Below are 57,671 nucleotides of genomic sequence, written 5' to 3' on the forward strand. Positions count from 1 at the left end.
CTTGTTCCCTGCCGTGACCTTCCTGTTGAACTGCCATATTTCGGTCTGTATCCTTTTTATCTGTAGCTCAGGGAACAGTTTTCCTTTTATCGTGGAGATAGTGTCACTGTCAAGAAAAGCAGTCTCGCTCCCGAACAGGGTACTGGCAGACAGTGAATCCAACTGGTCCCCGCAGATGCATTCGGTGGCCGGCTGGCAGAGCACATCCTTTAAAGTCTCCATTTCAGATGTGCCTACATTTGTGAATATCATCTTTGAGTAAAGCCTGAACCTGAGCTCCTTTTTTGAGTTAAGCAGGAATTCCTCTTTTTTCAGGAGAGTTTTCGTAGCATTATAGTACTGCCTGGCATGATGAACAGGATTGTGCAGTTCCTTGCCGCTGATATCTGTGACGTTAACAGGGTCAATGCTCCTTATATACGAGAGCGACCAGTCCCTGACATCTATTATGCAAACACCCTTATATGGATCGATGAGAATGAAATCAGGGTTATATGACATCACCAGCGGCTGCACATACAGGTAAGTATCATAGTCCCTTGCACTGTATATCCGTTTGAGCCTGGCGAGGACCTTGATTTCCCCGGCGTTCAGCTCAGGCACATCAGGCGGCATCAGTTTTAACGGCATTTGTGAAGTCCTCGGATCCTGTCAGGGTTCCGAATCAATAGGTTGGAAGGTCATACAAAGGATGTGGGCAACACAATATGTATGAACATAAAAATATAATATCTAATAGTATAAAAAGTTGATTTTCCGATGATTACTGCATTCATCCAGCATAATATTGTATTCTAATACTTTCACCATGCTTTCCTGAAGTTTATATGTATGGACCTGCGTTTACACAACCGCAACATTACCTCCTGAACATCCTCAGGACGATGGATGCCTGCCACCGATAGGAGAGCTTTCAATGGATAGCACAGCATATATCAGGTTCAATGCTATTTTTAAAACCGCATGTAGATGTCAGCCCTCCCGGGCGGAAGAGACTGAAGTTTTGTCCGCCACTGAAAAGATAAGGCACCTGACTCTGCGGATGCACGGGATTATTAACATGCAGGCCGGGAAAGGGAACTGTGGGTATATTGAGCACTGCGATCCCAGCTCTTGCCAGGGCATGGAATATGTCTGATAATATTCCTGGCGTTCCGTCTGATATAAGGTCCGGATATCATGCCTGATAGGTCCGATAGCATGTCTGCTACTCGGCGAACCCACCCGGGATATGATAAATGCTTTACTTCCCCTGCTTTTTCATCTGTTCCACTTTCCTGTAGATGAACCTTATCAGTTCCTCAAAGCTTGTGATCTGCTGCTGGTAGTTCTCAAAAATGGCCAGCCTTTTCTGTTCCTCTTCCGTAGAGGCTTCTTTCCTGTACCTGTCAATGAGGGGGGATATCTTCTTTCTGGCAATGTCGAGCTCTGCCTCATACCCGTTCTTTATCTGCAGGGTAAATGCGTCAAGGAGGTTCTTTTCCATCCGGAAGTACACTTTGCGGGACCCGGGCTTCTGTATCCTTTTTATACCCCAGAAAGCCTCTATGTTCTTCATTTTCAGGCTGATGGATGCCAGGCTATAGCCGGTCCTTCCGGCAATCTCTTCCATGCTTATATCACAAGGCTCGAAGTTGAGTATCGACAATATCCTGGCTGTGAGCTCATCAACCCCATATCCCCTGAATATCTCGATACCTGTCTCATATATCTGTGATTCTATATCGTTCATGTTCTCACTGTTATGTATTAAATTCATGGCAGTTCTGCCGGCGGTCCAAGGCAAGGGCTCAGTTGACTGAGAGCACCTTCAGTCCTATGATCCCTGCAGCTATCATCACGATGCACAGGATGCGCAGCATGTTTGCGGACTCATTGAAAAGCAGTATCCCGAGTATAGTCGTACCCATTATACCAATCCCGGTCCAGACTGCGTATCCGGTACCTATGGGCAGCACCCGCAGTGACCTTTCCAGCAGGAGCATGCTGATGACCAGGCACGTGAGCATAAAGGCCGTCGGGTAGAGCTTGCTCATCCCTTCACTGTATTTCATGCCAACAGCCCAGCCTGTCTCAAACATGCCTGCAATTATAAGATATACCCATTCCATTGTATGCACCTGATTTTACTATTTTTAATCAATATTAAAAGCTAAAACAAAAGATCATATTTATTCCTTGTGCTCCTGAAAGGGGAAGAAGGAGCAAAGCCGTGGATGCTTATTCTTTGTCTTCAAGCCCACTCATAAACACTTCAGGCTGCCTCTGCTCCTCAATGACTTCACTTATATCAGAGACCTCCCTCCGGGCTGACATCTCCCCGAACCTGTTGGCAAGCCGGTAGGATATGTCGGAAAGATAAGCGGTTCCCCATGTAGCTGCGAAGACAGCTCCCAACAGGTCGAAGGACAGGTCTCTCATCGTATCATTGATCCCATGCTGCGCAAGGATCGCCTTGTACCCGAACTCTGCTGTGAGTTCGTCTGTCAGGAATTCCAGTATCTCCCACAGGACACCGGTCGCAAGCACGAAGAGAAGGATAAAAAAGAACATCACCCTGGGAGGGATGTATATCTCGTCAGTATGGATATCGATAGCCCGGATAAGCACATATCCCGCTGCTGCTATAACGCTTGCAGAAAGGGTGTGGGTAAGATTGTCCCAGCGTGCCACATTGTCATAGAACGCAAATGTCCCCAGCGCATCCATTAAAATTGCAAGGGTGATCCACATGGTGAGCCCGGCATCAAGAGCGATGTTGTACCTGCGCGTGATAAGCGAAGGCACGAATGTGATCGCAAGGCCTGCTATCGCGTTCAGTGCGGTATGCAGGTCCCTTATCAGGATACTCACTACAAGTAAAAGCAACAGTCCTCCCTGCATTATCCTTGTTGCAAGCATCTGTTTCTCCGTTGAAATACCCAGAAGTTTGCGGATAGGCATGGGTCTTTCGTGCAGGGGATACTCGTGTGTCCCTTCGGATGGACGGGAGGATGTGACTACACTTTTGAATGGCTCTGCTGAACTAAAATACCATCCGAAGACAACACCTGCCGCGATACCCGCAAGGGTAGCATATATGAACTCATGCATCACTATGGCATTGACAGCTTCCTGCGACCTGCCATCAAGGAGGAAAGCAGTGCCAAAATTGATATCAAGGAGCCAGTGCAGCAGGTGCCACAGGCCTGACATTGCAAGCGTGGTTATCACAACGAGGAGTACGGCGAACACGGAGTTCATGCGCACTGAGGTGAACCAGTTGATCTCTGCCGCCAGCAGCAGTGCAATGGTGGCCACAGAGAAATAGATCGGTATGCTCGTAAGGAAGAAATGGTACGCTGTCGTGCTCCCTACGATCGGCATTATCGCTAATATGATGAAGTACCATGAAGGCATGACAGAAGGCTTGCGCATCAATAGCGCCGGAGCTATTATAATTAAGATAAGGGCTGCTATAAGTACGGACCATGTGAGCCTGCCGTCCACCAGGTTCACCACACCCAGCATCATGAGCAGTGTTATCATTGCCCAGCTGATGAATGCATTAAGGGGAGTATCTTTAAGGATCTTACTGAGCCTGTCTGTCCGTTGCATAGTATACTATTATAGGGCGTTTCATATCATTAAGCATTCTATAATATGAAGAAATCCTTCAAAAAATCCCGGGCCACATTATTCGATGCCAAAGTATTCCAGGTCATCCACTCTTTCTTCCGTGGACAGGTAGGCTATGAGCAGATTGCCTTCAAAGAAAGCAGAGATGCGCTTTGGAAGGGTCTGAAGCACGGGATGCCATCCGGGAGTATCCCTCCGGGCGTTGGCACTTATGATCAGGTCATTCCGGGACCAGTCCCATGAATGCAGCATGTTGATAAGATCGCTCCAGCTGTCCTTGCTTTCAAACCTTATAGAAAGGTCAGGGACTATTTTCCTGAATATTGCCTTATATACAGCGGGATCATCCCCTACCACCAGTGCTCTTAGCTGTGCGGACGTGCCTTCGGATATGCTTCCCGCCAGCTCCACAAACGGGTACAGGCCCCTGTTGTGATCGACACCGGGAGGTATTATAAGGGTAATCTCTTTTGTATTGCACAAAGGCTTCCTTATCATCGAGACCAGTACAAGCTTCTCTGTCCCCCTGAGGAGCTGGTCGATGATGGAACCTATTACACTCTCTCTGGGAGAATGAACACCGTCCCAGCCTATCACAATAATGGATATCCTGTTATCGAGGACAGCCTTCATTATACCGGAAGCGATGTTATAGTTGAGCCGCACATGTGTGTTTACCGGCACCTCGGCACATGCGGCGTAGGCTGTCATCTCATTAAGCATCTTTTCTGCCTCTGCGACCTTTTTCTCAGAATTACCGCCATCATGCTTGACAACGGAGAGTACATGCAGGGGCTCATCGGATCTCCTGTCCCTTATCATCAGGGCCAGGTCAAGCAGGAATTGCTTATACGCAGAATGGATCGAAAATGATACCAGTACGCGGGGAGATCTTTCGACCGGGCTGATACTTGCCTGTTCTGCAAGGGACACTCTTTTCCCGTATCGTTCAACGATATGCGGACTTATGATGCCTATGACAAGTATCATCATTACGACGGCATTGATCATGCTCTGCTCAAAGAAGCCGGCCTCATAACCTATGAGTACAATTGCAAGGGCTGCGGCCGCCTGACCCACCGACAGGCCGAACATGCTCATCACCTGGTCTTTTCCATACCCATAGGCCCAGCCTGTCATCCATGCTGCTGCCAGTTTTGTGACAAGCACCAGGATCACAAGCCACAGTGCCAGAGTGAGCTGCTGGCCTCCTTCTGTGAATGCTCGGATATTGACCAGCATGCCTACCGACAGCAGGAAGAAAGGTATGAAAAGTGCATTCCCAACAAACTCTATCCTGTTCATCAGCGGGCTGCTGTTTGGTATCAGGCGGTTAAGAAGAAGTCCTGCAAGGAATGCACCTATGATTGGCTCCACACCTGCAATTTCGGCAAAGTATGCTGTTACAAAGGTAACAGCCATAACGAAAATGAACTCAAAGTAACTTTCCTCGGTAAGCTTGCTGAAGAACCACCTGGAAATGCGTGGCACTATGATCCAGGTCCCCGCAAAGAATAAAAGAAGCCCGACACCCAGCCTCATCCAGAAGAACATGTCCAGGCTGCCTTCCGTGGAAGACAGCACCACAGCAAGAACCATGAGGGCCAGGGTGTCAGTAAGTATCGTACCGCCTACAGCAGCGGTAACTGCTTCATTGTTGACTATGCCAAGCCTCCTGATGACAGGATAGGCAAGCAGGGTGTGGGACGCAAAGATGGAAGCAAAGAGCAGGGAGGCAGGCAGGGAAAGGCCCAGGATGTAATATCCGGCAGCAGTGCCTGCTATCTGGGGTATTATGAACGATATGGCACCGAAGACCAGGCTTCTGTCGATCTTCTCGATGAAGTTGTTGATATTGATCTCAAGCCCGGCTATGAACATCAGGTAAACGAGACCTATTTCCCCGAGGAGTATGATAGTATCATTGCGGTCAAGTATATGCAGTGCATTGGGACCGATGAGTGCACCGACTATGATAATTCCTATGATCCCGGGCAGCCTGCAAAGCTTGAGAAGAAGAGGAGCAACCAGGAAAACCAGCATCGACAGCGCGAATATGAGTATGGGGTCGTTTACAGGTATTTCCGGGAGCATATCTATCTGGTAGTGTTTGATGAACCACAGTGGACGGGTTAAATTTCTAACTGCACAGAACTTTCATGCAGAAACGTGCGTGACAAGGAATTACCTATATCTCAGATACGCTTTCAGTGTAATGCATGTTATAAAAGGGTAGTGATTATATCCTGCTACATTGTGCCTTTACTTTAAAAAGAGTATTTTCCGGTAGTACAAACCCCTCAAAGTCCCAAAATCCCCAAAGAACCGGCTTTCCTATGGTGGCTCACCAGGTAGCGAGCATCTTTGAGAAGCCGGTGAGGCCCTCAGGAGAGGATCAAGCGCTCCCCGCAAGCGTCTTAGTTTCCTTTTCGGTTTCAACAGTGCTTTTTTAGAAATTGTCCATACCGTAAAGGCTTTAAATTAAAAGGCACATAACATCTTTAACGGCGTTAACACGTCTTTAGGTTGGGGTTTCTAAACTATATTCTTAATGTGGGTATGACAATATCGGCAGTTATGAAAAATCTCATATGGAAGGTCCATATGTATATGAGGCAATCATTAACAGCTTCCAAGCTAATGGTTGGCAGTCTTATCACCCGGCACTGGGTCAGGATAACAGACAAAAATGTCACCAACGTTAGTGGGGAAATGCTAAACGAAGTTCTGAGACTTTACAATGAGAATTTCACGGAGATCAATGAAAAAAGATTCACGAAATACACCCGTTTTTTCAAAAAAACTACCTATGTATATACTGAAAATAATGAAGTAAAAGGATATTGCCTGTACTATATCAAGCCATCCTTGTCCATTGAAGGATTTCAGAAAACAGCCACACTCTATTCGTTCACTGTTGACAGCAGGTGCAGGGGACAGGGCATAGGTGCCAAGCTTCTTCAGAAAAGTCTGCTCGAGATGCGGCTGAACTCCATCACCAGTGCTAGGTTATATGTTGCAACGGACAACACTGCCGCAATAAACCTGTACAGGAAAGTGGGATTTGCAGTAAGGAGAGAAGTAATGGATATATGCGGTCCCGGAAAAGAGTGCTATGAAATGGAGATCATCCTTGATGACAGATTCAGATGCGACGATGAATACCAAAAGAACATATTCCCGGATCCCCAATTGATAACCCTTCTGATGAATAGATGAACATGTCCCTTATCATTCCTGTGAGATATAGATTCTCAGAACCGCCAGTGTGAGCAGTATCAGTCCCACTGACACGCAATTGCCTTCTTTTGATATTGCCGCCCGATAATCCCGGATCCATACATCGATATGATTGTCATCTTCATAAATAAGCGAGCCCAAGCATCTGAGACAGCACCGCATAAGGATTAAATTTCCAGCGACTCCATGAGTGCATAGTAGTACTGTGCTTCATGCGTGATATACAACCAGTACCATGCATCGAGAGTCCCGGAAGAAAACACACCAAGTTCCCTCAGCACTTCGCGGGCAAAGTCAACGGGAGCGATACCTGTTGCGGTTATAAGCCTGCCGTGTGTGACCGCAGTTTTATGGATGTAGAATGCCTCCCCTTTGTAGGTGGGGATGACCGCCTTAAGATAGCCCAGATCGTTGCTGGTGTGAGGCCTGCTGTCGAGCATCCCTGCTTTTGCAAGTCCCGCTGTTGCGCCGCAGATGGCCGCCACAAGAACACCTGTGTTCATGAACTCCTTTGCCTTTTCCATCATGGGCATGTGAATGTCATCAAGCCAGGTGTCGCCTCCCGGGAGTATGAGCACACCCGCATCGACGGCAGCGCACTCTTCAAGGCTTACGTCCGGTAATATACGCACTCCACCCATGGTGACAACAGGCTCTTTGGTGAGTCCCACTGTCCTTAAGATGTACCTTTCAGCATCCTTCCTGAAATAACGGCCTGAGTTCAGTTCAGCTGTAAGGAACCCCGGCTCCCAGTCGGCCATGGTGTCGAACACATAGAGATAGGCAATTCTGGTCATGAAAACATCCTCAAACTTATAATCATAAGATAGGTGGACTGACTATTAAACTTTCCAGTCTTGGAAGAAAAGCATAAAAGATATAGGATCCAATTCTATCTAAAAAGGTGAAAAACATGGTTAAAAGGAAAGATGAATGCTCAGTCCAAAAAAGAATGTTCAGGGATGTCCTGATAGTTGCAGTTTCCTTCGTTGCATTATTCCTTTTTGCAAGAGTAGCTGGGTTAATTTGATAATGGTTTATCAGACAAAGAATCAGATTGAAAAGATATCCCCTTTTGCAGGTTCCACGGGCTAGATCATAAGGCACGCCTTTTAGAAGGGTATTTTCAGGCCGGTCATCTGTGGGTGAGTAGATGGCGGGAGTATACTCCTGATGACTCTTTATCCCGGTGATTCAGAGAGCTGCCATCCAGCCTCCCACCATTAACAAAAGTATTATCAATGGCAGAACATAGACGATATAGGGACGTATCCACCGTGGAAAACGTATTCCTTCCCCGGCATTTGCCTCCTCTGTGAACTTATCCCATCCCCAGCCAAAGTTATAAGCGCAGAACAGTACGAAGGATATAGCACCTATTGGCAGCAGGTTATTGGTGAAGATGAAATCCTCCAGGTCAAGGATACCTGTCCCGGGTCCCAAAGGCTCTATCCGGCTCAATGTCCCGAAACTCAGGGCACATGGCAGGGACAGCAGGAACACTCCTACGCCGTTGAGGAGTGCAGCCTTTTTTCGGGTCCATCCCCATTCATCAATGGTGAATGCCATTAAATTCTCAAAGATAGCTATCACAGTGGTCATTGCGGCAAGTGAGAGGAACAGGAAGAACAGTGCACCCCATAGCTGGCCTCCTACTATTTGATTGAATATGTTCGGCAATGTCACAAAAATAAGACCCGGGCCTGACCCGGCATCAATACTAAAGGCAAAGGCAGCAGGTATTATCACAAGACCTGCAAGAAGTGCTACTGATGTGTCGAGCGCAACCACATTGATCGATTCCCCTGCAAGGCGTTTCTCCCTTCCTATATAGCTTCCGAAAACAGCCATGCCGCCAATGCCTATGCTGAGGGTGAAGAATGCCTGCCCCATGGCAGCGTTGACAGTTTCCCAGCTTAGCTGGGAAAAGTCCGGATATAGGTAGAAACTGATCCCTTCCATCGACCCGGGCAGTGTAACTGAGCGCACAACAAGCACGATCAGTATAAAGAAAAGACCAGCCATCAATGACTTGCTTATCCTCTCAACACCTTTATGGAGTCCCCTGGAGCATACCCCGAATCCCAGTGCGACGACAATTGCCATCCAGAATACGGTCTCCGCACTGTTTCCCAGAAAAGCACCGAAGGATGCGCCAATCTCCTCAGGTCCGAGTCCCGCGAACTTCCCGGTAAGTGTGTAGTACATATAGGCGATACTCCATCCGGCAACCGTGGTATAGAACATCAGTCCTACTACGCCACCAAGTATGGCCAGATATCCGAATATGTGCCATTTGCTTCCGGGCTTCTCAAGTTTCCTCATGGCATCTGCAATATTCAGCCTTCCGGCCCTGCCAATGGAATATTCCATTACAAGGACCGGGATGCCAAGAAGTAATAGGAATACGAGGTAAACTATAACAAAAGCTCCGCCGCCATACATTCCTGTAATGAAGGGAAAACGCCATACATTACCAAGTCCTATGGCGCATCCTGCTGACACCAGCAGAAAGCCAAGTCGTGTTGCAAGTTGCTCACGTTCGGGTCGGAGGTCTTTTTCAGACATATTGCCTGTCCTGTTACCTTCTGCCAACTGTTCTTCAATAATCCTTCAATAGCATATGTCTCAGGAAATGATCAGGCGAGTTCATTTCCAATCCGGATCACTTCCCTCACGAGAGTATCAAAGTCACTATACAGGCTGCGGTGGTTTGTGATTCCTACATGCAGGTAATTCCTGTTCCTTATGCTGACAGTTGAGGTGACAGCTATACCCTGCTCCTGCAGCTCGATCTCTATCTGCTTGTTCAGGTTGTCCAGGCCCGTTTCATCCAGACCAGGCCGCATGTAACGGAAGTTGACAATGTTCAGTGACACGGGCACCGCCAACTCAAGTTCCGGAGCAGCCTCAACCAGACGGGCAAGGTAGTGTGCCTGGTCAATATTCTGCTGTATGATCCGCCCGTACCTGGCAGTGCCGTGCTCCTTGATTGTCATCCAAGCCTTGAGTGCATGGAAGCCGCGGGAGAGCTCAAACCCGTAGTCTGAGAGCCAATTCACATCGACGCCTGTTAAGCCGCGCTCTCCTTTGCCGTGGGCAAGGTAGGTAGGTGTCAGGGAGAACGCACTGCGGTGCTCGCCGGCGTTCCTGATCAGGATGCAGCCTATCGGATACTGCAGGTACATCCACTTATGCAGATCGAACGCCAGAGAGTCCGCCCTTTCCATTCCTGCTACGAGATACTTGTAGTCGGGAGTGATAGCCGCCCAGGCGCCAAAGGCACCGTCAACATGGAACCAGCATTTTTCCTCCGCGCATATGTCTGCAAGAGCGTTGAGATCGTCTATGGCGGCTGTATTTGTCGTCCCTGCGCATCCGATGACGCACAGCGGCAGACAGCCATTCTCACGGTCATCCGTGATAGCCTCTTTCAGGGCTGCCAGGTCAATCCTCAGTGAATCATCTACAGGGATCAGGCGCATTGCGTCTTTTCCGAAGCCAAGCAGTTCAACGGCCTTCTGGACAGAGGAGTGGGCTTCTTCCGAACAGTAGATGGTCATCTGCTGCGGCGCATTTTGCATTCCCCTGCTGCGTACATCGAACTCTGCCATCTTGTTTCTCGCAACAGCTAAGCCAATTAAGTTTGAAGCTGAACAGCCGCTGGTTATAAGGCCGCTTGCAGTGGAGGGATAACCAAGAAGTGTTTTGCACCATTCGATGACCTGCAGTTCGACGTAGTTATTGCTGAGGTAGGAAAAGGATCCGCTGACGGCATCCGTTGAGGAGGCGAGCAGATCTGCAAACATGCCCATCACGGTGCCTGACCCGGCAATCCAGCCCCAGAACCTAGGATGGCTGTTACCCAGCTGGTGAGGGCGTATGTACCGTAGATACTCCTGATATACATCATCGGCAGGTTCAGGATCTTCGGGAGGCGGACCTTCAAAATGGGCTTTCACATGCGTTGGCGCATGCTCCCATATCGGACGATCCCTTAACGTTTCTAAATAGTCCAATGCGTCATCAAGGATACTGTGGCCGAGGATGCGCATGGATTTCCAGTCTTTCGGATCCAGAGTCTCTTCAGGATACTCTTCAGTCTGCTTGCTCAGAATATCACCACCTACCCACAAGGATAAAAGATCAAAGGCCCTTAGTTTTGCCTGACTTTGCCAAGTTCAAACAAAGTAAGGACATGTTAAGATTATTTCTTTGGGAATATATGCTTTCTTGTGTGAACTGTCATGAACAGGGCGACATAGAAAATCATTCTCCGCCAGAGTAAGTGCTACCTGATCGGATATCGGACATTCCCGCAGAAACACTGCGCCCGAGGAGTTCGAGCTCAAGGACGGCGGCGGCGCGGGCGGTGCTGTTGATGCCGGAGAAGTGGGTGCGAGGTGGAGTTAGGGGAAGGAGACTTATGATAGAGAATATCCTATACTCACTCAATCTCAATATCATACCCCTTCAATAGTGAGATCACCTCAGGAACAGAAAACTTCGTCTTCTTCAGGAAGTTATTATTCGGATCAATGTCATAGTTCTTTGCATTCCTGAAGGACGTGAAGCTTAGGTTAGTGTTCCTGAAGAGGCTGTTCTTAAGATCGGCGCCTTCGAAGGTTGCGTTTTTCAGGTTAGTGTTGACGAAATCGCAGTCATATACCTGGCAGCCGGCAAAGCTTGTGTTTTCCAGATCCATGTCTGAAAATACGGAGTAAGATATGAGGGAATCCTCAAATCCGATGGCAAGAAGGAAGTCGTTGCATTTTGAAAAGTCCAGGCCCATTACTTTGCACTTTTTGAATATGACATCCTGGAGCCTCGCATTGTTCAGATTTACGTTGGATAAGTTGCAGTTATCAAAGGTGCAGTCAATGAACTTTGAGTTGCTGAAGGAGGCATCTGTAAGATCGATGTCTTTAAAGGTTTCCTCTTCGAATTCTTTGTCCCGGTATTTCATAATCGGGATTAACTGTTCCCAGATTATATGCCTTATGGTTTTGTTAGACAAAACTCTGTCAGAAGCAGACCGGAAAGAAAAGAGATCTCTGACTTGCCGGCTGAGAAAGCAAGGGTGCCGGATGGTAACTCATGTTACCACCGGAACTTCCTTGAACGGAGGGAACTAACCATCGTAATGCTGACAATAACCCCGTACATCCCGGCATTACCGGGATGTACCCCTGATTGCACCCGCCAGTCCCGCAAGCCACCCACCCGTGGCCCCACTGGCCGCAATTCCCCGTTGAATCGCTCATACTCCACTTTTTGCACGCTGCTGCATTAGGATAAGGGCAAAGATTTACGTTTTGGGAAGCTGAGGGGATGGATTTTGCCCTTATTCCGTTTTGCAGTTGCACTCGTTTTTCCGTTTTTCTTGCCGGGATTCCGGCTGAGTTACATATCGTACCTATATGTAAACTGGTCATTGCAGTTTCCTGCGCTGCAGGTGTTTGTACCTGCAAGCCCTAATCACATCTAATTCTATATAAATATATCTACACTGCATAATATAATGAGTGTCATCATCATGATATCCGGGATTTGCAAAGTAAGAGTTCACACTAAGGGCTCTGTAGAAACCCTCATCAAACTCTTTGCCATTTTCCTGCAGAACTCACCTTTAATCTTTTTTTCTTCCTGTTTCGTAAGGAATTATAGATATTAATCGTAACTGTTCTCTTGTTAGTGAATGAATGGCTTCGGAATCGTATCCTTTGTCCATGAGATAGTAGTTTGATTTCCGATTTCTATGACATTGCTTTAATAATCCATTGAAGTAAACAGACTTAGTTTTTCTAGTGAATTTACTCGTAGCTTTTTGCCAATAAAAATCATAACTGGTAATTTATCTCATCCAATTTGCCTTAACAAGAAATCAATAGATCATTGAAACCCGCTTTTTGCTAAAAAGTACTCTTTTTGAAAAACCGGCTGGAGATTTATACTGATAGCAGTCACTCTAAAAATCAGTTAAATCTTTATGAGTATATACCTGTACCTGATGATAAGATAGGAATGGGAATGAATGATTAATAGACATTTCCGAATATAGAATCCTCAATCATGAAATCAATTAAAAATGAGGACTACGTACTGGAAAATGCCAATCCAAATCAAGAACAGGTGTATTATTTCTGTGCAGAATGGGAACATACTTCTCATAAAGCAGATAATCAGTAAAAATTATGTAGCAGTATCTGCGAATTTTGTCAGAAATAAGATGATAATAATCCTCGAATAGTACTATTTGTTGTTAGTAAATATGCAAAGATTACCCCTACAGCTCCTTCCACGTATGATACTGTTGAAAAAGCTCTTTGTAAAAGATAAGTGCCAGAGGCCTAAATATGTCATATGTGAATACCAGAAGCAGAGTCAATGAAACCTCTTCAGAAATTCTTGCTCTCTTACGTCTGCTTGATATCTCCAGCAAGATGATCAAGGAGATGCTCTTGAATTAAATCTAAGCGCTTTAGGCCCACGGAGGGAGATACAGTTCAATACCTCAGTGTTCTTGTTAATGCCATACAGGCTCACAATGCTATCCTGAAGGATACCGAGCTAAATGACATGAATAGGCGCCCAGCTGATCTGGAGGCGCTAAAGTTATGACATTCGAGGCAATTGAAAAAAGATTATCTCTACTTGAAAGACAAAGGCAAAAGGGAAGAGCAATATTCTTTTCTACCCAATTCGATAGATATGAGGATTACCTTGTAGAAGCAAAGAAAGCAAGAAATGAATGTCCTAGTATTTCAAGCATCAGCATCGTCCCTTCTGCAGATGAACTCAGAAAGTGCCTTGAACGAATGGTAACAGCAGATACGGATGAAGATCTTATCGAGTCTGTCAGGGAACAATTTTCCTTACGCGAGCAGCAAGAGAAGGATTATCAAGAGCGACTAAAATGCTGCCAAGAAGCATGGGATGATGGATTTGATTAATTTCTATGTGCAGATAGTGGGGTGAGAAAAACAATATTATATCACCGCAAGTCTGCCCGAGTCTGTTATGCTGAAGCCGTCCTCGTCGGAGATATACCCCATGTCCTTAAGCTCCCTTATGTGGTTGTAGGCCATCCCCCTGGAGATGCCCACCTTTGCGGCAATGGCGGTGACCGCCTTCTCCCCGAGCCTTATGTGCTCGAGGATGGCCTTCTTGGTGGGCGAGATGTTGAAGCTCAGGATAGGGAACTCCAGCATGAAGTTGTCTTCCTCCGTCACGTAGACGATCCTTTTGACCATATCACTGCGCGCATAGGCCCCGAACAGCGTCCCGAACGCCTGTGGTTTCCTGCCGCCGGAGACATTCAGTATAACTTGGTTGCCCCGGTCGTGCTCCTTCTCGATTGCATCCGCCACGTCCTGTGCAATCCTCACCGGATCGTACAGCGAGGTGATAAGCTTCTTTATTTCGATTACTTTCCCGAAGGTGGCCTCCAGTATATTCTCAGCCTGAACCTTCTTGTCCACGGCTCCGTCTTCTGTGATGATTATCACTTTTGAAGGAGAGAGGCGCGTTATGCAGACAAGCACGGGGTCGAGGGTGTATAGAGTGGTGATGAGTGTAAGATTGGGCATCAGGAAGTGATATGTTGATGATGCTATATATTTGTGTTTGGGATATGTAGGAGTATGTAATTTAGGGGGTGTTATTGTTTAATTGCTGTATAGCAAAGTATATATCAGGGGTATACAATATTGCTGTTGTTAAATATTTGATATATCAGATAATTTGGTTATTTACAGTTAAGTTTTTTCATCTTTAATTCGCAGGAAGGGAGAATACATTGGAAGAAATGTACAACTACTGGGGCAAGGCTGACGAATTATCCTGGCACCCATTGCCTTACCACTCTATGGATGTTGTAGCAGTGGCCGATCAATGGTGGGCGCATAGCCCGGCCATACGTCGCAGTTTCTCCCAGGAAACAGGCTTGTCCGAAGAACAAACTTATGCGTGGGTAATGTTTTTTATTGCCTTACATGATCTGGGTAAATTTGATGTCCGATTCCAGATAAAGAATTTGAATCTGGCAACAGAAAACTATAAAACTAGTTTGCCTGCAGGCATTAGAACTAAAGATTATTTCCACGGCGATGAAGGATACAAGTGGTTCGTGCTAGAAAGTGAAGACTTATATTTTATAGATGTTGATTACAAAAAACAAAGGTGGCTTCAAAATTGGTTTGCTTCGGTTGCAGGACATCACGGATCAATACCTACAAACACCGAACCTAATCTTCCTCCTTTTGTTGATGAATCCATAACATCGAAAGATTGTCTTGCTCGTCAAAGCTGGATACAAGAGTTGAACCGTATTTTTCTAGAACCTGCTGGTATTACTTTTGTTGATATTCCTACAAAGAATCCACCATTGTTGCTTGCAGGATTTTGTAGCGTTTGTGATTGGCTGGGTTCCAATAGAGAGTATTTTGATTTTCAACAGAAAGAATCATCGTTGGAAAAATATTTTCTTAGCCGAGAAAGAAATGCTTTAAAAGCTTTAAATGACTTTGGCTTGTTATCTCACATAGCTACTATCGGTGGAATGGAGGCCCTTTATCCAGATTACACTCCACAGAACACACAGACACTAATCGATAGGTTGTCAGTAGAACAGTCTTTGATCATAATTGAAGCGAATACCGGTAGTGGAAAAACGGAAGCTTCTTTGGCTTACGCTTCCAAATTATTGGCAGCGAGCTTAGCAGACAATATAGTTTTTGCTTTGCCAACACAAGCAACCGCAAATGCAATGCTGGAGCGACTGGAAGCTGTTGCCGGTAGAATATTCGAAAGCAATGATAACATTATCCTTGCACACGGGAAGCGGGACTCAAATAAACACTTCAAAAGAATGATTGAAAAGCACAAGCAATCTATCAGTCTTCAAGGTGATTTTGAAGCCGGGGCACAGTGTAGTGAATGGTTGTCTTCCAGTAGGAAACGTGCTTTTTTAGGACAAATTGCTGTAACAACTGTGGATCAGGTCATGCTTTCGGCAATAAGACCGTTAAGGCATTATTTTGTTCGGAGTTTTGGGATTGGAAAAGGTGTCTTGATCATTGATGAAATCCATGCCTATGATGCTTACATGTATGGTATTTTGGAAGCAGTTATCAAACAGCAGAAACAAGCTGGAGGTAGCGTTATTCTATTATCTGCGACCCTTCCGGCATACCAAAAGCAATCATTGTGTAGTGCTTGGGGTACTGATGCAGTGATAAATGAAAAGGGATATCCATTGATACTACAGGCAACAGATGACGATGTTCATACGTTTGCATTAGAGACTTGGGATTGTGTTCAGGAAAAAACTGTTGAAATCGAATTGTGGAAGACAAATGATTGCTCAATATCCGTTGAACAACTTAAGCGGATAGTTAAAGCAGCACAAGAGGGAGCTAAAGTCGGCATTGTTTGCAATTTAGTTGATGATGCACAAAAGTATGCGCATCGCCTCAGTGAAATGACTTCTGTTCCAGTTGATATTTTCCATTCAAGATATCGATACTGTGACAGAATGAATAAAGAAAAAGCAGTATTGGATAATTACAGCAAAAAAAGTTCAGATCGAGGTAGGATATTGGTTGGAACTCAGGTAATAGAGCAATCATTGGATATCGATTTTGATTGGATGATTTCTTTTGTATGTCCGGTTGACCTCCTATTTCAGCGTATGGGAAGGTTGCACAGGCATTTAAAGCAACGGCCGGAGTCATATAAAAAGCCACGATGCACGATCGTAATTCCAAATATCAACGATGCAGATTTAACGGAAGATCCAAAGAAAATATACGGATTTCACAATCTCATTTATAAAAATACCAGAGTTCTTTGGCGCACTCAATACTTGTTGGAGCAAAACAATGCAATAAAGTTTCCAGAGGCATATCGTGATTTGATCGAACGTGTTTATGCTAAGGACAGATGGGAAAACGAGCCGGAATCACTGACTAAACTACATGAAGAATACGAAACCGAGGAGTGGGCGAGTAAATGGATCTCAAAAGGATTAACTCAGGCCGATACTTACTTTATGGACTCTGAAGGCAATGCAAATGCGCTCACCAGAGAAGGGAAAATGAATCTAAGTGTGATCCCGGTGACTGAAGACGGTGGAGTTAAACACTTTTTGGATGGTATCCCTGTTCCCAAACCCAATGATAAGTTTGATCGTGAGCTGTTGAGCCAAAACAGTCTGGGAGTTCCGGACAGCAATTTTTGGAGGTCCGTACTACCTAAAAGCCAGGATAGATTACATTACTTATCTATGGTGAAAACAAATGAAGGATGGCGTTTTGACTATGATGGTGGTTACTTACTTTATACTCAGGACAGAGGTTTGCAGAAGGTTAAAAAATGACGGGTTTTAATTTACTTACCGAGGAATGGATTCCAGTTCAAAAGCAAGGGCATTTTGAGACTATCAGCCTGAAACGTTTGCTTTGTAACGATGAAGAATGGCAGCTCTGTCTATCCCGCGATGATATGGAAATGGCTGCTTTGCAACTGATAGTTTGCATTGTGCAAGTTGTCTTCATGCCAGATGATGAAGATGATTTGTTTGCTTCTTATAGCAAACCGATGAAAGAGGCGGATTATGAGAAGGGAATATTGCCATTTATGGAATGGTTCGATTTATTGCATCCTGAGTATCCATTTATGCAGTGTGCAGATGTAAAGGCTAAAGATGAGAATTCAAAAGGCAATACTCCCAAAAACTGGACATCGTTCCAGAAATTATTCGTAGGTTTACCTGAAATTACCAGTGATTCCCCTTCCTCAAAAGCATTTTTTAATACTGTGGATGAAATCAATAATACATGGTATGGGGAAGTTGCGATTGCAATTTTTCAGCAGGCTACAAATGGTTTTAGTTTAGGTGGTTCGAAATTTGCAGTCGGTTTAAAAGGCTCTATGCCATCAACCACATTGATACAAGATAGTAACTTGAGAAAATCCATTTGGGCCAATGTACTTAACAAAGAGTTTTTGCAGCAAAATACTTCGCTTTTTGATGGAAACAAGAATAATAATCCAACGTGGGTAGTTCTTCCTTCCTTTGACAAAAATAAGCCAGAGAGTGCCCAAAGTATTGGTTTATTAAGAGGGCTCTTTTGGCAACCTGCTAAAATAAAGTTATTCGTTGATGAGAAGCAGCAATTATCTGGATTTTTAACGAATCCTGGAATGAGTTATTTTGAAGGATTTTGGAAACATCCACATACACCAATTGATGAAATTGCTTTTAAAGAAAACAAATCCAGCAAAAAACCATTTTTGTCTTTAAGAAGAGACTATCCAGTCTGGACTGAAATGCTAAGCTACTTTTATACCAAAAATGCCGGGCAAGAAGGAGCAAGCAGGGCTTTGGTTGTATCGCACTATGAACAAGTGATTGGTCGTGGAAAAACAATAAATTTAGTTGTGGGTGGATATGTCAAAGGTGGTTCTCAAGAAAGTCTAGCCGCCAGAAAACATGAGTTATATGGAATCTCTTCTGGTTGGGAAGCTCAGATAGCAGAAATGAATATGTTAATTTCCTATGGTTTAGATGCTCAAAAGGCACTTGATTATGCAGTTTACTCATTTGGGAAAGAATTAAACGAAATCCGGACTGTGCGAAATAGAGAACAAGACTCTAATCTAATGAAAAAATTGAAAGAGCAAACGAAAAAGCATTATTTTGCAGGTTCAGAGTCAGTTTTCCATAGTATAATGAGAAAGTTAGATGTTAATGAAGTATCAAACTACAAAAACCATTTTACTCAATTGGCTATGGTCACATATGATACTATTTTTTTGCCCTACGAACATGACCCTAAATTGCTAAAAGCGGTTGTTGCTGGTCGTAGAACACTAACTAGGAACCTTATGAAAATCGGAGAAAATAACTAATTGAAGAATATGAAGAAAATATGGGGTTACACATATGGAAAAGTTTACTGAACTTCATCAACGTTTCTGGGAAACGATGGATAATGGGCAACGTACCGAAATAAGGCGTGCTTCAAATCCTGAAGACTTGGAATGTTTGCCAGCATTTTACCATCTTATAAGATATCACAATCCAGGAGAAATAAGACAGCTGGCACGCGTAGCTTTCCTTTTGCCATTTGCTGAAAAGCATAGTGAAAATACCAAGCCTTTAGGCAGGCAACTCAGTGATGCAAAAATAAGTGAAAAGCGGATTTTTCAGATTGTACGTTCGAGTTCACCAAATGATTTGATCCAATTACGTCGTGCTGTTCAACAAGCTAAGTTAAGCAGCATCGATTGGGATGTATTTGGTAAAAGCCTGTTCTATTGGGGAGAAAAATCAAAAAAACAACTGGTTCAAAGTTTCTTTGTTTATATGAAAGAAGAGGAATAAATCATGGATGAAAAGAATTACGTCAACTACCACATTTTGATTTCGCACAGTCCATCCAATCTTAACCGGGATGACATGAACATGCAAAAAACCGCTGTATTTGGCGGAGTAAAAAGAACTCGAATATCCAGTCAGAGTTTGAAGAGGGCTATGAGACATTCAGACTACTATGAAAACCACATTGGAAAGCCAAGTGATCGAACCAGGCAATTAGGAAAATTAACAGCAAAGTACGTAAAAGCTTTGCAAGACAAATATGATGAAAACTTGGTAAAATCTGTCATGTCGCTGATTTCTGGTGAACCGGAGATCAAAGAGAACACTCAGTCTGGTGCAGTCGCAGCATGGACTGTGTCTGAAGTGGAACAATACTGCCATTTATATCAACAATTGCAGGGACAATTCCCGGACGAGAAGGAATTTGAAAAAGAATGGAAAAATGCAACAGATAAAAAGAAGCTTCTGGATGATAAGACAAAAGTCAAGCTGTTCCGTGAAGCATTACAAAATGGTCAGGACATTGCCTTATCCGGAAGAATGGCTACTTCAGGGATAATGACTATTGTAGATGCTTCTCTTGCAGTTGCACATGCAATCACAACACACACAGTAGATACCGACATAGATTGGTTCACTGCAGTTGATGATCTGAACCAGGAAACTGGAGAAACCGGTTCTGCTCACTTGGATACAACCGAATTCAGCTCGGGTGTGTTCTATCGTTATGCGAGCTTAAATCTCAGACAACTTCAAGAAAATCTAGGCGATTTAGACCGCAAACAGGCATTAGATATTGCTTCACACGTCCTGCACATGCTGGCAACGGTCGTACCATCTGCCAAACAGAATGCTTTTGCAGCTTTTAATCTTGCGGACTTTGCACTTGTTAGTTTTAGTGACCAACCAATCTCACTAGCAAATGCCTTCGAAAATCCTGTTAAGGCTAAAAAAGAAGGACTCATGAAACCATCAATTGAGGCCTTATTGAATTATCATAAGTCCATTTCAAGTGCTTATGGAATACAAAATGATATACAGTCTTTTTTTAGTACGATAGATTGTGAATTGAAACATAAAAATGAAGAGGCTAAGACCGAAACAAATGAAGAGTCTAAAACCGAGACTAAAATACCAAAAATGTCTAAACTTTCGGAATTAGAAGAATGGATAAAAAATGATGGTAAAAAATTGGGAAATGAGCCATGCAAGAATATTTGATAATTAAGTTGCAGGGTGCAATGCAGTCATGGGGTGGGCATACTTTTGAGGATTATCGCCCAAGCCATATATTTCCGACCCGCAGTGCAGTTGTAGGTTTACTGGGAGCTTGTCTGGGTATAGACAGATCGGATATCCAAAGCCGGGCAGATTTAAACGCCAGTTTTGAGTTTATCGTAAGGGCTGACCGCCGTAAGCTCAAAACAGAACATTTTGGCCGTATTGAGGAAAAGCCATTAAGGATGCAAAAATTGACAGACTATCATACTGTCCTTGATGCCCGCAAAGTTGATGGAAGCCCAAGGTCTGATGCAATTATTTCTTATCGCGAGTATCTATGCGATGCCGAATTTACATTAGCTTTAGGCTTTAGGGATGATGCGGTTTACATCATGGAAAGGGTTAAGAGTGCTATTCAAAAACCACATTATACTCCAGTTCTAGGGCGTCGGTCATGTCCTATACATCGGCCTTTATTTGAGAAAATAGTGCCAGCTGAAAATATTCAGCAAGCACTTGACCAGATAGAACCAAAGCAAGGCACATTGTATAGCGAACAAAAGATAGCAGGCTCATCGCCCATGCAAATTCGCGATGTCCCTATTCAAGATCCTGTAAGGCAGTTTGCTACCAGGACAATATATATTCTAGGAGATGAACATGTACTTTAGTAAGTGGTTGCTCAAATCCAATAAACCGGTAGATCCATATCAATTGCATAAGATAATATGGCAACTGTTCCCGGATAAAGTCAATGATGAACGTTCTTTTTTATTTAGAATTGAGAGCACCAGACAAAAATGTGAGCAACACATTTTGTTGCAGTCTATCTCTCAGCCACAAGCAACATCCGGTGAACTAATTATGTTAAAAGAACCAAAGGAGGTTCATTTTGATTTAAAAGCCGGGAATAGCTATAGATTCATGTTGTGTGCGAATCCAACTAAAAAAATCAATGACAAAGATGGAAAGACCGAAAATCAAGGCAAAGTAAGGGTACCTGTGATTCATGATGACGAAATAGTAGCATGGTTAAAAAGACAGTTAGTGGGTAGTGCTGAGGTTGATTCAGTTGAGTTGATTAAAAAGGACTTACTTCATTTTTATAAGAATAAACCTGGTGACAAGCATATTGGTAAGATTCAAACTGTAACTTTCTTAGGAACTCTTACTGTAGAAGAGCCGGAATTATTAACCGCTAAAATCTCAAACGGAGTCGGTCCTGCTAAATCTTTTGGTTGTGGTCTTTTGACTCTTGCCAGAATTTGATTCACATGGATAGGGTGTTAATTAAATGCTTCCAAAACTAAAACCCATAGCCATAAAAGAGCGCTTTTCGCTGCTCTTCCTTGAAAAGGGTGAACTTGACGTTGTGGACGGAGCTTTTGTTATCATTGACAAGACAGGCGTGCGTTCCCATATACCGGTTGGAGGAATTGCATGTTTGATGCTGGAACCTGGAACCAGGGTTTCGCATGCGGCGGTAGTTCTTGCTTCCAGAGTGGGCTGCTTGCTGATATGGGTAGGGGAGGCAGGTGTTCGACTCTACTCCGCCGGACAACCTGGCGGTGCACGTGCAGACAGGCTGCTTTACCAGGCAAAACTTGCTCTTGATGATGACCTGAGAAGAAGGGTAGTTCGCAAAATGTATGAGATGAGATTCAATGAGCTCCTACCTGACCATTATAGTGTCGAACAGATGCGTGGAATGGAAGCTGTCCGCGTAAAGAAAATGTACCAATTGTTTGCCCAGCAGTATGGGATCGAGTGGAAAGGACGGAGTTATGATCCGGAAGACTGGGATAGTGCGGATGTGCAAAATAAGTGTCTGAGCTCGGCAACTTCATGCATATATGGAGTTGCTGAAGCGGCAATCCTAGCTGCTGGATATTCTCCAGCTGTTGGTTTTATTCACACAGGGAAACCCAGATCTTTTGTATACGATATTGCAGATCTATTCAAATTTGAAACAGTGGTTCCACTTGCCTTTAGGATTGCATCAGAGAAGCATAATAATTACGAAAGAGCTGTCAGACTTGCCTGCAGGGATGCTTTTAGAGAAACACGCTTACTCAAGAAAATCATCCCAACTATCGAAGAAGTCCTCTCTGCGGGTGGAATAGAAATACCTGATGCACCAGAAGAATCAGTACCTCCTGCAATACCAAATGAAAGGAGCATTGGTGATGTTGGTCATCGTACTTGAAAATGCACCTGACAGATTACGAGGTCGTCTGGCAGTCTGGCTCCTTGAAGTCCGTGCTGGTGTTTATGTGGGAGATTATTCCGTGAAGGTACGGGAAATGATAGTCCAGAACATAGAAGAAGGATTAGAGGATGGGAACGCTGTTGTACTCTGGAGTTCTCCTAATGAAACAGGTTTTGATTTCCTTACAATGGGTGAAAGCCGACGCATTCCCAAAGAGATGGATGGAATAAAGTTAATATCCTTTTTACCAGATACTAGTGAATAAGGAGATTGCTATGCCAACATCGTGCATTTTTAGAGTGCTTCACTTGCTAAGTATAGTTTTTAGAATAAACTATTTGCCCAATGAAAGCAGCAACCTTTTTCCTCTTTAAAGGAATATAAGAGACACAGAGTTCCCCACATACGTGGGGATGAACCGCAAGAGGAATACAAGAAATACATAAGAGGAGAGAGTTCCCCACATACGTGGGGATGAACCGACAGCAGCTGTACTGGTACTCACGTACATGTGGAGTTCCCCACATACGTGGGGATGAACCGGCCATATCCTCGATGACCCAGGCCCGGAATGGGAGTTCCCCACATACGTGGGGATGAACCGATTCAGGTCTACGGTACTACCGGAGTGTATCTGAGTTCCCCACATACGTGGGGATGAACCGAGATGGCGGTGATGCTGAATATGATGTCACATGAGTTCCCCACATACGTGGGGATGAACCGCTGGAGTCATCACATTAAACTATGAGTCTGATGAGTTCCCCACATACGTGGGGATGAACCGGACCTTATAAACAAGATCACAACTGCGGAAGAGAGTTCCCCACATACGTGGGGATGAACCGGCCAGCCACCTCGAAAGGCGTGGATTTGGCAAGAGTTCCCCACATACGTGGGGATGAACCGTTCTGTGGTGGCGTTATTCTTTCTTCTACCAAGAGTTCCCCACATACGTGGGGATGAACCGGTAGCCGCCATGCTCGGGGGAGTAGCGGGAGGGAGTTCCCCACATACGTGGGGATGAACCGGTGTACTGGACCAATGCGCCCTCCGCAAAGATGAGTTCCCCACATACGTGGGGATGAACCGTAAGATATCGAACATTGTTATGCCCTCCCAAAGAGTTCCCCACATACGTGGGGATGAACCGGCTATGCTGACATTTCAGCTGAGATCCGGAAGGAGTTCCCCACATACGTGGGGATGAACCGAAATAAGCACCTGCGTGGAGTGTGGCGGGACAGAGTTCCCCACATACGTGGGGATGAACCGGTAATTAAAGGCACTCTTAAACCTGTTAAACGGAGTTCCCCACATACGTGGGGATGAACCGTAGGATCAATCTAGCGAAAATCGCTTAGTTGAGAGTTCCCCACATACGTGGGGATGAACCGTTTTAGCGAATATCACGCCATATTTACGATATGAGTTCCCCACATACGTGGGGATGAACCGCTCCTTGAGGATACAGATATCATTGACCTTTGGAGTTCCCCACATACGTGGGGATGAACCGCATCGACAGGACGAGGAACCACCGGATCGGGCGAGTTCCCCACATACGTGGGGATGAACCGGAATCCCCCTGGCTTTGACCAGAACTTGAACCGAGTTCCCCACATACGTGGGGATGAACCGTATTTTGTAACGTTTCAATTGAAACAGAATACGAGTTCCCCACATACGTGGGGATGAACCGTTCTTTGCAAGCACTGGCCGGATGTGCCAAAAGAGTTCCCCACATACGTGGGGATGAACCGAGCATCATCGATAACTTTGTTTCTCGGATTGTGAGTTCCCCACATACGTGGGGATGAACCGTCCGTTACGTTTACGCACTCGGCAATCTGGCAGAGTTCCCCACATACGTGGGGATGAACCGATGTGGCCGACTCCGGTTACATCAATGTACAAGAGTTCCCCACATACGTGGGGATGAACCGAGAACAACATTATACGCACATAACGGGGGGAAGAGTTCCCCACATACGTGGGGATGAACCGAACACTTTTGCCGGAACCCTTCGCCCCCAGGAGAGTTCCCCACATACGTGGGGATGAACCGGGTAAACTTGGTATCCTGCAATGCAAGATCACGAGTTCCCCACATACGTGGGGATGAACCGAGATACTAATGTACTTCTGACGGTTGGGGAGTGAGTTCCCCACATACGTGGGGATGAACCGAGGCCACAGCATCCAGGGCCCTGGAGAACTTAGAGTTCCCCACATACGTGGGGATGAACCGGCCGTATTATTCGATATCCTGGGGGTATTCAAGAGTTCCCCACATACGTGGGGATGAACCGTTGACAGGAGCTTCTTCTAACCCGAATGATGTGAGTTCCCCACATACGTGGGGATGAACCGGCATGCGATACACTATCGGCACTGCGCAGAGCGAGTTCCCCACATACGTGGGGATGAACCGCTGTTCAGTTCAAACCTACCGGAGGCATGACAGAGTTCCCCACATACGTGGGGATGAACCGTCGTTAAATACCTAAAATATGACTGTATAGCCGAGTTCCCCACATACGTGGGGATGAACCGTAACCACATATTTTACATCACCGCAATATGTAGAGTTCCCCACATACGTGGGGATGAACCGTGTGGAGAAAATACAACGTAGGCTTTCCAAGAGAGTTCCCCACATACGTGGGGATGAACCGATTTGAATGCACTTTGTAGTTTTAGGGAGTCTGAGTTCCCCACATACGTGGGGATGAACCGGTCCGAAAGGACATAAGATGGAAGATAGACGAGAGTTCCCCACATACGTGGGGATGAACCGCAGGCTGCGAGATCTGCAGCATATGCGAACCTGAGTTCCCCACATACGTGGGGATGAACCGAAATATGCTTTGCTGGGATTCCTGGCACTGGCGAGTTCCCCACATACGTGGGGATGAACCGAGGAGATTCCAGGGGAGAAGCCATAGACATCTGAGTTCCCCACATACGTGGGGATGAACCGGCTTTGAGAGTTTGAGGGGATAGGAGGAAAAAGAGTTCCCCACATACGTGGGGATGAACCGGAATATGTGTTCCAGTTCTCTGGACCTGTCAGGAGTTCCCCACATACGTGGGGATGAACCGCTTCAATTTGTGTTCAGATATCAATTTGAACAGAGTTCCCCACATACGTGGGGATGAACCGCGGTACTGAGTGAGCCCCAGGAGGCGGATGTAGAGTTCCCCACATACGTGGGGATGAACCGAGGATTCCTCGGTCAGAAATCAAGAGACTCGGGAGTTCCCCACATACGTGGGGATGAACCGATGCCATTCCACCAACATCATGAGACTGAATAGAGTTCCCCACATACGTGGGGATGAACCGCTGCATCTTAATCCCTCAAAAAGAATGCTTCAGAGTTCCCCACATACGTGGGATGAACCGGCAAAACTCAAACCGTACCAAAAAGTGCAACGGAGTTTCCCACATGTGTAGAGGATTCAACGTACATGAGAATCGCATAGTGGCATAAGGTACTCATGTGGGTAACAGGTAACAATATTACAATTAGCATAGATAAAATGCTAAGTAAACATCAAAACACTATGAAACGGATTAGTAGACTTTAAAAAAAATTTTAAGAGCCTCGAGCGGGATTTGAACCCGCGGCCTCGTCCTTACCAAGGACGCGCTATACCCCTAAGCCATCGAGGCACAGAATGAGTGTTGGGGGTGCGAGCTCATAATATACAGAATCGATTAATAAGTTTTCGGTTGGGAGAGAGGGTGCTTTATAAGCACCAGCGGGAATCTGCAGGAAAACGCTCGTTTATCCACATGAGAACGCCATTATGATGGACGATGCGATAGGAACGGGAGAGGACCCTGGCCGCACCGAACAGCGTTTCATCATTAGTAAGCTCGATGCTCTCGAAGTCCCGGCGGGTCTCGATATTGTGGTCTCGGAGAATCCTTCCTATAGGGATATCGGCCTTCATCATATCGCAGCGCACGCCTTCGGGCATTTTTTCCAGGGGGGAGAGTGAGCGGGCGTACACGTATGGGACGTTTCCCGAGATCAGTGTCACCACGCGGTCGTTGATCTTCGAGCCAACCTTAACATCGAATATCTCCGCCATGCGCTCGTCTGCAGGGATAACATGCTGGTATTCTGTCACGACCGCGGTAAGATGCCTGGTCATGATCTCCAGCAGGAAGGTCACGGAGCCGTCTGTGCCGGCACACACTCTAAGGCATGTAGGGATATCAAAACTCTTCAGTTTTTCAATGAAATCCATGTTCGACCAACCGGGAGAAATATGAAATATGATGCCGGAAGAGGCCCGGCCCCGTTTACTCCGAAACTTCCTTCTTTGCCTGCTGCAGGCGTTCCTTTGCAGTATAACCGGTGGCCTTCAAAAGGAAATCCCTGAAACGCTTGTTGGAATCAAGTATAAGGTTATCGTCCCTGATCGATGTATCGGATAAGGTATCAACAGCCAGCTTCTTTCCTTCTATCCATACTGTAAGGGTCTTCAGTATGCCGTATGAAGTAGTGAGTTTCTCGCCGTCATGTCTGATCTCGGAAGGGAATGTTTCCTTCAGGCACTCCTCTATCCTGCCAATATCGGGTGCAAATCCTCTTTTTAACTTGTATTCCTGCATTTCTATCAACTCATATTACCGGCTTAAAGCGAATAAATGTACCGGTGGATATTTAACATTATAATCTAAGTGTCCGGGCTGTCCTTTATACAGGGGATTGGATTGCCAAAGGTATATCATTTTCGAAAGATTAATCTGGAAAGGGCAATATCTTTTTTACTAGTGGTCCCGGGGACATGGGAGTGTTTGCCGGAAGCCATTCGCGTGGTAAGGTTTATCTTCCGAAGGAGTGGGGATGAGAGCAGCATATCTGAAAAGCGGAAACCTGCCAGGGAGAGCCCGGTCATTGAAACCATTATCTCATTTATTCGTGCACTCTTTACTGCAGATTGCTGTTACAGGATTGCGTGACATCCCCTGGAGGAGAGATCAGATGAAAAGAAAGACATATATATGGACTTTAACTGTAGTGTGCGCCCTGCTGACCTTTTCCGTATTTACGCTCGGCTGCACTGAAACACCCCCGGAAGAGGAGAACGACACTGGTATCGACGGAAACACGACGCCTGAAAACGGAGGCACGGGGACAGATGCCGTGATGATATCTGAGGAGAACATAGACAGCATAATCGGAACTGAATGGCAATGGGCCGAACTGAGCGGACCGATGCCTGCAGACCAGCTGCTGGTTCCTGGTCCGGAGAACTATTATCTTGTGTTCTCAGAGGACGGTATTTATTATTTCAGGGCTGACTGTAACACAGGAAGCGGCAACTATACACTTGAAGGGGAGAGCCTGACACTGGAGCCCGGCGTGATGACGCTTGTTGCATGCGGGGAAGACTCACTGGACAGCCAGTATCTCGCATCCCTTAATAATGTGACTTCAGCAGCCACTGAAGAAGGGCAGCTCATCCTTTACCTGGAAGATCAGGAGAACCGGATGCTCTTTGACAATGGAGGGGACTTTGAACAGGATAGTGCGTAAGCATATCCTGTTTTGCATCTAAAGGGAAGATCACTTTTTCATCAGGGTCTTTCCCTTTTCTCCCACAAGGCGCACCTGCGGCACTTTTTCGATCACCATATCTCCCAGTTCCTTTAACTCGGCCCATGATGGGGTCGGCTCCTCGTGGCCCATGAAAGGCAGGTCGAAATCAGGATTGCTCATGAACTGGTAGAGCATGACTTCTGATGCTCCCTCCACATCCGGCAGGATGCGAGGTACGGTCTCTGTATTTATGAACTCGGGTATGACACGTATCCACACCCTGAGCCATTTCCCCTTCGCAATCTCCAGGGACCTGCGCAGCAGTTCCACATACTTTATACTGCGCTCCCCGGACATCCCTGTAAGCTTCATGATGCCCGGCACATCATCCAGGGGTGCCTTGATCTCAAGCACAAAGCCTTCCACGAAGGGCAGGGCACTCTCGAGCACATCCGGCTTCATGCCATTGGATTTCAGTATGACATGTTTGCCAATGCCGTGAAGGGCTTCAAGCAAAGGCAGCAGCTCTTTCTGTAATGTAGGCTCAGCCCCTCCCAGATAGACATTCTCAGTGGTCGACCTTCTTGCAAAGTCGGTTACTTCGTCAACGGACCATTCCTTGAACGGCTGGTGTATGTGCACGCAATAAGGACATTTCATATTGCAGCCTGCAAATTCCACCCGGATCTGCCCAATTGTATCAGATAGGCCTATCAATCTCATCAGAATCCTTCCTGATTATATGAAAGGGCACATTAAAGAAATCTCTATCTATATAGGACGGATATATCCGCTGACATGGCAGAATGGATCACAGGCAGTCTGTGATCATGCAGCGAACATTATTTATCTGCCGCATGCCATCAACCATCAGTCAAAGGTGATAACGTTGGTAAGAAAATTACAGATCGAAGACCTGGAACGGATCAAAGACGAAGCTGAAGGCGATACTGAAGCAGGCGAGCTGGAAGGCCTGTACGATCTTATAATACCTCCAGGCACCCCCTCATACATAGTTTATGACCTGGTGGAGGAGTTCGACCTTGAACCTCTCCAGAGGAAAATAAAGGTCAATATCGTCGAATGCGATGAAAGGGAACTCATAGTACTGCGCGGAACGCTTGAAGTTGTCCAGGCCGCCGAGAAGTTCCTGCATGATGAACTTGAAGCATGGGTCAACGGCGATAAATAAGTATGCTTCCTTTTTTTTATCCATTGACCTTCGGGCAGTAATTCATATATCAATTCCTGTTATTTCATCCTTCATGAAATCAAAGACTGTTGCCCTGCAGTCGCCGTTGAGGATATCCAGTTTACGCGTGGCTTCGATTGTCCCGATGACTGAAGCCCTGATGCCTGCTTTTTCGAACACGCGGATACATTCTCCGGCATTCTCCGGTCTTGCTGTCAGGATGTAACCTGTAGCCGGATATATTTTGAGCCATTGCTCAAAGTCCACATTCTCAGGACATGGGATGCTGTTCAGGTCCACGGATGCTCCTACCTTGCTGACCTCGCAGAGCATACCCAGGGTGCCTATGGTTCCAGGGTTGCTGATATCCTTTCCTGCAGTGGCCAGCTTTTTCTCACCGATCTCCTGCATCACCATGAACCTTTCACGCACTATGGCAGGCTCCTTGAAGGAGGTCGTATCCCAGCTGTAGGGAGAGTTCTTCCCAACCCTGCCGTCCATATCATAAGCTGCAATAATGACGTCGTCCGGCCTTGCAGTGTCGCTGCGTATCACGCTATCCTTTTTCGCAATACCTATGATGGCCACAGCAAGGGAATCATATGGGGTGTCGGGGTGCATGTGTCCTCCCACCATGGGTACGCCGAACTTCTTTATCCCGTCCCGGATGCCCTCCATGATCTCCCTGGTGGACTGCATATCGCCTGAAGACATGACATTGACCATTGCCAGAGGCCTCCCGCCCATGGCCGAGATATCATTGACATTGACCACAACGGAAGTATAGCCCGCCCACCACGGGCTCTTGTTGATGATCCTGCCCCAGATGCCATCGGCTGCGAACAGGATGACATCATCCGTGCCGATGTCAATGACTGCGGCATCGTCACCGAAGTCAACAACGGACCCCTCATATTCGCTGCGTACGGCCTCAAAGATACGCACGATATCTGCGATTGGTTTCTTGCGGGTCACACCTTCAAAGGTCCTGATGCTCTGTGCTAGTTTTTCCAGATCCAACTGAACACCTGCAGCGATAAAAACAGCTTGATCAATACTTTGATCTAATCTCTGTCTGGGATACATGTCGGGAATTATTCCTTTCCTGACACTTCGCCCTTCTTCATCTCCATCTTTATGAGGTTCCTGCGTTCCTCGCTCATCTGGGAAAGGTCCTTTCCGAGAAGCCCGAAAGCATCAGACCTGCACTGGCGGCAGTGTCTCATCTGCTGCACATATGGCTCGCAGGAGTTCTGAACCTCCTGCCTGTAGGCAGGGGAAGGTGGTTCCATGTCTGCGAACCTTGCCTGGCAGATCAGCGGCATGACATTCATGATGTAAACTCCAAGCTCGTTCATCTTCTTTGCAACTTCCACCACATGCCTGTCATTGATGCCCGGTATCAGCACGGTATTTATCTTGATGACAAGCCCTGCACCCACTGCTGCCCTGATACCTTCAAGCTGGTTCCTTACCATGATCTCAGCTGCTTCAAGACCCCTGTAGACCTTGCCTTGATAGCGGATATGATCCACTATCTTCGCCTGGATCTCCGGGTCGATGGCATTGAGGGTCACTGTAAGGGTTGTGACGCCGGACTTGATGATATCAGGAAGCTTTTCCGGAAGCACGAGCCCGTTTGTGCTCAGACATAATGTCACATCAGGGAACTCTTCCTTTATGAGGCTCAGTGTCTCAAAGGTCTCGTCGTTTGCCAGCGGGTCGCCCGGGCCTGCCACGGCCACTACCTTGATGAAAGGATACTCCTTAAGCACCTGCCTGGTCTTCTCAAGGGCTTCCTGCGGACTGAGCACCTCGCTTGTGACACCAGGCCGGCTCTCATTGACACAATCGAACTTACGGTCGCAATAGTTGCACTGGATATTACATTTTGGAGCTACTGCAAGGTGAATTCTTCCATACTTATGCTGTGCATCCTTGGAATAACAGGGATGCTCGGCGATGATCCTCTTCATATCCTCGCCCTTTGAGACTTGTATGTCGCATGTATCCGAATCTGTATCATTCATATTTACAGCTCCTTGGCAGCTCCTGTAAATTCATGTCAGTTTAAGCATAAACCCATTGATAAAGTTTTGTATCGGCACAGTTAAAATCCGATCTCAGGGACTTATCTCGCACCACTTGCCCTGGCCTTCCCATATCTTAAGTGAGACTGGGTACGGGAGCCTTGTGGACAGGCGTGCATGCACGTGCTCACACATGTTCTCCACACTAGGGAAGTCCAGTATGTCGTTGAGCAGCACATGATCGTATTCTGCCAGGACCTCTTTAACTGTCTTTTTGATATCATAGAAGTCCATGACCATCCCGTTCTCTGTTTTCTCACCTTCGATCACGACCTCCACCTTGTAGGTGTGTCCGTGCACTTTTCCGCACTTCCCGTGTCCCGGCAGGTAGTGGGCACTGTCAATATAGTCAACGATTCCTAATCTCATCTTCATTAAAGGCACCCCCACATTTTATGGGTCTGGGGTATTATTCTTGTATTAACATGATCGAGCATTCTTTCCTGCAGGCCTAGCAGGTAGCCCGGCTCCGGAAGAAGCTCTTTTTGTGAAACAGGCTGGAGCACCGCACAGGATATATATCCTGCGATGGCACCGATCATGCCTTCCACATCATCGGCTGCCGTGTCCTTTGTCACAACCACCTTGCAGAAGCAGTCCCTGTCCCTGGTGGCTTTCAAGGTCCTGAAGCATTCTATCGTATTCTCGAGGTGCAGGTCCATGTCGTCCACAGCCGAAGGAGGCAGCAGCTTTACGTCCCCTGCCACATAGGAGACCTTATCCTTGATCCTCTTAGCCATCTGAGGCAGAGTCATATTGGATTCCAGGTAGAGAGGGCTTGCAAGTTCGAGCCCGGATATGAAACCCGCATGCATTAAGGGCTCGCCTCCGGTGAGGGATACCGAATGTATCTTCCCGTATGAACTCACCATCCTGGCAATGTCGGTGACAGATAAGGGATTATCCGGCTGGCTGAATACTCCTGAACCCGGGATCTCCTCAAATCTGCACGATTCTTCTTTCCCGACAGGCGTATCACAGTAAGAACATCTGAGATTGCATCCTGTGAAGCGCACGAAAGCCTGCCTTACTCCTACATATGGCCCCTCCCCCTGCACGGAACAGAACACTTCGCTGACATTTGCATCGATATCAGCAGTCGTACTTGCGGTCAGCGGGCCGGCATTCATCTGATCACATCCAGGGGCCTGGACTTGCGCAGGTCCTTCTCTATGTCATCGAACTCACGCACGTAGGCCTCCGCGATCTCCCGCAGCACCGTTGCCACTCCTTCCCCTGAGATGCCAATATCCTCAAGGCTTCCGTAATAGTCGTGCACCACGTTTATCCCGAAGTGTATCTTCTGGGATACTGCCGACGTGCTGGCTATTGAAATAGTGAGCTTTTTTGTGCCGATGAAAAGATCGTCCCCGTTGCGGGTGATTCCCGAATGCCTGCCGGAGAGCACTTCCCGGACTATCGATGTGAACAGCCGCTGTCTTGCATAAACCAGTTTCAGGTCCGCGGAATCGAAATGCTCGATAATGAAATGGAGCATGTCGGTGGAGACTATAATATCTCCCTGCTTCTTATCTTCAAGGTCTATCATGTGCTCTGTTCTGACGTCGCAGGCTCCCCTGAAAGCAATAATGGAGTCTGCCTGCACATCTGCCAGGTTGTAGGCCCACAGGGAGGAAATCTGGCTTCCGTCATAATCCAGTCTCTTGTCAAGTACTATACATTCCATTATATCACTGATCAATTGTTACAGGGTATCTGTAAGACCTTTTCAATTACCTGTTCTTCTGGCCCCGGTTAACGCCAAGCTTCACAAGCAAAGGGTCTGCAATACCGGCCTCATCGAAGGCGCGTTGCCTTCTGACGCAGCTCTCACATACGCCACATGGCACTTCTCCGCCATGATAACAGCTCCAGCTGTACTCCAGAGGAGCCCTGGATTCGATTGCTTTCCGGACTATGCCCTTTTTATCCAGGCCAATGAGCGGAGCCAGGACTTTTACTTTATTAAGGGTAGAGTATGAAAGCGAGTTATTGATAGCCTCGATGAAGTCCGTGGAGTTGTCTGGGAAGGTTGCTGCCTCTTCCCTGTTAAAGCCTACAATAACGTGATCGCATCCCATGCTCTCTGCAAAGCTGGCTGCGATATTTATCAATGCACCATTGCGGTTAGGCACCCATACGTTCTTTGCAGATTCGAGGGTTATTGAAGGATCGGCATCATCAGATATCTTCTCAGGAGACATCACTGGAACATCGCTGGCGGTATTGACAAGGGAAGTCTTCGTGACCCCTGCCAGCCAGGGAAGGTCGATGACCTTTAGAAATATCCCGAAGTGATCGCATATCTTTCCTGCATACTCTATCTCGCGTTTTGCAGAACGCTGGCCGTAGTCGAATACGAGTGCAAGCTTCACTTGTGTGTGTTCTCTGGCTAGTGATACGGCTGTTACAGAGTCCAGTCCGCTGCTTAAAAGGGCAATAGAAGTACTGATAGTGATATCCTCCATGGATCGATCTGAAGTGTTGTAGCAGGTAAGATATTCCTGAGGTAATACTAGAAGAATATATTTTTCCTATATGAAGGCATCGCTGAGGAGAGCACTATTTATCAATATACGGGAATCATGATAATATTCGATGATATCAAGTGCCTGCTATTATAGATAAGAAAGTCCTTGCTTCCCTTATGCAACGAATGTATTGGATAGAGCGATAGATGGAGCAACTGGATACCCGGGAAGGGCGTATCGAGCTGATGGACGAGAATCTCGAGGCGCTTGAAATACTTTCTCATGATTCGGATTTTCACGGATCGCTCATGGAAAAATGGCTCATAAGAGCAAACATGGAAGTTTCCATGAACATACCAAAAAGGGCTCACAAGTCATATATTTGATTTTGAGAGCCTGTCAGCGCCTCAGATGTTCAACAGTATCATGAAATACAAAAAACTTGCTCTGAAATCTTATCGATATAATGAACGTCGATGCTGTCGTCATGGAATAACTGTTGACTGACGGGAATGACAGAGCAGAGTTCACGAAAGATTTGGAAGGGCTCATCAGGGATGAAGAAAAGCATGCCAATATATGCAAGAAGCAGGTCCAGGGCTTTGCAAAAGTGATGTACTGAAAGTCAGATGTTGACTTTCAGTTGCCATCCGTGCAGACACAACATTTGAAGACAAAATAAGGAATATAAAAAATATTAGTTCTCCACTTTTATATAGTATATCTTACTTTCAGTATCTTCCGTAGTATCCTCTTTGGTATCATCGATGGTGCTTGTATCCGTCGAAGGAGTAGTAACAGTTTTAGTTGCCGACATACCGCCGCCGCCCATGCCACCCACACTGCCACCAAGATTGGGATTTGTCTCATTTTCTACAACTGATTCATTCAGGTCAGTGTCATTCATGTCTGCAGATTGGTAGATTATCTCCGGTTCTTCCGTAACCATTTCTTCCATCTCTGCCGGAACGTCGTCGTTTGAGAAATTCAGTGCACCGCTTAGCAGGACTGCAATTCCTATGACAATAACAACAGGTATTATTAGTAAACGCCTATCCATGTTTTACCCCGCATATCGTTTTTAAATTATAGGACCACTTTTTAGAAGGTCAATTGGTAATGCATGCTCCTAACTATTTAAACCTAGTGACTATGGAAATTTTCATCATTATGATGATGAACCGGCTGCCTGCAAGGACCGGCACCCAGGCATATATAAATAAGAACAGGCCAGATAGTAAATATGAGTGGGATATCCAGTTGGTCTGAGAGGCATCTTTGAGTAACTGGCCTTAGCGCTTATACTGATAGCTCGCATAAGAGGTGGAACAATTGCAGGAACAAAAGCCTGATAGCAGGGAACAGAAGACCAACCGGCTGGCAGCTGAGAAAAGCCCTTACCTTCTTCAGCACGCACACAATCCCGTTGACTGGTATCCGTGGGGAGAAGAGGCCTTCAATAAGGCAAAAGAGGATGATAAGCCCATATTCCTTTCCATAGGCTACTCCACGTGCCACTGGTGCCATGTGATGGAGAGGGAATCCTTTGAGGACCCGCAGGTTGCGGAGCTGATGAATGAAGCGTTCATTCCGGTCAAGGTTGACAGGGAGGAAAGACCGGACATCGACAGCATATACATGTCTGTCTGCCAGGCAGTTACCGGGCGCGGGGGATGGCCTCTTTCCATCATTATGACACCTGACAGGAAACCTTTCATGGCGGCAACCTACATACCCAAGGAAAGCAGGTACGGAATGGCTGGCATGCTCGACCTGGTGCCCGCAGTCAGCAGCATGTGGAACAAAAAAAGGGAAGAACTCCTGGCCAATGCAGATGATATAGTATCTGCAATATCCGGCAGCATGCGTGAGAGTACCGGGGGTCCGGGGCTTGATGAGAATACCCTTGAGAGGGCCTACCAGATGCTCCGCAACAGTTTTGACCCTGCAAATGCCGGTTTTGGTACTGCCCCTAAGTTTCCTACACCCCATCACCTGACATTCCTGTTACGCTACTGGAAGAGGTCCGAAGAGCCCATGGCACTGGAAATGGTGAAGAGTACACTCAGGGCGATGCGCATGGGTGGCATATATGATCATGTCGGCTTCGGCTTTCACCGTTATTCCACGGATTCGCGGTGGCTGTTGCCTCACTTTGAGAAAATGCTTTATGACCAGGCGCTTATAGCAATCGCTCTTGTGGAAACCTATCAGGTCACACGTGACCCTCTCTACAGGGAGAACGCTGAAGAGATCTTCAGCTACGTGTTGAGGGATATGCGCTCTCCGGAAGGCGGCTTTTATTCTGCCGAGGATGCAGACAGCGAGGGTGAGGAAGGCAAATTCTACCTCTGGACCGAAGAGGAACTGGAAGAGGTGCTTGGCGAGATCGATGCCAAGCTGATAAGGGAGATATTCATGACAAGTCCTGAAGGTAATTTCCTTGACGAGTCAAGCAGGACCCGCAACGGCAGGAATATCCTCCACCTGAAGGAAAGCCTGCGGGAGACCGCAGTCCGGAGGGGAGATAATTATGAGGTGCTCAGGCGGTCCTACGAGGATTCGCGCAGGAAACTCTTCGAGCACAGGGAAAGGCGCGTGCATCCGGCCAAGGATGACAAGGTAATGACCGACTGGAACGGCCTGATGATAGCAGCACTCGCCAAGGCTGCCAGGGCGTTCGAAGAACCGGCCTATGCACGGGAAGCAGTCACCACCGCAGATTTCCTACTTTCAAGGATGCTGGGTCCTGAAGGGAAACTGTTCCACAGGTTCCGCGAGGGTGAAGTGGCAGTGGAAGCTTTCCTTGATGACTATGCATTCATGATATGGGGCCTTACGGAACTATACCAGGCTACCTTCAATACTGAGTATCTTAAGAATGCACTGTATCTGAATGACCAGCTCCTGGCACGCTTCAGGGACAACGTGCACGGAGGTTTCTTCCACACCGCCGAGGACTCTGAAAAACTCATCCTGCGCAGCAAGGAGATATACGACGGAGCTATCCCTTCCGGCAATTCGGTATGTGCCCTCAACCTGCTCCAGCTTGGACGTATCACCGGGAACATCAACCTTGAGAACAAAGCGTATGAGATAATGCAACTCTTCTCCGGGCAGGTGTCGAGAATGCCCATCGGCTACACCCAGCTTCTATGCGCCCTTGACTTCTCCGTTGGTCCTTCCAGGGAGATCGTAGTTGTGGGGAACCCGGAGAGTATTGAAACAGAGGGGATAATATCAGATATCAATAAGGAGTTCATACCCAACAAGGTAGTGATCCTGAAGCCTGCAGGCACGGAAGAAGAAATATCTTCGATAGCTGAGTACGTCTCTGACATGAGCATGAAGGATGGCAGGACAACAGTTCACATCTGCCAGAACTACAACTGTAACCTGCCTTCCAGCGACAGGGAAGAGATACTCAGGCAGCTGAAGGACTGATCCTGGACCCAATTATGGATGGAATGATGAGGCGGACTTAAAAATGGAGTTGAAAACGGACTACTACAACCCTGCGATAGAAACCATGGACAGGGGAGAGCTTGATGCTCTTGTGGATGAGAGGATAAGATACACCGTCAGATATGCGGCTGAGAACTCCCTGTTCTATAAAAAATGGTTCAGGGAGCACAACATCAGTCCCTCGGATATCAGGTCGCATGAGGACCTCCTGGAACTTCCCATTATCTCCGGCAGGACCATCCGTGAGAACCAGCCGCCTGAGACCAGTGACTTCGGTTTCAGGGCAGTTGACTGGAAGGATGTCTTCACGGTCCACGAGACCAGCGGAACCAGCGGTACTCCCAAGTCATTTTTCCTCACATGGGAGGATTGGGAGAGATATGCCGAGAAATACGCCCGGAGCTTTGTCTCACAGGGCTTCGGTCCCGGGGACAGGGTCATTGTGTGCGCTTCCTACGGCATGAATGTGGGAGCCAACACCATGACACTTGCAGCCAGGAACATAGGGATGACCATCATACCTATCGGGAAATGCAATTTCCCTCCGAGGGTCATGGATTCCTACAGGCCGACCTCCGTTGTTGGAAGCGTGTTCAAGCTCATACACCTTGCAAAAAGAATGAAGGCCCAGGGGATGGACCCCGCCGAATCCAGTATCAAGCGCCTGGTGGTGGGAGGCGAGAGTTTCCCGGAAGAGTCACGCAATTACGTTGCAGAGCTCTGGGGATGTGATGTTTTCAATACCTATGGAAGTACCGAAGGCAGCATGTGCGGTGAATGCTCATATATAAAAGGGCTTCATGTGCCTGAAGACCTTGTACATATGGATGTTTACGACCCGGACATGCAGGACTTTGTGAAGGACGGGGAATGCGGCAGGATAGTGTTCACGACCCTGCTGCCTGTGGGAGCCAAATGCGGTAACGTGCTTCTCAATTACGATACCGATGACACGACAGTTGTGCTTGACCGCAGGAAATGCGACTGCGGGAGGACACACATGAGGATCATGAACCCCCAGAGAGAGGCAGAGACCTTCTGGGTCTTCGAGACCCCTTTCAACCGGGTTGATATCGAGAAGGGAGTGTTCCAGAGAGAGAACATGGAATACCTCACAGGAGAGTACGAGGCATTCCTTTACGGTGGCGAGGATGAGGGAGAGGTCACTTTAAGGGTAAGCCTGGAGTGCGAGGATATGGAGAATTGCGACAGGGAACTGGTCGAATCCAATTTCCTGGCTTCCTTCTTCAGGCTCAGGAAGTCCCTTGAGGACGCTTACATCCAGGGCAGCCTGAACATCATATTCAATTATGTCGGGCCGGGACAGCTGGAGTTCTACCATATCAAGGGCCGTCCCAAAAGAGTTATTGACAGGCGATGAGCAGGGAAAAAGCAGAACTGTCCGCAGGAGGCCTCAGAAACTGCCTTTGTACACTTTCAGGCCATTCTCCGATACTGTAAGAATCCATGGCTCCATGCTGTGGGAGGCAGCACGCATCTTACGCACGCGCAAGTACCTGTTGGCCACATTTCCCTTGAGGTGCAGTCCCAGTTCTATTATGCCATCAGCCAGGTAGCCTTCGCCAGCCGTTGAGGGATCATTGATGCCGGAGCACCTGTCATCCTCAAATATGATAAAGGTGGTAAGCCCCTCGCGCCGGAAAGTTTCAAGCAGCCGGTATATCCTTTTGCGCAGGTCCTTTGCTTCCATATCGAGCAGCGAATAAAGAGCGCCAAGGGAATCTATTGCAAGACAGGTGCAACTGCCGCCGGTCTCCTGCCTGAAGTCCAGGATGTTCTTCTCAAGTATCTCGAGCGGGTCTCCCGGGAAATCACCATAGAGGACCCTGTAGTCACTGAAATCGGATATGTGCAGTTTCTTTGAGACTGCTATACCCATACTGTTCATGTTGTTCAGATGGTTCTCCCTGCTCTGCTCGAGCGTGATATAGAGCCCGGACTCATTCGTCTTCTCCAAGTAGCCGGAAATAAGCTGGAATGTGAAGCCGGATTTTAAGGTACCTGCGGCTCCTGTCACAAGCACGACACTTCCCCTGGGAATATCGGTCCCGAATACCTCGTTCAGGCCCTGTATGGTATCTGTGAACCTCATAGATGATCGTCCTCTTCTCACTTCAATTGTCGCACCGGGGTTCCTCAGGACTTTTCAGTGGCTTCATCCACCTTTTGAGCAGGTGGAAGTCCTTCCTGTCAAGCGTATCGGGGTCCAGCTGCACTATAAGTCTGGAGTCCGATGCCATCACAGTATCGTTTGTCTGCTCCATGAGCCTTATCACCGACATGGGATCATTATCCAGAAGCAGGTATTCCAGGCCATCCACAAGTATTATCCCGTTACTTACCTTGTTAAGGAAATCATGTATGGTGGGGTGGAGCTTGAACAGTTCCGAGGGGTCCAGTGTCTGCTGGCCGGTGTTCTTGTTCCGGGTCAGCCACACAAGGGGTGTCTTTGGCAGGCCATACATGAGTCTGACCTTTTCCGGATTCCTCCTGGTAATGCACAGGCCCGGCTTTCCCTGTTTTACAAGCCCCGAGAAGGCAAGGTATCCTTCCTCCCGCCTGCTGCAGTCCGCCATATAGATAAAGCCCGGCTCGAGTTCATCCTGCGGGCCTGCACCCGCATTATCTGCATTTCCTGCCGTGTCCTCTGTCAGCGGTGTGATGAAAAGACCCCTGAGTTTTGACAGTTCCTGCAGGGTGATAATAAGGCCCATGGTACCTTCCTTATCCTTTATCCGGGAAGTTGAGACGTTCATAGGGACCCTGTCTCCATTACCTCTTATGAAAATCACTTCGCAGTCCCTGATATCGCTGAAATCTGAAAATGCGTCGCTCTCCACTAAAGACTTGATCGGGCGCCCCACAAGATCTTCCGTTCCCATGCAAAGCAGATCGGCTGCATTCTTGTTGGCAGTGATGACATTTGCACTGCTGTCGATCGAGAGGGTTGCGATTGGAGAGGCCTCGAGGAGATTGCCCAGGTACTCGTTGCCCTGCCTTATCTTCTCATCCGCCTCCTTCCTTTCCGTGATATCCGTTCCTGAAATGAGCAGCCCCCTCAGGTTCCCTGGTTCTTTCATCCGGACAACGGCATTCCAGCCTATTGTCCTCTCCTTGCCGCTTTTTGTAAGCAGCGGGCTCTCGAAATATCCCTGAAAGTCGTTCTCTTCCAGAAAGAAACTCATGAACACTCTTCTTGACCGCTCCCGGGATGATCCAGGGACACATTTATCGAACCAGTCTGCCCCGATCAGCTCACCCTGGGAATATCCCAGCATGTTGGAGGTCTTTTTACTGAGGAGCTTCACGCTGCCCTCTTCATTTACTACCACGAGCACGACTGCAGCAAGGTCAAGATACATATTGGCCTGGTCACGTTCTTTTATAAGTTCGTCCTGCAGGTGCTTAATGCGAAGGAGGGAACTGACCCTGGTGCCTATCTCTATCCTGTCAAGTGGTTTTGTAAAAAAGTCATCCGCACCTGCCTGTACCCCTCTTACACGGTCTTCAGGACCCGAGAGGGAAGTAACCATCACAATAGGAATGAACCTGGTCTTTTCTGATTTCTTCAGTATCTCGCATACTTCATAACCAGTGATGTCAGGCATCATTATATCAAGCAGGATTATATCAGGGTCATGCTTCCTGGCCATGTGAAGGGCTTCAATTCCATTATTTGCGGATATTGTTTCATAGCTGTCGCTCAGGTAAGCCTCCAGAAGCGAGATATTTACCTGCTCATCGTCAACTATGAGCACTTTCCCTTTTTTTGTTTCACCCATCAAATCACTCGCTGTTCAACAGAACCCTTTCACTTTCCGCAGGTACCGGAGTCCTCTCCGGGACCGGATGACCTGCACTCTGTCAATACTTTACCGTTCAGGACATAGGATATATATTTAAGCCATATAAATATTATAGTGTATCTAAGAAGATGACAACCGGGTCGCTCAATATAAGTTCCTGCCACCGGCAGCGGTCCCGTCATGACATCCGGGGACCGGGACAAGATCATGTGTTTTAATATGAAATATCCCGAGGAAGGCCTGCTTCTGGCTGCAAGGGATATCAGATACCTGCTTGGCCGGGGATACCCGAAGAGCAGTGCCATCAGGTTCGTAGCTGATCATTACGGCCTTGAGAAAAGCCGCAGGTACATACTATCACGCAATGTGCTTGCGCCGAACATAGCCTCTGCCCGCAACAGGAAGAGAGTTCCCTGCACATGCATAAGTGACCGGCCTGTCCTCATCGACGGGTATAATGTACTGATAACCCTTGAAAGCTACCTGAAAGGTGAGGAAATGTGGATGGGAGATGACGGCTTCATCAGGGACAACCGGGGAGTTTTCAGGAGCCATGTAAATGACAATGAGACCTTCAGGTCAGTAGGGATGATGCTGTCATTTCTCAGAACGAATGCAGCCGGAGAGGTCACAGTGGTCCTGGACAGGCAGATGAGCATGAGCGGACAGCTTGCGCTCACCATAAGACAATGCATGGCTGGAACAGGCATGGCAGGACAGGTCATCAATTCCGGAAGTGCGGACCATGACCTGAAGAAGGCACGAAGTCATGACATCGTGGCAAGCGCGGACGGAGTTATAATAGATGCAGTGGCGGAGGTCATCGATATCCCTGCCTGTATCATCAGTGGCGATCATCACAGCCGGAAATCGCTTTATTCATTGGGTGCTGTACAGCCAGATCAAGAAAATATAGAAATCTAAAGGACATACGGACAAATGAAAAAGATAGGTATTGCCATCACGGATGCCAGTGACTGGACTGCGGTAGCCCTGGCAGACAGCCTCAGGAAAAAGGGAATCGAACCTTGTGTTCTCAATCTCTGCCATGCAGAGGCCGGTATCGCTAACGGGACCGAGTACCGGGTAAACGGCACAGACCTTGCAGGGCTTGATGCTATCATCGTGCGCGACATGGGTGCGGGGAAGAATGAAGCAGTCACATTCCGTTTTGACATATTGCGACAGCTTGAGAATGAAGGGGTGCTGGTAGCCAATCCACCTGCTGCGATACAGAATGCTGCAAACAAATATCACTCTTCATACCTTTTCTCAAAGGCCGGACTGCCTGCTCCCCGGACAAAGGCTGTCCAGGATACGGACAGTGCCATGAAGGTACTGGCTTCCTTCGGAGATGCTGTGCTGAAACCGGTCTTCGGGTACAAGGGTATCGGGATAGTCCGTATCAGGAACGGGAATATCATCAGGCCCGATGGAACAAAGGACCCTGGCAGCGCTCCGGAACTGGTTTCCTCCCTGCTGGAGGAGAAGGGCATGCTGTATATCCAGGAGTTCGTGGAGAACACGGGAAAGGATACAAGGGCTTTCGTAGTCGACGGGGAGGTTGTGGGTGCCATCTATCGCAAAGCCGCACCCGGCTGGTGGCTGAATAACCTGAGCCAGGGAGGCAGTGCCCACAGGTGCACCCTTACACCCGAACAGAGTGGCATGTGTGAAAAAGCAGCAGAGGCAATAGGTGCGGTCTATGCCGGCGTAGACCTCATAGAAGGGCCCGGAGGAAGCATGCTGCTGGAAATAAACGGCACTCCTTCAGGTGCAGGTATTTACAGGGCATGGGGCATCAATGTGGCTGACCACATAGTAAAAGCTGTCATGGAACGCCTTTGAGGGCTCTCAGGGTGTGCCGTTTAAGCAAATAACTTATAAAGGCTGATTGTAAAAGGTTGTAGTACAGATGACAGAATATAAGCAGTGTATCATAGTGAGGGATGACCTGAAGTTGTCCCCCGGGAAACTTGCGGTCCAGGTGGCCCATGCCGCAGTATCCTCCGCAGAGTGGGCTGACAGGTCCACGCTGGAAAAGTGGAAGGAGGGTGGCCAGAAGAAGGTAGTTTTGCGCGTGGCCAACACCCAGGCTCTTTTTGAGCTGAAGGAAATCGCAAGAAAGCAGAATATACCCACTGCCCTTATCCAGGATGCAGGGCTCACTGAGATCAAGCCGGGAACCATAACGGTGCTTGGTATCGGGCCTGCAAAAGAGGAAGAGCTTAACAAGATCACAGGAAACCTGAAACTGCTGTAGTAACTTCCGTACTGACTGCTGTACTGACAGATACCTGACAATGGATATCCCCGGGATACAATGAACAGACTGGAAAAATCATGTCGTTTACTAGTGCTCCTTGCGCTCGTCACAGGTTCTGTGATATCTCTCGGATGCATTTCCGAACCCGTGCAGAAACTAAGTGCATACCTTTCTCCTTCCTCCACCACCTTGCTGCAGGACGGGAAGGTCTATGATCCCGATCCATCAAGGCTGACCGTGCCGATGATACCGGCGCAGGCTCCTTTCAGGTACGAGGGCAAGCCAGATGCAGGAGAGAAGAGATCCTCTCCCGGATACCAGCTTGCGAGCAGTTACTATTACACTGCATTCTATGAAGGCAGTGACGGAGTGACAGGCATCTATATTGAGAATATGGGGGATTACACCATATTCGCTTACGAATTCGGCCTGCTTGACGTAAGCACCGGCAACTGGTACGGACGGGAAACCGGTACTACTATTATCCCGGGAGAGAAAAAGAAGCTGGGAAATGTGGCCGTGCATGTGCCGGCAGGCTCAGAAGATATAAGATTGAAACTGGGCCTGTCAATACTTGCTAAGACGCAATCTGGCCAATGGTATGATTACGGCAGGCAGTACTTCGAGGAATTCACTATCGATGCACAGCAGCAACCCACGATGGAAAGCCCGGAATACCTTTCCAATCCTAGAAGTTCCTTCTATCTGATAAATGATAAGGTGGACCCATATAACACGGAAGTCCGCAAAATGGCAGCAGTCTCCGCGAAAAAGTATCCCGGGCCTTACAGTGTTTACCAGTTGTGTTCCCTTTTTGATGATACGAAGAACAGGATCGATTATATCAATGATCCGAGGGGGAGGGATATGTGGTCCCCTCCGGGAGACACATTGCTTATAGGGGCCGGCGACTGTGACGATTATGCAATATTGCTGGCCTCGCTGGTGGAATCCATCGGAGGCACTGCAAGGATATATCTTACTGACACACATGCCTTTGCAGCCGTGTATATCGGGGATGAAGACAACACCCGGTCAGTGGTTGAAGGTGTACGCCAGTATTACGGTGACCTGCCCGTATACTACACAACAGATGAGTACGGGTCCTGGCTTCTTATGGATCCGACCTCAAGCGTTTATGCGGGAGGTCTTCCCGCGGGCGCAGCGCCTGTTAACGGGGGATGGACATTCCAGAATACCTCGCAGGTTATCGCAATAGATATCGCGCCCAATGATCAGGAGTAAATCATGAACATACCACCTGTAGAAAAACAGATAGGCATAGAACTGTACTCTACAACCCTGCCGGGAATCGGCGGGGAGCTGAGGCAGGAGATCGAGGATTTCATAGTAACAGAAATAAGTAACCGTGAGGAGGGCAGTTCCGGAAAACAGCTCATCCTTGAGCTTACCAAAAGCAACTGGGACATGCATCACCTGGTCAGGGACATGTCCCGGAAACTGGGCATCAGCCAGAAGCGCATCAGCTTTGCCGGTACAAAGGACAAGAGGGCAAAGACCACACAGAAGATCAGCATATATGACCTGAAGGAGGAAGAGATAGGAAATTTCTACCTAAAGGATGTGGAGCTGAAGGTGATCGGCAGGTCCCCCAGGTCCGTTGAGCTTGGCGACCTTTTCGGGAACGAGTTCGTGATCACAGTAAGGGATATAGGATACGGGACAGAGGAACTGAAAACAATCCTTGACGGGATAACAGCGCAGATAAAGGACTCCGGAGGGGTTCCCAACTTTTTCGGCATACAGCGGTTCGGAGCCGCCAGACCCGTGACGCATCTTGTGGGCAGGGAGATACTGCAGGGGGATTTCGAAAAGGCTGCACTGACCTACATAGCCAGGTCTTTCCCTGATGAGCAGGAGGATGCGCGGGAGGTGCGTGACCGTGTGTGGGATACTCATGACTTTGCAGAAGGGCTGAAAATGTACCCACTGCGTCTCAGGCACGAGAGGGCGATGATGCATTATCTTGCTGAGAACCCCGGGGACTATGCCGGCTCCTTCACTGTACTTGCCCAGAACATCAGCAAGATGTTCGTGCATGCCTGGCAGTCATATATGTTCAACCGCATCATCTGCAGGCGCATAGAAGAAGGTCTCCCGCTTGACGCTGCAGTGCCTGGAGACATTGTATGTTTCAAGAACAAGGAAGGGCTTCCTGATGTAAGTAAAACCCAGCAGGTCACAGAGGAGAACCTTGAGGGCATGAACAACCTCGTTAAAAGGAGGAGAGCCTTTGTGACAGCACCCCTTATCGGCTACGATACTCCCCTTGCATCAGGTGTCCAGGGGAAGATCGAAAGGGAGATATTCGAGGAAGCAGGCATCCATGCAGAAAGTTTCAGGGTGAAGGGGCTGCCGGAGCTGGCTTCGGCCGGACTGCGCAGAGAGATGCTGCTACACTGTGAGCCCTCCTTTGAAACATCGGAAGATGAGCTCAATCCGGGAAAGACCAAGGCTGTCCTGAGCTTCATGCTTCCCAAGGGGAGCTATGCAACAACCGTCCTTCGTGAATACATGAAGGTCGAGCCGATGAAAATGAGTTGAAGGGAGAGATCCCTTCCGGCATTTATTGAAAAGCCAGTACCCTTTGTTCTTTCAGGATATCATTGACTCAATGAATGCCCTGAAAGGCGGGGAGGGCCTGCCGGGCCTGGACTTGAACTCCGGGTGGAACTGGGATCCGAAGAAAAATTTCTTCCCGGGGATCTCCGCAATTTCCATCCTGTTCCTGTTCCTGCCTGAGAACACCATGCCCTTTTCCTCTATCCTGTCCACGAAGTTGGGATTGACCTCATACCTGTGCCTGTGGCGCTCTATTACCTTTGAACAGCCATAGACACATTCTGCGAGGGAGCCTGCTTTTAGGTCGGCTTCGTAATCCCCGAGCCTCATCGTGGCGCCCATGTCAACCACATTCTCCTGTTCAGGAAGTATGTCAATTACCGGGTAGGGGGTATTCTCATCGAACTCCGTGCTGTTGGCATTCTCCATCCCAACCACGTGCCTTGCAAACTCAACAACGGAAAGCTGCATTCCGAGACACAGTCCGAGATAGGGGATGTCATTCTCGCGGGCGTACCTGATGGCCATTATCTTGCCTTCGACACCACGTTCGCCAAAACCTCCTGGAACCAGTATCCCGTCGTACTTTGACAGGGTGGCCACCAGGGACGGGTCCTTTTCGAACGATTCGGCGTTGATCCAGGTAGCACAGTAGTTAACTCCGCATGCGATCGCTGCATGCTTGATGGAGGCACTGATGCTGAGATAGGAATCCTCAAGGTGGGTATATTTTCCCACGATCCCGATGTTGACCTTGCCCCTGAGATTATGCATCCTGTCCACCATCTCCACCCAGGAGCTGTCCTGGATGTCCGACTGGAGGTTCATGAACTTCATCAGGTAGTCTGTCAGCCCTTCCTTTTCCATCATGAGAGGGACCTCGTAGATATCCTTTGCATCATGGGCGCTTATGACAGCCTCTTCAGGCACATCACAGAAGAGTGCTATCTTCGAGATAGTGCTGTCAAGCAAAGGTTCCTTGCACCTGGTCACAATGACGTTGGGTGTCAGTCCGAGCTCCCTGAGCTCCTTCACGGAGTGCTGGGTGGGCTTTGTCTTCTGGTCTCCCTGAGGGTCCAGGGGCACGAGGGTAACGTGGACGAATGCCAGATCGCCCTTAGGCTCTTCCCTGTGCATCTGCCTGACCGCTTCCAGGAAAGGCATGCTCTCGATGTCACCGACAGTACCGCCCACTTCTACAAGGCACACATCGGCGCCGCTCTTTGCAGCAACCTTCCTTATGCGGTCCTTGATCTCGTTGGTTATATGGGGGATTATCTGCACGGTCTTGCCAAGGTATTCGCCACGTCGCTCCTTTGAGATGACTGCCTGGTAGACCTTACCCGTTGTCAGGTTGTGCTCCCTGGTAAGCTCGGTATCAAGGAAACGCTCGTAATTACCAAGATCAAGATCGACCTCGCCGCCGTCCTTCAGCACAAAGACCTCTCCGTGCTGGAAAGGGCTCATGGTGCCTGCATCGATATTGATGTAAGGATCTATCTTGATGGCCGTTACCTTGTAGCCCCTGTTCTTCAGGTTGCGCCCGATAGAAGCGGTGGTTATTCCCTTACCGAGCCCGCTCATTACTCCGCCGGTCACTATAATATACTTCATGTGATGCATCGCCTTTTTTATTTGAATATAGGAAGTCTGATCAACAGATATGCCATTAGGAAGGTCAGGAGGATCGAATAGAGGACTGAAGGATAGAACCCGAAGAAAGGCTCGAAGTCTATGGAAAGCAATATCATTGCCACGATCACTACAGCCATCAGGAACACAACAGCTGCTGCCAGGTACACGGACCTGGAGGATGTCAGGTCAAGGACCGACCTTAGCAATTGCAATGAGATGTCCGGAATCTGCGCGCTCCAGTTTTCCCTCTTATCCCTGCGTGCTTCTTTGCGCGTATCCTTACCTGAGCCTGAAGAAGACTTACGCGGGACGGACAATGAACTGTCCACGTCGACTGTGAAATTAGCGTCATCCGGGCCCGGCAGTCCTATATTGAGGTCAAAGCCCGCCTTCTTCGAGCCATAGCCCACTGTCACGAACAGCTGGCCTCTGTTGTAGAGCCTTCCTGCATAGGGTATCCTTGCTATTATCGGGATGTACTCCTCATGCCGGACATAAGGGTTATCTTCAAGGATAGTGAGGTTCTCACGCAGGGAATCGCTGACTGACAGATTCACATGGGTGGGAGCACCATAGTTGATGATCACAAGCTCAAAGCTTCGTTCCTCGCCCTGGGACAAAGGCAGCTCAACCATAATTGATTCAAATTCAATAGAGTTGACTCCAAGCCTGTTTATGTGCACTTGTTGCAATTGTATGTCCCCGCCGCTTATTCCCTGAGCTCAGGAGGAAGCATGTTCGGAATGCCCTCTTCAATGGGATAGTATTCGTTACATCTCGGACAGTAAAGAGTCCCGGAAATAACCTCGTTCCCGTCCTCTTTCTCAATATTGAGGATAAGGTCGCCTTTGCATACAGGGCAGGCAAGAATTTCCATAAGGTCCTTTTTCATGTCGATCAGTACCTACCAATATATTACAATGATATAAGTTTTTGCAGGCGGGATTTCCTCCGGATAGATATCTTAATTAGGCTCCTGCCTTCTACCATATGGCATGCCCTCCATTCTCATCAGTGCCCTGGATTTCGCTATCCCTGTACTCATAGTGATATTTATAGGCCTGTTCGGGACCGCCGTCCTTATAGAACTGGGCCTGATGCAGAGATTGTCCCGTTTCGCAAGCCCTATATTCAGGTTCACGAACCTTCCCGATACCTGTGCCTCCTCCTTTGTGGTATCCATGGGCTCCACGGTCGCAGCCAATACCATGGTGGTCAATTTCAGGGACAGCGGATGCATAAATAACAGGGAGGCAGTGCTGTGTGCCGTGATGAACAGCACGCCTGCTTATGTAAGGGAGATATTCACATATCAGATCCCTATAGTACTGCCTGCCCTCGGGCCTGTGGTGGGTGGTTTCTACGTCATGGTGTTCATAGTGACAGCCATCGTGAAGGTGGTGACAGTGGTTGTTCTAAGCAAACTGCTCCTGAAGAAGAATCCATGTAAGTTCGAGGAAACCGTCACTGAGAAAAAGGTGACTCTCAGGGAAGCTGTCGTAAGGTCGCTCAGGAAGAACAAAAAACTGTTCATAAAAATATCCATGGTCTACCTTGCAATGACAACGCTGGTGTTCTACCTTCGGGACAGGGGTGCCTTTGAGGTTTTCAGCGTACTTCCCCTGGCAGACATTTTCGGCATCCCGCCTGAGAGCATAGTGCCCCTCACAAGTTTCGTTGCAAGCCCCATCCTCGGGATATCCCTGCTGGGACCCATGCTCAGCGATAACGGTATCTCTCCGCTGCAGGCAATGATAGTGCTAATGCTTGGAAGCATGTTCATGCTCCCCATATTCAGCATCAGGACACTGCTTCCCAGATACATCTCCATATTCGGCGCACGGACAGGTACAGGGATCGTGACATTTTCCACCGGCATAAGCGTGCTTGTGAGATTTGTCATACTTCTGGTCCTTCTGTCAATGGCAGATTAGGCGCTCATCAAAGTTCTGTAGGCATTGGGAAGCATTCTGCATGAAATTTGCAGGAGCTTTTTTTGAACCGCTGTTGCCAATTCAGTTACCGTGTGAGTTTACCGGCAGCAGGTGACTTTCTTTTTTATTAACATATATACAATAAATTAATATATTATATAATCGTCTATATATTAACATGGCAATTTAAGCCATATAATATTTATGAATGTGTGATTCTGCACAGATAATAAAAAGGGAGATCAGACAAAATGGCAAAAGTAATGATTGTGGACGACGCCGCATTTATGCGCATGGTCATCAAGGATATTCTGAAGAAGAATGGTCATGAGGTCGTGGCTGAATGTGTTGACGGACTTGACGCTGTCCAGAAGTATCCCCAGTTCAAACCGGATCTTGTCTTCATGGACATCGTTATGCCTAACATGGAAGGAACGGATGCGTTAAAGAAGATAATGCAAATGGATCCCTCTGCAAGGGTTGTTATGTGCTCATCCATAGGGCAGCAGTCTGTCGTCACTGACGCTCTCAAGAGCGGAGCCCTTGATTTCATAGTGAAGCCATTCGATGCCGCAAAGGTCCTGGAAGTTATCGGAAAAGTAATGTAAATGACGATCAATGTCCTTGTAGTCGATGACTCGGCGCTGATGCGTAAAGTGATCTCTGATATCCTCTCTGAAGATCAGGAAATAAGAGTAGTGGGAACCGCAAGGAACGGCCTTGACGCTGTGGAGAAGGTCGAAAGGCTCAAGCCGGATGTGGTCACTCTCGATGTGGAGATGCCTGCACTTGACGGGCTGCATGCGCTCGGATATATTATGAGCGAGTGCCCCACACCCGTGGTAATGCTTACGGCTGTCGACCCCAAGTCCGCTGAGAGAACCCTGAACGCTTTTGAATACGGGGCTGTGGACTTCATCCAGAAACCTTCCGGCAATATCAGCCTGAACATAATGGACATTGCTAACGATATCCGCTTAAAGGTAAAGATAGCGTCCAGGGTGGACCTGAAAAAGCTGGGTTTTATGGAAGAGCATGTGAACTCCCGTGAGAACGCTGAGAAGAAACAGCACGTTCCAGCTGCAAAGGCTCCTGAGGACACAAGGAAGAAGCACTTTTCAAATCAGAAGATACTGGCAATAGCTTCCTCCACAGGAGGTCCGCGGGCACTTGAGCAAGTGATCCCAAAGTTACCGGGCAATCTGAAGGTGCCGGTGGTTATAGTGCAGCATATGCCTGCAGGTTTCACGGCCTCACTCGCACAGAGGCTGGATATGCAGTCACAGCTTAGGGTTTGCGAGGCCAGGGATGGTGATGTGCTTGAGCCGGGCATAGTATACATTGCTCCAGGCAATTATCACATGGAGATAGTGCAGAAGAACATCAACGGGCGAACATCGGAGGTCGTTTCGCTCAACCAGAATCCCCGTGAGCAGGGTGTGAGGCCCTGTGCTAACATTCTTTTCAAATCGCTGGTCCCGCTCTACGGTCAGAATATACTGGCTGTGATCCTGACCGGCATGGGCGCTGACGGGGCTGACGGGGCCGAGGAGATCAAGAAAGCCGGCGGCAAAGTGATAGCCGAAGATGAGAGGTCCTGTGTGGTCTACGGTATGCCAAAAGCAGTTGTCCAGCGCGGCCTGTCGGATAGTGTCGTCACTCTGGAAAAGGTCTCTGAAGAGATAGTTCAGATGCTAAGATAAATGGTGATCAAATATGGTGACTTACATGATTACAATGACATTGAGAGGGGTGTGAAAGACATGGACATGTCTGAATACAAGGATATCTTCAAAGCAGAGTCCGAGGAACACCTGCAGCAATTGAATGAGTCGCTTCTGGGGCTTGAACAGAACCCGAAAGAGATCGAGTACATCAATACTATGTTCCGCTCCGCACACACCCTGAAAGGAATGTCGGCAACCATGGGATTCAGCACCATTGCGGAACTGACCCATGAGATGGAGAACCTGATGGACATGGTGCGCAAATGCCAGGTAGTTGTCAGCAACTCCCTTATTGATATCCTCTTTGAATGCCTTGATACCCTGGAAGCCCTTGTGGAAAGCGTGGACAGCGGTGAAGAGGTTAATATCTCCCATCTCCAGGCCACACTTGCACAGGCCATGGAAGGTACCCTGTGCGCTATTGAGGATACGGGTGCCGGCATAAGTGAACTTGCAGCAACGATTCCGGCAGCCATGGAAGTACCATTGGCTCCCGTCCCTGTGGCAGGAGCACATATCAAGTTCTCCGAGGCTGAGACCGCGGGCATTGAACATGCACTCCAGGAAGAGTGCAGGGTCCTTGAACTGAAGGTCATGCTTGACACCTCATGCGTACTGAAGTCCGCAAGATCCACATTGGTGCTGATAAACCTGTCCAGGATAGGAAAGATCATCAAATGCGTGCCTTCTGAGGCAGATCTTGAGGATGAGAAGTTCGATCTCGATTTTACGGTTGTCCTTGCAAGCAAAGAGAGTGACGCTGCCATAAATGGTATCATCAGGAAGATCTCTGAGGTCAGGGACGTGAATATCACGCCCCTGTATGAATATGAGGGTACCGATCATGAAGCGGCTGAGAAGGAGGAGGAGACCGGCGAATCCCGTCAATGCTCCTCAGCGGTCAAGAGATCGGAGTCCGTGAAAAGCATCCAGAGCGTCAGGGTCAACATTGAGCGGCTTGACAATCTCATGAACCTGGTGGGAGAGCTGATCATCAATAAGATACGTCTGAACCAGCTTGCTTCCGATCTTAACGCCAAGAGCCTGGACGAGTCTCTTGCAAACCTGGACCGCCTTACCAATGAGATACAGAACGAAGTAATGGAAGCCAGGATGGTGCCCATCGACCAGGTCTTCAGCAGGTTCCCCCGTATGGTGAGGGATCTTGCAAAATCCGAAGGGAAGCAGGTGAACCTTGTAATCGAGGGAAAAGAGATCGAGCTTGACAGGACCGTGCTTGACGAGATAGGAGACCCGCTTGTCCATCTCCTGCGCAATGCGGTGGATCATGGGATCGAGCCCACTGAAGAGCGTATAAGGCTTGGCAAGCCTGAGGCAGGCTTTGTAGGCCTTTCCGCCTCAAGGCAGAGGAACAGTGTCATTATCGAGGTAGAGGATGACGGAAAAGGCATGGACCCGGCACATCTCAGGGACATTGCTGTCAAAAAAGGCATTATGACCCGTGAAGAAGTAGACAAGCTATCTGATACGGATGCCCTGAACCTAATATTCGTGGCTGGTTTCAGTGGTGCAAAGGTCGTTACGGATGTTTCCGGCAGGGGAGTCGGCATGGACGCCGTCAAGGCGAAGATAGAGGCCCTCGGAGGTACCGTAAAGGTAAGCTCGGTGCCTGGACAGGGAAGCTCCATCAAGCTGCAGCTGCCTCTCACCGTTGCCATCATCCAGTCCCTGATGGTCACCATCGCAGGCGAGACATACGCCATACCCCTTGCAAACGTGGTAAGGGATGTGGGTATCAAGGCCAGCGATATCAAGACCATCGAAGGAAAAGAGGTCATCCTGCTGCGAGGGGAAGTGCTGCCCCTGCTGAGGCTGCGCGATGTGCTCGAATGTCCTGGAGAGGCTGAGAAGAAAGAGAACCTGATAGTTGTGGTCGTGGAGCGCATGGGCAGCAACATCGGATTCGTAGTGGATCAGCTTCTGGGACAGCAGGAAGTGATCATAAAAACGCTTGACAACAAACTCTTGAAGAACACAAAAGGATTTGCAGGCGCCACCATCCTGGGGGACGGAAGCGTTGCGCTGATCCTTGACATTGCTACTATGATATGATAATATGAGGGTATAATATGGCAGAAATGGACGAAATGACAAAAGGAGCATTCCAGGAAGCAGGGAACATCGGAATGGGTCACCTGGCAACCTCTCTTTCGAAGATGGTGAACAGAGAGGTAAAGATCGACATACCTGTAGTGGAGATGCTTTCACTCGATGAGATAATATCCAGGGCCTCTAATGGAAAGCAGAAGAGCGTTGTAGGGATACACCTGAACATCTCAGGGGATGTGACGGGAGGAACCCTGATACTTCTACCCAAATTCTCCGCACTTTCATTCTCAGACCTGCTTCTGAAGAAATCCATAGGGACCACAACCAAGATAGAGGAGCTTGAGACCCGCAAACTCCGTGAGATGGGAGTGCGCCTGTGCAGTTCCTACATGCGTGTGGTCAATGAGTTCCTCGGGATCAATCTTTCCATCGGTGACCCCACGATGGATGTCAACATGGAGGGAGTATCCGATTTCATAAAGAAGGAGATAGGCCAGCTGGCTGACGAGTTCATAGTCGTCAAGGGGGAATGCTATATCCCATCCACCAACTCCAGGAACGAATTCAACATGCTCTTCGAGCCTGAGGCCAGTGACATCATTATGGCTGCTATCATGAAAAAAATGATGGGATGAAATGAACGGTTCCCACTTTGCCCTGGACATAGGTACCAGGACCGTTGTGGGGCTCATTGTCGAAGGAGAGCCTCTGGAAGTAAAAGCCGCATGCATCTGTGAACATGATGAACGCAGCATGCATGACGGACAGATCCATGATGTTGAGAAAGTCGCAGAGGTAGTCGGTAAAGTAAAGTCAGAGCTTGAGAAACAGCTCGGATACAAGCTCACGAAGGCCAGCGTGGCTGTTGCCGGCAGGGCATTGAGAACCTCCAGGGCAAAGGTCGCCATCGAACTCCCATACCGTGAGATCACTGAAAAGGAAGTGTCTGAGATCGAGTTTGAAGCAGTTGCAAGGGCCAGCAGTAAGATCGATGGCGATGAGCGCTTCAGCTGCGTAGGTTATTCGGTCATCGGGTACGAACTTGACGGACAGGGGATCTCCAATATCATAGGGCACAGTGGAACTTCGATATCCGTGGAAGTTCTTGCAACCTTTCTGCCGGAAGCTGTGGTTAACAGCATGTTCGCGGTACTCGCCAGGTGTGGCATGGAGATCGCGGGTATCACCCTGGAGCCCATCGCCGCCCTGAGCGTTGCCATCCCCGTGGATATGCGCAAGCTCAACCTGGCGCTTGTGGACATTGGTGCAGGCACCTCCGATATAGCAGTGACGAGTGACGGAACTGTCATAGGGTACGGCATGGTTGCGGAGGCGGGGGACGAGATCACTGATTTCATATGCGACCATTACCTGGTCGACTTCAAAAAGGGAGAGGAGATAAAGCAGAAGCTGTCTGCCTGTGAGAAGGTGGAGATACAGGACTTCTTCGGCAATGTGACAGAAATACAGGCTGCTGAAGTCATTTCTGCCATAGGGGAAGAAGTGGACAGGCTAGCCCGGCACATAGCCGACGAGATACTTGCAATAAACGGCAAGCCACCCCGGGCAGTGGTGCTTGTGGGAGGCGGGTCCCAGACTGTCACACTGAAGGAACGGCTCTCAGTACATCTGGGAGTACCTGTGCAGCGCATAGGAGCCCGTCTTCCTGCCATGATAGAGCAGTTCAGGGACAATACCGGCAAGGTCACAGGCGCCGACATGATCACACCACTTGGCATAGCCCTGGCATCCATACGGAAAACAGGCATCGGGTTTACAGAGCTAACTGTTAACGGTGCAGCTGTTCATCTCATGGCATTGAACAGCCTTACGGTAATGGATGCCCTGGTAGCCGCGCACATAAAAAGGATATATCCGCGTCCGGGGCTGGCCCTTACGCTAAAGGTGAACTCGCAGTTCATGACCGTTGAAGGAGATGCAGGCAAACATGCCGGTATCCTCCTGGGCGGGAAGAAGGCGACCCTTGGGGATCCGGTCGGCAACGGGTCCGTGATAGAGTTCGAACCGCCCGTAGACGGCAGTAATGCAAGCATAACTGTCAGGGAACTTGCATCCAGAACCGGAACCCCACTGCTCACCGGCATAATCATCAACGACCAGGGAGCAGAACAAATGACCCCTGTCCTTGTGAACGGGAAGAAGGCATCACCCGGGGACAGTATACCTGACAGGTCAGAGGTATCGATACAGGCAGCCACGCTTCTGGATGTAGTGCTCGGCAGAGCAGGCAGTGGCCCACAGGACAGGATACAGGTCACCGTCAACAAGAGGCCAAAGGTCCTCTACAGGATGCGATTTGATGTCACGCTTAACGGGAGCCCTGTAGATGCGGGGAAACTTTCCAGCATAGTGGTAAGCGAGGGGGACCGGATACGGATATGCGAGACCGGGATTGACTGGACCCTTGCCGAGATAATCGAAGCACCTTCAAGGAGAAAGAGCATCAGTGTGATCCTGAACGGTAAAAAGGTTGTGTTCAATGGCCGTGAAGGTTCTGTCATGGTCAACGGAAGGAAGGCAGAACTTTCCGAAAGAGTGCTTGACGGTGACGATATCACAATAAAGGAAGGGATTGATGAGAGTCCGATACTTTCCGATCTTTTTGAATTCATGGACATTAACAGGGAAGAGCTTGTGGGAAAAAGCATCAGGCTAATAGTTAATGGTGCCCCCGCTCGTTTTACGACCCCGCTGAGCGACGGGAACAAGGTTAGCATAGAGTTCCCGGAGGTATAAATGCTTAAAACTGCTGAGAAACATGCAACTAAAGAAGATACTGACTTTATTATGCTCAAGAGTGTGATCAAGGACAGGCTCGGGTTCAACTGCGAGTACTACAAGGATTCCCACTTTAAGAGAAGGATAGATGTCAGGCTGCGGGCTTCAGGTGCAAAGGACTATGGAGAGTACGTCCGGATCCTGAAGGATAATCCCGGGGAACTTGACATCCTCATGGACACGCTTACGGTCAATGTGACTAACTTCTTCCGTAATACCGAGGTCTATGACATAGTGGAGAAGGAAGTTCTCCCTGCAGTTATCAAGGCTAAAAGCACAACTTCTCTCAGGTCCATTAAGATATGGAGCGCAGGCTGTTCCATAGGAGTGGAAGCCTATTCCATTGCCATGCTTCTGCACCACATCCTGGGAGACAACATCAGGAAGTACAATATAACTATCACAGGCACCGATATTGATAAGGCAAGCCTGCAGCAGGCCCAGCAGGGTCTCTACGGTGAAGTGGAAATGAAGGATGTCAGGCCTGCATTCCTCAAGAAATATTTTGTGCAGCAGGGGAACCACTACCAGATAATAGATGAGATCAGGAAGATGGCACACTTCAAGTCCCATGATATGATATCAGGCCCAAAGATGAAGGGATTCGATATAATCTTCTGCAGGAACGTGACCATTTATTTTGAAAAGGAACTGCAGGAAAAACTGTACATGGACTTTTATGACGGGCTCAATGATAACGGGTTCTTTGTGATGGGAAAAACGGAGACGCTCCTTGGCCCTTCAAAAGACCGCTTCAAGCCTTTCAACGCAAAGGAAAGGATATACAATAAATGACCGGGATGCCTCCCGCCCAGGGAATAAAAACGATGTCAAGGAGAAAAAATGATAGGCAGGATGGATGAACTGACCGAGCTGCAGACCAGTGCGCTGAAGGAGATAGTCAATATCGGCGTGGGCAATGCTGTTACTGCTCTTTCAAAAATGGTCGGGAAGCAGATAAGTATAGAAGTTCCTGAACTTAAGATAGAGAAGATAGAGGAAGTGCCTGAAAGGGCCGGTGGCGCTGACACAGTTGTATCCGGGGTCATCATGCATGTGAACGGGGACATCAACGGCTATATTATGATGCTGCTATCCCGGAAGACTGCCGAAACGATCTGCACGACCATCACAGGTGAAGAGGCTCCTGATATACTGGACCCGATGAACCAGTCCCTTATCGAGGAGGTCGGACACATCCTGGCTGGCTCCTACGTAAGCTCTCTTTCCGAATTCCTGGCTCTTGACTTTATGATATCGCCTCCAATGCAGACCTATGACATGCTTGGTGCCATCATGGACCAGATGCTGATCGAGATGAGCAGGAATGTGGAATACACATTCCTCTTTGACACATTCTTCACGATGCAGGGAAACA

At 48.1% G+C, this 57,671-nt stretch carries 55 protein-coding genes, 1 tRNA gene and 1 CRISPR repeat array (2 of these 57 cut by a window edge); of the genes, 30 read left to right on the forward strand and 26 right to left on the reverse strand.

Annotation, left to right across the window (positions count from 1 at the left end; translation table 11 throughout):
• From PV02_RS07440 to PV02_RS07460, 5 genes are all read right to left on the reverse strand, one after another.
• On the reverse strand, positions 1-630 hold the start of the coding sequence (locus PV02_RS07440) for a UvrD-helicase domain-containing protein (RefSeq protein WP_256622747.1). Its footprint begins 1,209 nt before the window's first position; only the first 630 of its 1,839 coding nucleotides appear in the window; the start codon lies at positions 628-630; the stop codon falls past the left edge of the window.
• A gap of 613 nt (positions 631-1,243) precedes the next feature.
• A complete protein-coding gene (locus tag PV02_RS07445) occupies positions 1,244-1,732 on the reverse strand; it encodes a GbsR/MarR family transcriptional regulator (protein WP_256622748.1) in 489 nt (162 codons plus the stop codon).
• Between the two features lie 58 nt (positions 1,733-1,790).
• Positions 1,791-2,111: a DMT family transporter gene (locus PV02_RS07450; protein WP_256622749.1), complete on the reverse strand. Its 321-nt coding sequence runs from the start codon at positions 2,109-2,111 to the stop codon at positions 1,791-1,793.
• Positions 2,112-2,220: 109 nt separating this feature from the next.
• Positions 2,221-3,597 (reverse strand): DUF2238 domain-containing protein, encoded by a 1,377-nt coding sequence (locus PV02_RS07455; RefSeq protein WP_256622750.1) that lies wholly within the window; start codon positions 3,595-3,597, stop codon positions 2,221-2,223.
• Positions 3,598-3,675: 78 nt separating this feature from the next.
• A complete protein-coding gene (locus PV02_RS07460) occupies positions 3,676-5,712 on the reverse strand; it encodes a cation:proton antiporter (RefSeq protein WP_256622751.1) in 2,037 nt (678 codons plus the stop codon).
• A 483-nt stretch (positions 5,713-6,195) separates the two neighbouring features.
• Between PV02_RS07460 and PV02_RS07465 the strand changes: the two genes are divergently transcribed.
• Complete coding sequence (locus PV02_RS07465) at positions 6,196-6,837, forward strand: GNAT family N-acetyltransferase (protein WP_256622752.1); 642 nt, start codon at positions 6,196-6,198, stop codon at positions 6,835-6,837.
• Between the two features lie 188 nt (positions 6,838-7,025).
• Here PV02_RS07465 and PV02_RS07470 read toward each other — a convergent pair whose 3' ends face one another.
• The 4 genes from PV02_RS07470 to PV02_RS07485 all read right to left on the reverse strand — a co-directional run bounded on the left by PV02_RS07470 (position 7,026) and on the right by PV02_RS07485 (position 11,824).
• Entirely contained in the window at positions 7,026-7,655 is a 630-nt protein-coding gene (locus PV02_RS07470) for a type 1 glutamine amidotransferase family protein (protein WP_256622753.1), read from the reverse strand.
• Positions 7,656-8,052: 397 nt separating this feature from the next.
• Entirely contained in the window at positions 8,053-9,426 is a 1,374-nt protein-coding gene (locus PV02_RS07475; RefSeq protein WP_256622754.1) for a sodium-dependent transporter, read from the reverse strand.
• Between the two features lie 71 nt (positions 9,427-9,497).
• Positions 9,498-10,994, reverse strand: a complete 1,497-nt coding sequence (locus tag PV02_RS07480; RefSeq protein ID WP_256622755.1) for a pyridoxal phosphate-dependent decarboxylase family protein — start codon at positions 10,992-10,994, stop codon at positions 9,498-9,500.
• Between the two features lie 311 nt (positions 10,995-11,305).
• A complete protein-coding gene (locus PV02_RS07485) occupies positions 11,306-11,824 on the reverse strand; it encodes a pentapeptide repeat-containing protein (protein ID WP_256622756.1) in 519 nt (172 codons plus the stop codon).
• A 1,499-nt stretch (positions 11,825-13,323) separates the two neighbouring features.
• Between PV02_RS07485 and PV02_RS13385 the strand changes: the two genes are divergently transcribed.
• Positions 13,324-13,479, forward strand: a complete 156-nt coding sequence (locus tag PV02_RS13385; RefSeq protein ID WP_483869624.1) for a DUF8136 domain-containing protein — start codon at positions 13,324-13,326, stop codon at positions 13,477-13,479.
• Positions 13,476-13,811, forward strand: coding sequence for a hypothetical protein (locus PV02_RS07495; RefSeq protein ID WP_256622757.1), 336 nt, complete (start codon positions 13,476-13,478; stop codon positions 13,809-13,811). The genes PV02_RS13385 and PV02_RS07495 overlap by 4 nt, the downstream gene beginning before the upstream one ends.
• 36 nt (positions 13,812-13,847) lie before the next feature.
• Here the strand turns inward: PV02_RS07495 and csa3 are convergent, their stop codons facing one another.
• The gene (gene csa3, locus PV02_RS07500) at positions 13,848-14,447 is read right to left on the reverse strand and encodes a CRISPR-associated CARF protein Csa3 (protein WP_256622758.1); all 600 of its coding nucleotides are present in this window, start codon (positions 14,445-14,447) and stop codon (positions 13,848-13,850) included.
• Between the two features lie 218 nt (positions 14,448-14,665).
• Here csa3 and cas3 point away from each other — a divergent pair, with 218 nt between their 5' ends.
• The 8 genes from cas3 to cas2e are packed head-to-tail and all read left to right on the forward strand — an operon-like array spanning position 14,666 to position 22,938.
• Positions 14,666-17,236 carry a CRISPR-associated helicase/endonuclease Cas3 gene (gene cas3 / locus PV02_RS07505; RefSeq protein ID WP_256623075.1) on the forward strand — a complete coding sequence of 857 codons (2,571 nt, stop codon included), beginning with the start codon at positions 14,666-14,668 and terminating at the stop codon, positions 17,234-17,236.
• Positions 17,233-18,771, forward strand: a complete 1,539-nt coding sequence (casA, locus tag PV02_RS07510) for a type I-E CRISPR-associated protein Cse1/CasA (RefSeq protein ID WP_256622759.1) — start codon at positions 17,233-17,235, stop codon at positions 18,769-18,771. Before cas3 ends, casA begins: the two co-directional genes overlap by 4 nt.
• A 34-nt stretch (positions 18,772-18,805) precedes the next feature.
• Positions 18,806-19,246: a type I-E CRISPR-associated protein Cse2/CasB gene (gene casB / locus PV02_RS07515; protein WP_256622760.1), complete on the forward strand. Its 441-nt coding sequence runs from the start codon at positions 18,806-18,808 to the stop codon at positions 19,244-19,246.
• A gap of 3 nt (positions 19,247-19,249) precedes the next feature.
• Positions 19,250-20,464 (forward strand): type I-E CRISPR-associated protein Cas7/Cse4/CasC, encoded by a 1,215-nt coding sequence (gene cas7e / locus PV02_RS07520; protein WP_256622761.1) that lies wholly within the window; start codon positions 19,250-19,252, stop codon positions 20,462-20,464.
• Positions 20,449-21,135 (forward strand): type I-E CRISPR-associated protein Cas5/CasD, encoded by a 687-nt coding sequence (cas5e, locus tag PV02_RS07525; RefSeq protein WP_256622762.1) that lies wholly within the window; start codon positions 20,449-20,451, stop codon positions 21,133-21,135. Before cas7e ends, cas5e begins: the two co-directional genes overlap by 16 nt.
• Entirely contained in the window at positions 21,125-21,733 is a 609-nt protein-coding gene (gene cas6e, locus PV02_RS07530) for a type I-E CRISPR-associated protein Cas6/Cse3/CasE (protein WP_256622763.1), read from the forward strand. Before cas5e ends, cas6e begins: the two co-directional genes overlap by 11 nt.
• 25 nt (positions 21,734-21,758) lie before the next feature.
• Positions 21,759-22,670, forward strand: a complete 912-nt coding sequence (cas1e, locus tag PV02_RS07535) for a type I-E CRISPR-associated endonuclease Cas1e (protein WP_256622764.1) — start codon at positions 21,759-21,761, stop codon at positions 22,668-22,670.
• Positions 22,651-22,938: a type I-E CRISPR-associated endoribonuclease Cas2e gene (gene cas2e / locus PV02_RS07540; protein ID WP_256622765.1), complete on the forward strand. Its 288-nt coding sequence runs from the start codon at positions 22,651-22,653 to the stop codon at positions 22,936-22,938. The genes cas1e and cas2e overlap by 20 nt, the downstream gene beginning before the upstream one ends.
• Positions 22,939-23,065: 127 nt before the next feature.
• A CRISPR array of direct repeats spans positions 23,066-26,022; the repeat unit is 29 nt; unit sequence GAGTTCCCCACATACGTGGGGATGAACCG.
• 258 nt (positions 26,023-26,280) lie between these two features.
• Here cas2e and PV02_RS07545 read toward each other — a convergent pair.
• From PV02_RS07545 to PV02_RS07555, 3 genes are all read right to left on the reverse strand, one after another.
• A tRNA-Thr gene (locus PV02_RS07545) sits at positions 26,281-26,352 on the reverse strand.
• A 77-nt stretch (positions 26,353-26,429) separates the two neighbouring features.
• Entirely contained in the window at positions 26,430-26,936 is a 507-nt protein-coding gene (locus PV02_RS07550; protein ID WP_256622766.1) for a chorismate--pyruvate lyase family protein, read from the reverse strand.
• Between the two features lie 55 nt (positions 26,937-26,991).
• Complete coding sequence (locus PV02_RS07555; RefSeq protein ID WP_256623076.1) at positions 26,992-27,303, reverse strand: DUF5611 family protein; 312 nt, start codon at positions 27,301-27,303, stop codon at positions 26,992-26,994.
• A gap of 373 nt (positions 27,304-27,676) precedes the next feature.
• On the opposite strand from PV02_RS07555, the gene PV02_RS07560 reads away from it, so the two are divergent.
• Positions 27,677-28,231 carry an META domain-containing protein gene (locus PV02_RS07560; RefSeq protein WP_256622767.1) on the forward strand — a complete coding sequence of 185 codons (555 nt, stop codon included), beginning with the start codon at positions 27,677-27,679 and terminating at the stop codon, positions 28,229-28,231.
• Between the two features lie 30 nt (positions 28,232-28,261).
• On the opposite strand, the gene PV02_RS07565 is transcribed toward PV02_RS07560, so the two are convergent.
• Positions 28,262-28,957: a radical SAM protein gene (locus PV02_RS07565; protein WP_256622768.1), complete on the reverse strand. Its 696-nt coding sequence runs from the start codon at positions 28,955-28,957 to the stop codon at positions 28,262-28,264.
• A 166-nt stretch (positions 28,958-29,123) separates the two neighbouring features.
• On the opposite strand from PV02_RS07565, the gene PV02_RS07570 reads away from it, so the two are divergent.
• Positions 29,124-29,426 (forward strand): hypothetical protein, encoded by a 303-nt coding sequence (locus tag PV02_RS07570; protein WP_256622769.1) that lies wholly within the window; start codon positions 29,124-29,126, stop codon positions 29,424-29,426.
• A 42-nt stretch (positions 29,427-29,468) separates the two neighbouring features.
• Here the strand turns inward: PV02_RS07570 and PV02_RS07575 are convergent, their stop codons facing one another.
• From PV02_RS07575 to queC, 6 genes are all read right to left on the reverse strand, one after another.
• On the reverse strand, positions 29,469-30,446 hold the full coding sequence (locus tag PV02_RS07575; protein ID WP_256622770.1) for a methanogenesis marker 2 protein: 978 nt from the start codon (positions 30,444-30,446) through the stop codon (positions 29,469-29,471).
• Between the two features lie 74 nt (positions 30,447-30,520).
• Complete coding sequence (gene nifB, locus PV02_RS07580; RefSeq protein ID WP_256622771.1) at positions 30,521-31,456, reverse strand: nitrogenase cofactor biosynthesis protein NifB; 936 nt, start codon at positions 31,454-31,456, stop codon at positions 30,521-30,523.
• Between the two features lie 93 nt (positions 31,457-31,549).
• Positions 31,550-31,891 carry a 6-carboxytetrahydropterin synthase QueD gene (queD, locus tag PV02_RS07585; protein WP_256622772.1) on the reverse strand — a complete coding sequence of 114 codons (342 nt, stop codon included), beginning with the start codon at positions 31,889-31,891 and terminating at the stop codon, positions 31,550-31,552.
• Positions 31,891-32,646: a 7-carboxy-7-deazaguanine synthase QueE gene (locus PV02_RS07590; RefSeq protein WP_256622773.1), complete on the reverse strand. Its 756-nt coding sequence runs from the start codon at positions 32,644-32,646 to the stop codon at positions 31,891-31,893. The genes queD and PV02_RS07590 overlap by 1 nt, the downstream gene beginning before the upstream one ends.
• The gene (locus PV02_RS07595; protein WP_256622774.1) at positions 32,643-33,203 is read right to left on the reverse strand and encodes a DUF366 family protein; all 561 of its coding nucleotides are present in this window, start codon (positions 33,201-33,203) and stop codon (positions 32,643-32,645) included. The genes PV02_RS07590 and PV02_RS07595 overlap by 4 nt, the downstream gene beginning before the upstream one ends.
• A 46-nt stretch (positions 33,204-33,249) precedes the next feature.
• Entirely contained in the window at positions 33,250-33,984 is a 735-nt protein-coding gene (queC, locus tag PV02_RS07600) for a 7-cyano-7-deazaguanine synthase QueC (RefSeq protein ID WP_256622775.1), read from the reverse strand.
• A 209-nt stretch (positions 33,985-34,193) separates the two neighbouring features.
• Between queC and PV02_RS07605 the strand changes: the two genes are divergently transcribed.
• On the forward strand, positions 34,194-34,373 hold the full coding sequence (locus PV02_RS07605; RefSeq protein WP_256622776.1) for a hypothetical protein: 180 nt from the start codon (positions 34,194-34,196) through the stop codon (positions 34,371-34,373).
• Between the two features lie 113 nt (positions 34,374-34,486).
• Positions 34,487-34,609 (forward strand): hypothetical protein, encoded by a 123-nt coding sequence (locus PV02_RS07610; RefSeq protein WP_256622777.1) that lies wholly within the window; start codon positions 34,487-34,489, stop codon positions 34,607-34,609.
• Positions 34,610-34,684: 75 nt separating this feature from the next.
• Here PV02_RS07610 and PV02_RS07615 read toward each other — a convergent pair whose 3' ends face one another.
• On the reverse strand, positions 34,685-35,047 hold the full coding sequence (locus tag PV02_RS07615; RefSeq protein ID WP_256622778.1) for a hypothetical protein: 363 nt from the start codon (positions 35,045-35,047) through the stop codon (positions 34,685-34,687).
• Between the two features lie 263 nt (positions 35,048-35,310).
• On the opposite strand from PV02_RS07615, the gene PV02_RS07620 reads away from it, so the two are divergent.
• Together PV02_RS07620 and ftsA are read left to right on the forward strand one after the other, a co-directional pair.
• The gene (locus tag PV02_RS07620) at positions 35,311-37,431 is read left to right on the forward strand and encodes a thioredoxin domain-containing protein (RefSeq protein ID WP_425438347.1); all 2,121 of its coding nucleotides are present in this window, start codon (positions 35,311-35,313) and stop codon (positions 37,429-37,431) included.
• 43 nt (positions 37,432-37,474) lie between these two features.
• Entirely contained in the window at positions 37,475-38,833 is a 1,359-nt protein-coding gene (gene ftsA, locus PV02_RS07625) for a coenzyme F390 synthetase (RefSeq protein ID WP_256622780.1), read from the forward strand.
• Positions 38,834-38,866: 33 nt separating this feature from the next.
• Here ftsA and PV02_RS07630 read toward each other — a convergent pair whose 3' ends face one another.
• Both PV02_RS07630 and PV02_RS07635 read right to left on the reverse strand, forming a co-directional pair.
• Positions 38,867-39,565, reverse strand: a complete 699-nt coding sequence (locus PV02_RS07630) for an RAD55 family ATPase (RefSeq protein WP_256622781.1) — start codon at positions 39,563-39,565, stop codon at positions 38,867-38,869.
• Positions 39,566-39,587: 22 nt separating this feature from the next.
• On the reverse strand, positions 39,588-41,255 hold the full coding sequence (locus PV02_RS07635; RefSeq protein WP_256622782.1) for a DUF835 domain-containing protein: 1,668 nt from the start codon (positions 41,253-41,255) through the stop codon (positions 39,588-39,590).
• A gap of 204 nt (positions 41,256-41,459) precedes the next feature.
• Here PV02_RS07635 and PV02_RS07640 point away from each other — a divergent pair, with 204 nt between their 5' ends.
• The 5 genes from PV02_RS07640 (at position 41,460) to truD (ending at position 46,110) form a co-directional block, all read left to right on the forward strand.
• Positions 41,460-42,203, forward strand: a complete 744-nt coding sequence (locus PV02_RS07640) for a DUF434 domain-containing protein (RefSeq protein ID WP_256622783.1) — start codon at positions 41,460-41,462, stop codon at positions 42,201-42,203.
• A gap of 15 nt (positions 42,204-42,218) precedes the next feature.
• Complete coding sequence (gene mptN / locus PV02_RS07645) at positions 42,219-43,127, forward strand: tetrahydromethanopterin:alpha-L-glutamate ligase (RefSeq protein ID WP_256622784.1); 909 nt, start codon at positions 42,219-42,221, stop codon at positions 43,125-43,127.
• 67 nt (positions 43,128-43,194) lie between these two features.
• Positions 43,195-43,542 (forward strand): peptidyl-tRNA hydrolase Pth2, encoded by a 348-nt coding sequence (gene pth2, locus PV02_RS07650; protein WP_256622785.1) that lies wholly within the window; start codon positions 43,195-43,197, stop codon positions 43,540-43,542.
• A gap of 60 nt (positions 43,543-43,602) precedes the next feature.
• On the forward strand, positions 43,603-44,790 hold the full coding sequence (locus PV02_RS07655; protein WP_256622786.1) for a transglutaminase-like domain-containing protein: 1,188 nt from the start codon (positions 43,603-43,605) through the stop codon (positions 44,788-44,790).
• A 3-nt stretch (positions 44,791-44,793) separates the two neighbouring features.
• Positions 44,794-46,110 (forward strand): tRNA pseudouridine(13) synthase TruD, encoded by a 1,317-nt coding sequence (gene truD / locus PV02_RS07660; protein WP_256622787.1) that lies wholly within the window; start codon positions 44,794-44,796, stop codon positions 46,108-46,110.
• Between the two features lie 51 nt (positions 46,111-46,161).
• Here the strand turns inward: truD and pyrG are convergent, their stop codons facing one another.
• The 3 genes from pyrG to PV02_RS07675 are packed head-to-tail and all read right to left on the reverse strand — an operon-like array spanning position 46,162 to position 48,655.
• The gene (gene pyrG, locus PV02_RS07665) at positions 46,162-47,742 is read right to left on the reverse strand and encodes a glutamine hydrolyzing CTP synthase (protein WP_256622788.1); all 1,581 of its coding nucleotides are present in this window, start codon (positions 47,740-47,742) and stop codon (positions 46,162-46,164) included.
• A 17-nt stretch (positions 47,743-47,759) separates the two neighbouring features.
• On the reverse strand, positions 47,760-48,446 hold the full coding sequence (locus tag PV02_RS07670) for a DUF7524 family protein (protein ID WP_425438352.1): 687 nt from the start codon (positions 48,444-48,446) through the stop codon (positions 47,760-47,762).
• A gap of 26 nt (positions 48,447-48,472) precedes the next feature.
• The gene (locus tag PV02_RS07675; RefSeq protein WP_256622790.1) at positions 48,473-48,655 is read right to left on the reverse strand and encodes a methytransferase partner Trm112; all 183 of its coding nucleotides are present in this window, start codon (positions 48,653-48,655) and stop codon (positions 48,473-48,475) included.
• Positions 48,656-48,758: 103 nt separating this feature from the next.
• On the opposite strand from PV02_RS07675, the gene PV02_RS07680 reads away from it, so the two are divergent.
• The 8 genes from PV02_RS07680 to PV02_RS07715 all read left to right on the forward strand — a co-directional run.
• Positions 48,759-49,697 carry a nucleoside recognition domain-containing protein gene (locus PV02_RS07680; RefSeq protein ID WP_256622791.1) on the forward strand — a complete coding sequence of 313 codons (939 nt, stop codon included), beginning with the start codon at positions 48,759-48,761 and terminating at the stop codon, positions 49,695-49,697.
• 251 nt (positions 49,698-49,948) lie between these two features.
• On the forward strand, positions 49,949-50,305 hold the full coding sequence (locus PV02_RS07685; protein ID WP_256622792.1) for a response regulator: 357 nt from the start codon (positions 49,949-49,951) through the stop codon (positions 50,303-50,305).
• Positions 50,306-51,400 (forward strand): protein-glutamate methylesterase/protein-glutamine glutaminase, encoded by a 1,095-nt coding sequence (locus PV02_RS07690; RefSeq protein WP_256622793.1) that lies wholly within the window; start codon positions 50,306-50,308, stop codon positions 51,398-51,400.
• 60 nt (positions 51,401-51,460) lie between these two features.
• Positions 51,461-53,497: a chemotaxis protein CheA gene (locus PV02_RS07695; protein ID WP_425438353.1), complete on the forward strand. Its 2,037-nt coding sequence runs from the start codon at positions 51,461-51,463 to the stop codon at positions 53,495-53,497.
• 17 nt (positions 53,498-53,514) lie between these two features.
• A complete protein-coding gene (locus PV02_RS07700) occupies positions 53,515-54,129 on the forward strand; it encodes a chemotaxis protein CheC (RefSeq protein WP_256622795.1) in 615 nt (204 codons plus the stop codon).
• Between the two features lies 1 nt (position 54,130).
• Positions 54,131-56,251: a cell division protein FtsA gene (locus tag PV02_RS07705; RefSeq protein ID WP_256622796.1), complete on the forward strand. Its 2,121-nt coding sequence runs from the start codon at positions 54,131-54,133 to the stop codon at positions 56,249-56,251.
• Entirely contained in the window at positions 56,252-57,088 is an 837-nt protein-coding gene (locus tag PV02_RS07710) for a CheR family methyltransferase (RefSeq protein ID WP_256622797.1), read from the forward strand.
• Positions 57,089-57,136: 48 nt separating this feature from the next.
• Positions 57,137-57,671, forward strand: the 5' portion of a protein-coding gene (locus tag PV02_RS07715; protein ID WP_256622798.1) for a chemotaxis protein CheC. The gene runs 80 nt beyond the window's last position; 535 of the gene's 615 nt are visible here — the first part of the coding sequence; it begins with the start codon at positions 57,137-57,139; its stop codon lies off the right edge, out of view.

The sequence above is a fragment of the Methanolobus chelungpuianus genome (assembly GCF_024500045.1).
Classification (GTDB): domain Archaea; phylum Halobacteriota; class Methanosarcinia; order Methanosarcinales; family Methanosarcinaceae; genus Methanolobus; species Methanolobus chelungpuianus.

What these genes read in the sequence shown, in the direction of transcription:
- PV02_RS07445 (WP_256622748.1), bottom strand. Translation starts at nt 1,732, where the DNA reads ATGAACGATATAGAATCACAGATATATGAGACAGGTATCGAGATATTC.
- PV02_RS07450 (WP_256622749.1), bottom strand. Translation starts at nt 2,111, where the DNA reads ATGGAATGGGTATATCTTATAATTGCAGGCATGTTTGAGACAGGCTGG.
- PV02_RS07455 (WP_256622750.1), bottom strand. Translation starts at nt 3,597, where the DNA reads ATGCAACGGACAGACAGGCTCAGTAAGATCCTTAAAGATACTCCCCTT.
- PV02_RS07460 (WP_256622751.1), bottom strand. Translation starts at nt 5,712, where the DNA reads ATGCTCCCGGAAATACCTGTAAACGACCCCATACTCATATTCGCGCTG.
- PV02_RS07465 (WP_256622752.1), top strand. Translation starts at nt 6,196, where the DNA reads ATGAAAAATCTCATATGGAAGGTCCATATGTATATGAGGCAATCATTA.
- PV02_RS07470 (WP_256622753.1), bottom strand. Translation starts at nt 7,655, where the DNA reads ATGACCAGAATTGCCTATCTCTATGTGTTCGACACCATGGCCGACTGG.
- PV02_RS07475 (WP_256622754.1), bottom strand. Translation starts at nt 9,426, where the DNA reads ATGTCTGAAAAAGACCTCCGACCCGAACGTGAGCAACTTGCAACACGA.
- PV02_RS07485 (WP_256622756.1), bottom strand. Translation starts at nt 11,824, where the DNA reads ATGAAATACCGGGACAAAGAATTCGAAGAGGAAACCTTTAAAGACATC.
- PV02_RS07495 (WP_256622757.1), top strand. Translation starts at nt 13,476, where the DNA reads ATGACATTCGAGGCAATTGAAAAAAGATTATCTCTACTTGAAAGACAA.
- csa3 (WP_256622758.1), bottom strand. Translation starts at nt 14,447, where the DNA reads ATGCCCAATCTTACACTCATCACCACTCTATACACCCTCGACCCCGTG.
- cas3 (WP_256623075.1), top strand. Translation starts at nt 14,666, where the DNA reads ATGTACAACTACTGGGGCAAGGCTGACGAATTATCCTGGCACCCATTG.
- casA (WP_256622759.1), top strand. Translation starts at nt 17,233, where the DNA reads ATGACGGGTTTTAATTTACTTACCGAGGAATGGATTCCAGTTCAAAAG.
- casB (WP_256622760.1), top strand. Translation starts at nt 18,806, where the DNA reads ATGGAAAAGTTTACTGAACTTCATCAACGTTTCTGGGAAACGATGGAT.
- cas7e (WP_256622761.1), top strand. Translation starts at nt 19,250, where the DNA reads ATGGATGAAAAGAATTACGTCAACTACCACATTTTGATTTCGCACAGT.
- cas5e (WP_256622762.1), top strand. Translation starts at nt 20,449, where the DNA reads ATGCAAGAATATTTGATAATTAAGTTGCAGGGTGCAATGCAGTCATGG.
- cas6e (WP_256622763.1), top strand. Translation starts at nt 21,125, where the DNA reads ATGTACTTTAGTAAGTGGTTGCTCAAATCCAATAAACCGGTAGATCCA.
- cas1e (WP_256622764.1), top strand. Translation starts at nt 21,759, where the DNA reads ATGCTTCCAAAACTAAAACCCATAGCCATAAAAGAGCGCTTTTCGCTG.
- cas2e (WP_256622765.1), top strand. Translation starts at nt 22,651, where the DNA reads ATGTTGGTCATCGTACTTGAAAATGCACCTGACAGATTACGAGGTCGT.
- PV02_RS07550 (WP_256622766.1), bottom strand. Translation starts at nt 26,936, where the DNA reads ATGGATTTCATTGAAAAACTGAAGAGTTTTGATATCCCTACATGCCTT.
- PV02_RS07555 (WP_256623076.1), bottom strand. Translation starts at nt 27,303, where the DNA reads ATGCAGGAATACAAGTTAAAAAGAGGATTTGCACCCGATATTGGCAGG.
- PV02_RS07560 (WP_256622767.1), top strand. Translation starts at nt 27,677, where the DNA reads ATGAAAAGAAAGACATATATATGGACTTTAACTGTAGTGTGCGCCCTG.
- PV02_RS07565 (WP_256622768.1), bottom strand. Translation starts at nt 28,957, where the DNA reads ATGAGATTGATAGGCCTATCTGATACAATTGGGCAGATCCGGGTGGAA.
- nifB (WP_256622771.1), bottom strand. Translation starts at nt 31,456, where the DNA reads ATGAATGATACAGATTCGGATACATGCGACATACAAGTCTCAAAGGGC.
- queD (WP_256622772.1), bottom strand. Translation starts at nt 31,891, where the DNA reads ATGAAGATGAGATTAGGAATCGTTGACTATATTGACAGTGCCCACTAC.
- PV02_RS07590 (WP_256622773.1), bottom strand. Translation starts at nt 32,646, where the DNA reads ATGAATGCCGGCCCGCTGACCGCAAGTACGACTGCTGATATCGATGCA.
- PV02_RS07595 (WP_256622774.1), bottom strand. Translation starts at nt 33,203, where the DNA reads ATGGAATGTATAGTACTTGACAAGAGACTGGATTATGACGGAAGCCAG.
- queC (WP_256622775.1), bottom strand. Translation starts at nt 33,984, where the DNA reads ATGGAGGATATCACTATCAGTACTTCTATTGCCCTTTTAAGCAGCGGA.
- PV02_RS07605 (WP_256622776.1), top strand. Translation starts at nt 34,194, where the DNA reads ATGGAGCAACTGGATACCCGGGAAGGGCGTATCGAGCTGATGGACGAG.
- PV02_RS07615 (WP_256622778.1), bottom strand. Translation starts at nt 35,047, where the DNA reads ATGGATAGGCGTTTACTAATAATACCTGTTGTTATTGTCATAGGAATT.
- ftsA (WP_256622780.1), top strand. Translation starts at nt 37,475, where the DNA reads ATGGAGTTGAAAACGGACTACTACAACCCTGCGATAGAAACCATGGAC.
- PV02_RS07630 (WP_256622781.1), bottom strand. Translation starts at nt 39,565, where the DNA reads ATGAGGTTCACAGATACCATACAGGGCCTGAACGAGGTATTCGGGACC.
- PV02_RS07635 (WP_256622782.1), bottom strand. Translation starts at nt 41,255, where the DNA reads ATGGGTGAAACAAAAAAAGGGAAAGTGCTCATAGTTGACGATGAGCAG.
- PV02_RS07640 (WP_256622783.1), top strand. Translation starts at nt 41,460, where the DNA reads ATGACATCCGGGGACCGGGACAAGATCATGTGTTTTAATATGAAATAT.
- mptN (WP_256622784.1), top strand. Translation starts at nt 42,219, where the DNA reads ATGAAAAAGATAGGTATTGCCATCACGGATGCCAGTGACTGGACTGCG.
- pth2 (WP_256622785.1), top strand. Translation starts at nt 43,195, where the DNA reads ATGACAGAATATAAGCAGTGTATCATAGTGAGGGATGACCTGAAGTTG.
- PV02_RS07655 (WP_256622786.1), top strand. Translation starts at nt 43,603, where the DNA reads ATGAACAGACTGGAAAAATCATGTCGTTTACTAGTGCTCCTTGCGCTC.
- truD (WP_256622787.1), top strand. Translation starts at nt 44,794, where the DNA reads ATGAACATACCACCTGTAGAAAAACAGATAGGCATAGAACTGTACTCT.
- pyrG (WP_256622788.1), bottom strand. Translation starts at nt 47,742, where the DNA reads ATGAAGTATATTATAGTGACCGGCGGAGTAATGAGCGGGCTCGGTAAG.
- PV02_RS07675 (WP_256622790.1), bottom strand. Translation starts at nt 48,655, where the DNA reads ATGAAAAAGGACCTTATGGAAATTCTTGCCTGCCCTGTATGCAAAGGC.
- PV02_RS07680 (WP_256622791.1), top strand. Translation starts at nt 48,759, where the DNA reads ATGCCCTCCATTCTCATCAGTGCCCTGGATTTCGCTATCCCTGTACTC.
- PV02_RS07685 (WP_256622792.1), top strand. Translation starts at nt 49,949, where the DNA reads ATGGCAAAAGTAATGATTGTGGACGACGCCGCATTTATGCGCATGGTC.
- PV02_RS07690 (WP_256622793.1), top strand. Translation starts at nt 50,306, where the DNA reads ATGACGATCAATGTCCTTGTAGTCGATGACTCGGCGCTGATGCGTAAA.
- PV02_RS07695 (WP_425438353.1), top strand. Translation starts at nt 51,461, where the DNA reads ATGGACATGTCTGAATACAAGGATATCTTCAAAGCAGAGTCCGAGGAA.
- PV02_RS07700 (WP_256622795.1), top strand. Translation starts at nt 53,515, where the DNA reads ATGGCAGAAATGGACGAAATGACAAAAGGAGCATTCCAGGAAGCAGGG.
- PV02_RS07705 (WP_256622796.1), top strand. Translation starts at nt 54,131, where the DNA reads ATGAACGGTTCCCACTTTGCCCTGGACATAGGTACCAGGACCGTTGTG.
- PV02_RS07710 (WP_256622797.1), top strand. Translation starts at nt 56,252, where the DNA reads ATGCTTAAAACTGCTGAGAAACATGCAACTAAAGAAGATACTGACTTT.